General features: G+C 71.2%; 53 protein-coding genes, 1 rRNA gene, 1 pseudogene and 1 riboswitch (1 of these 56 only partly in view). Of the genes and pseudogenes, 35 read left to right on the top strand and 20 right to left on the bottom strand.

Going from position 1 to position 51,095, the window contains the following annotated elements:
* Window positions 1-10 precede the first annotated feature (10 nt).
* From rrf to G3I77_RS30400, 11 genes are all read left to right on the top strand, one after another.
* A 5S ribosomal RNA gene (gene rrf, locus G3I77_RS30450) occupies window positions 11-127 on the top strand.
* 109 nt (window positions 128-236) lie between these two features.
* Window positions 237-845 (top strand): CDP-alcohol phosphatidyltransferase family protein, encoded by a 609-nt coding sequence (locus tag G3I77_RS30445; protein ID WP_248508622.1) that lies wholly within the window; start codon window positions 237-239, stop codon window positions 843-845.
* Window positions 846-957: 112 nt separating this feature from the next.
* Window positions 958-3,453: a mannose-1-phosphate guanyltransferase gene (locus G3I77_RS30440; protein ID WP_248508621.1), complete on the top strand. Its 2,496-nt coding sequence runs from the start codon at window positions 958-960 to the stop codon at window positions 3,451-3,453.
* Window positions 3,454-3,551: 98 nt separating this feature from the next.
* Entirely contained in the window at window positions 3,552-4,466 is a 915-nt protein-coding gene (locus G3I77_RS30435; RefSeq protein ID WP_248508620.1) for a DUF881 domain-containing protein, read from the top strand.
* On the top strand, window positions 4,463-4,795 hold the full coding sequence (locus G3I77_RS30430; RefSeq protein WP_003988855.1) for a small basic family protein: 333 nt from the start codon (window positions 4,463-4,465) through the stop codon (window positions 4,793-4,795). The genes G3I77_RS30435 and G3I77_RS30430 overlap by 4 nt, the downstream gene beginning before the upstream one ends.
* A gap of 5 nt (window positions 4,796-4,800) precedes the next feature.
* Window positions 4,801-5,712 (top strand): DUF881 domain-containing protein, encoded by a 912-nt coding sequence (locus G3I77_RS30425; protein ID WP_248508619.1) that lies wholly within the window; start codon window positions 4,801-4,803, stop codon window positions 5,710-5,712.
* Between the two features lie 61 nt (window positions 5,713-5,773).
* Entirely contained in the window at window positions 5,774-6,727 is a 954-nt protein-coding gene (locus tag G3I77_RS30420) for an FHA domain-containing protein (protein ID WP_248508618.1), read from the top strand.
* A 53-nt stretch (window positions 6,728-6,780) separates the two neighbouring features.
* Window positions 6,781-7,518, top strand: coding sequence for a MerR family transcriptional regulator (locus G3I77_RS30415; RefSeq protein ID WP_248508617.1), 738 nt, complete (start codon window positions 6,781-6,783; stop codon window positions 7,516-7,518).
* Between the two features lie 85 nt (window positions 7,519-7,603).
* Window positions 7,604-8,077: a bifunctional nuclease family protein gene (locus tag G3I77_RS30410; protein ID WP_003988851.1), complete on the top strand. Its 474-nt coding sequence runs from the start codon at window positions 7,604-7,606 to the stop codon at window positions 8,075-8,077.
* A gap of 292 nt (window positions 8,078-8,369) precedes the next feature.
* The gene (locus tag G3I77_RS30405; RefSeq protein WP_248508616.1) at window positions 8,370-9,053 is read left to right on the top strand and encodes a MerR family transcriptional regulator; all 684 of its coding nucleotides are present in this window, start codon (window positions 8,370-8,372) and stop codon (window positions 9,051-9,053) included.
* A gap of 134 nt (window positions 9,054-9,187) precedes the next feature.
* Window positions 9,188-10,645: a DNA polymerase IV gene (locus tag G3I77_RS30400; RefSeq protein WP_248508615.1), complete on the top strand. Its 1,458-nt coding sequence runs from the start codon at window positions 9,188-9,190 to the stop codon at window positions 10,643-10,645.
* Here the strand turns inward: G3I77_RS30400 and G3I77_RS30395 are convergent.
* Window positions 10,564-10,938, bottom strand: coding sequence for a PRC-barrel domain-containing protein (locus G3I77_RS30395; RefSeq protein WP_248508614.1), 375 nt, complete (start codon window positions 10,936-10,938; stop codon window positions 10,564-10,566). The two genes, G3I77_RS30400 and G3I77_RS30395, sit on opposite strands and share 82 nt — an antisense overlap.
* 112 nt (window positions 10,939-11,050) lie before the next feature.
* A riboswitch (glycine riboswitch) is annotated at window positions 11,051-11,146 on the top strand.
* A gap of 175 nt (window positions 11,147-11,321) precedes the next feature.
* On the opposite strand from G3I77_RS30395, the gene gcvP reads away from it, so the two are divergent.
* Window positions 11,322-14,207 (top strand): aminomethyl-transferring glycine dehydrogenase, encoded by a 2,886-nt coding sequence (gene gcvP / locus G3I77_RS30390; protein WP_248508613.1) that lies wholly within the window; start codon window positions 11,322-11,324, stop codon window positions 14,205-14,207.
* A 48-nt stretch (window positions 14,208-14,255) separates the two neighbouring features.
* On the opposite strand, the gene G3I77_RS30385 is transcribed toward gcvP, so the two are convergent.
* Both G3I77_RS30385 and G3I77_RS30380 read right to left on the bottom strand, forming a co-directional pair.
* Window positions 14,256-14,675 (bottom strand): molybdopterin-binding protein, encoded by a 420-nt coding sequence (locus G3I77_RS30385; RefSeq protein ID WP_248508612.1) that lies wholly within the window; start codon window positions 14,673-14,675, stop codon window positions 14,256-14,258.
* Between the two features lie 74 nt (window positions 14,676-14,749).
* Window positions 14,750-15,145, bottom strand: a complete 396-nt coding sequence (locus G3I77_RS30380) for a molybdopterin-binding protein (RefSeq protein WP_248508611.1) — start codon at window positions 15,143-15,145, stop codon at window positions 14,750-14,752.
* Window positions 15,146-15,310: 165 nt separating this feature from the next.
* On the opposite strand from G3I77_RS30380, the gene G3I77_RS30375 reads away from it, so the two are divergent.
* Window positions 15,311-15,868, top strand: coding sequence for a DUF1707 domain-containing protein (locus G3I77_RS30375; RefSeq protein ID WP_248508610.1), 558 nt, complete (start codon window positions 15,311-15,313; stop codon window positions 15,866-15,868).
* A gap of 4 nt (window positions 15,869-15,872) precedes the next feature.
* Here the strand turns inward: G3I77_RS30375 and G3I77_RS30370 are convergent.
* Window positions 15,873-16,110, bottom strand: a pseudogene (locus tag G3I77_RS30370) (amino acid transporter); the annotation flags it as partial.
* A 526-nt stretch (window positions 16,111-16,636) separates the two neighbouring features.
* Between G3I77_RS30370 and G3I77_RS30365 the strand changes: the two are divergent.
* The 4 genes from G3I77_RS30365 (at window position 16,637) to G3I77_RS30350 (ending at window position 20,876) form a co-directional block, all read left to right on the top strand.
* Entirely contained in the window at window positions 16,637-17,929 is a 1,293-nt protein-coding gene (locus G3I77_RS30365) for an extracellular solute-binding protein (protein ID WP_248508633.1), read from the top strand.
* 6 nt (window positions 17,930-17,935) lie between these two features.
* Window positions 17,936-18,934, top strand: a complete 999-nt coding sequence (locus tag G3I77_RS30360; RefSeq protein WP_248508609.1) for a carbohydrate ABC transporter permease — start codon at window positions 17,936-17,938, stop codon at window positions 18,932-18,934.
* 74 nt (window positions 18,935-19,008) lie between these two features.
* On the top strand, window positions 19,009-19,773 hold the full coding sequence (locus tag G3I77_RS30355; RefSeq protein ID WP_248508631.1) for a carbohydrate ABC transporter permease: 765 nt from the start codon (window positions 19,009-19,011) through the stop codon (window positions 19,771-19,773).
* 53 nt (window positions 19,774-19,826) lie between these two features.
* Window positions 19,827-20,876 carry an endo-1,4-beta-xylanase gene (locus tag G3I77_RS30350; RefSeq protein WP_248508608.1) on the top strand — a complete coding sequence of 350 codons (1,050 nt, stop codon included), beginning with the start codon at window positions 19,827-19,829 and terminating at the stop codon, window positions 20,874-20,876.
* A gap of 61 nt (window positions 20,877-20,937) precedes the next feature.
* On the opposite strand, the gene G3I77_RS30345 is transcribed toward G3I77_RS30350, so the two are convergent.
* From G3I77_RS30345 to G3I77_RS30335, 3 genes are all read right to left on the bottom strand, one after another.
* Window positions 20,938-21,963, bottom strand: coding sequence for a LacI family DNA-binding transcriptional regulator (locus G3I77_RS30345; RefSeq protein WP_248508607.1), 1,026 nt, complete (start codon window positions 21,961-21,963; stop codon window positions 20,938-20,940).
* 211 nt (window positions 21,964-22,174) lie between these two features.
* Window positions 22,175-22,378 (bottom strand): DUF5999 family protein, encoded by a 204-nt coding sequence (locus G3I77_RS30340; protein WP_030835828.1) that lies wholly within the window; start codon window positions 22,376-22,378, stop codon window positions 22,175-22,177.
* 415 nt (window positions 22,379-22,793) lie between these two features.
* Entirely contained in the window at window positions 22,794-23,378 is a 585-nt protein-coding gene (locus tag G3I77_RS30335) for a hypothetical protein (protein ID WP_248508604.1), read from the bottom strand.
* Between the two features lie 545 nt (window positions 23,379-23,923).
* Here G3I77_RS30335 and G3I77_RS30330 point away from each other — a divergent pair.
* Both G3I77_RS30330 and G3I77_RS30325 read left to right on the top strand, forming a co-directional pair.
* The gene (locus tag G3I77_RS30330; protein ID WP_248508602.1) at window positions 23,924-25,441 is read left to right on the top strand and encodes a glutamate-cysteine ligase family protein; all 1,518 of its coding nucleotides are present in this window, start codon (window positions 23,924-23,926) and stop codon (window positions 25,439-25,441) included.
* 68 nt (window positions 25,442-25,509) lie between these two features.
* A complete protein-coding gene (locus G3I77_RS30325; protein ID WP_248508630.1) occupies window positions 25,510-26,310 on the top strand; it encodes a type II CAAX endopeptidase family protein in 801 nt (266 codons plus the stop codon).
* Between the two features lie 50 nt (window positions 26,311-26,360).
* On the opposite strand, the gene G3I77_RS30320 is transcribed toward G3I77_RS30325, so the two are convergent.
* Together G3I77_RS30320 and G3I77_RS30315 are read right to left on the bottom strand one after the other, a co-directional pair.
* Window positions 26,361-27,179 (bottom strand): PhzF family phenazine biosynthesis protein, encoded by an 819-nt coding sequence (locus G3I77_RS30320; RefSeq protein ID WP_248508600.1) that lies wholly within the window; start codon window positions 27,177-27,179, stop codon window positions 26,361-26,363.
* Between the two features lie 204 nt (window positions 27,180-27,383).
* A complete protein-coding gene (locus G3I77_RS30315; RefSeq protein ID WP_248508598.1) occupies window positions 27,384-28,241 on the bottom strand; it encodes an MBL fold metallo-hydrolase in 858 nt (285 codons plus the stop codon).
* Between the two features lie 196 nt (window positions 28,242-28,437).
* Here G3I77_RS30315 and G3I77_RS30310 point away from each other — a divergent pair, with 196 nt between their 5' ends.
* Window positions 28,438-29,073, top strand: a complete 636-nt coding sequence (locus G3I77_RS30310; RefSeq protein WP_248508596.1) for a PadR family transcriptional regulator — start codon at window positions 28,438-28,440, stop codon at window positions 29,071-29,073.
* A gap of 60 nt (window positions 29,074-29,133) precedes the next feature.
* Here G3I77_RS30310 and G3I77_RS30305 read toward each other — a convergent pair whose 3' ends face one another.
* The gene (locus tag G3I77_RS30305; RefSeq protein ID WP_248508594.1) at window positions 29,134-29,562 is read right to left on the bottom strand and encodes an SRPBCC family protein; all 429 of its coding nucleotides are present in this window, start codon (window positions 29,560-29,562) and stop codon (window positions 29,134-29,136) included.
* Window positions 29,563-29,785: 223 nt separating this feature from the next.
* On the opposite strand from G3I77_RS30305, the gene G3I77_RS30300 reads away from it, so the two are divergent.
* From G3I77_RS30300 to G3I77_RS30290, 3 genes are all read left to right on the top strand, one after another.
* Window positions 29,786-30,334 (top strand): Clp protease N-terminal domain-containing protein, encoded by a 549-nt coding sequence (locus G3I77_RS30300; RefSeq protein WP_374387334.1) that lies wholly within the window; start codon window positions 29,786-29,788, stop codon window positions 30,332-30,334.
* Between the two features lie 105 nt (window positions 30,335-30,439).
* Entirely contained in the window at window positions 30,440-31,444 is a 1,005-nt protein-coding gene (locus G3I77_RS30295) for a DMT family transporter (protein ID WP_248508590.1), read from the top strand.
* A 223-nt stretch (window positions 31,445-31,667) separates the two neighbouring features.
* Window positions 31,668-32,618, top strand: coding sequence for a DMT family transporter (locus tag G3I77_RS30290; RefSeq protein WP_248508588.1), 951 nt, complete (start codon window positions 31,668-31,670; stop codon window positions 32,616-32,618).
* 16 nt (window positions 32,619-32,634) lie between these two features.
* Here G3I77_RS30290 and G3I77_RS30285 read toward each other — a convergent pair whose 3' ends face one another.
* Both G3I77_RS30285 and G3I77_RS30280 read right to left on the bottom strand, forming a co-directional pair.
* Window positions 32,635-33,267 carry an FMN-binding negative transcriptional regulator gene (locus G3I77_RS30285; RefSeq protein WP_248508586.1) on the bottom strand — a complete coding sequence of 211 codons (633 nt, stop codon included), beginning with the start codon at window positions 33,265-33,267 and terminating at the stop codon, window positions 32,635-32,637.
* Window positions 33,267-33,953 (bottom strand): pyridoxamine 5'-phosphate oxidase family protein, encoded by a 687-nt coding sequence (locus G3I77_RS30280; RefSeq protein ID WP_248508584.1) that lies wholly within the window; start codon window positions 33,951-33,953, stop codon window positions 33,267-33,269. The genes G3I77_RS30285 and G3I77_RS30280 overlap by 1 nt, the downstream gene beginning before the upstream one ends.
* Window positions 33,954-33,988: 35 nt before the next feature.
* Between G3I77_RS30280 and G3I77_RS30275 the strand changes: the two genes are divergently transcribed.
* On the top strand, window positions 33,989-35,320 hold the full coding sequence (locus G3I77_RS30275; protein ID WP_248508582.1) for an aminotransferase class I/II-fold pyridoxal phosphate-dependent enzyme: 1,332 nt from the start codon (window positions 33,989-33,991) through the stop codon (window positions 35,318-35,320).
* A gap of 170 nt (window positions 35,321-35,490) precedes the next feature.
* Here the strand turns inward: G3I77_RS30275 and G3I77_RS30270 are convergent, their stop codons facing one another.
* Window positions 35,491-36,444: a DMT family transporter gene (locus G3I77_RS30270; protein ID WP_248508580.1), complete on the bottom strand. Its 954-nt coding sequence runs from the start codon at window positions 36,442-36,444 to the stop codon at window positions 35,491-35,493.
* Between the two features lie 75 nt (window positions 36,445-36,519).
* Here G3I77_RS30270 and G3I77_RS30265 point away from each other — a divergent pair, with 75 nt between their 5' ends.
* Window positions 36,520-37,422: a LysR family transcriptional regulator gene (locus tag G3I77_RS30265; RefSeq protein ID WP_248508578.1), complete on the top strand. Its 903-nt coding sequence runs from the start codon at window positions 36,520-36,522 to the stop codon at window positions 37,420-37,422.
* Between the two features lie 18 nt (window positions 37,423-37,440).
* Here the strand turns inward: G3I77_RS30265 and G3I77_RS30260 are convergent, their stop codons facing one another.
* Complete coding sequence (locus tag G3I77_RS30260) at window positions 37,441-37,911, bottom strand: pyridoxamine 5'-phosphate oxidase family protein (RefSeq protein ID WP_248508576.1); 471 nt, start codon at window positions 37,909-37,911, stop codon at window positions 37,441-37,443.
* 132 nt (window positions 37,912-38,043) lie between these two features.
* Here G3I77_RS30260 and G3I77_RS30255 point away from each other — a divergent pair, with 132 nt between their 5' ends.
* The gene (locus G3I77_RS30255; protein ID WP_248508574.1) at window positions 38,044-38,694 is read left to right on the top strand and encodes a cysteine hydrolase; all 651 of its coding nucleotides are present in this window, start codon (window positions 38,044-38,046) and stop codon (window positions 38,692-38,694) included.
* On the opposite strand, the gene G3I77_RS30250 is transcribed toward G3I77_RS30255, so the two are convergent.
* On the bottom strand, window positions 38,681-39,169 hold the full coding sequence (locus G3I77_RS30250) for a Rieske (2Fe-2S) protein (protein WP_248508572.1): 489 nt from the start codon (window positions 39,167-39,169) through the stop codon (window positions 38,681-38,683). The genes G3I77_RS30255 and G3I77_RS30250 overlap by 14 nt on opposite strands.
* A 196-nt stretch (window positions 39,170-39,365) precedes the next feature.
* On the opposite strand from G3I77_RS30250, the gene G3I77_RS30245 reads away from it, so the two are divergent.
* Both G3I77_RS30245 and G3I77_RS30240 read left to right on the top strand, forming a co-directional pair.
* The gene (locus tag G3I77_RS30245; protein ID WP_248508570.1) at window positions 39,366-40,121 is read left to right on the top strand and encodes a HipA family kinase; all 756 of its coding nucleotides are present in this window, start codon (window positions 39,366-39,368) and stop codon (window positions 40,119-40,121) included.
* Window positions 40,118-40,531 carry a DUF3037 domain-containing protein gene (locus tag G3I77_RS30240; protein ID WP_248508568.1) on the top strand — a complete coding sequence of 138 codons (414 nt, stop codon included), beginning with the start codon at window positions 40,118-40,120 and terminating at the stop codon, window positions 40,529-40,531. The genes G3I77_RS30245 and G3I77_RS30240 overlap by 4 nt, the downstream gene beginning before the upstream one ends.
* Window positions 40,532-40,550: 19 nt before the next feature.
* On the opposite strand, the gene G3I77_RS30235 is transcribed toward G3I77_RS30240, so the two are convergent.
* The gene (locus tag G3I77_RS30235) at window positions 40,551-41,015 is read right to left on the bottom strand and encodes an excalibur calcium-binding protein (RefSeq protein WP_248508566.1); all 465 of its coding nucleotides are present in this window, start codon (window positions 41,013-41,015) and stop codon (window positions 40,551-40,553) included.
* Window positions 41,016-41,244: 229 nt separating this feature from the next.
* Here G3I77_RS30235 and fabG point away from each other — a divergent pair, with 229 nt between their 5' ends.
* The 5 genes from fabG (at window position 41,245) to G3I77_RS30210 (ending at window position 45,964) form a co-directional block, all read left to right on the top strand.
* Window positions 41,245-42,006, top strand: a complete 762-nt coding sequence (fabG, locus tag G3I77_RS30230) for a 3-oxoacyl-ACP reductase FabG (RefSeq protein ID WP_248508564.1) — start codon at window positions 41,245-41,247, stop codon at window positions 42,004-42,006.
* A gap of 11 nt (window positions 42,007-42,017) precedes the next feature.
* Window positions 42,018-42,776, top strand: a complete 759-nt coding sequence (locus G3I77_RS30225; protein ID WP_248508562.1) for an SDR family oxidoreductase — start codon at window positions 42,018-42,020, stop codon at window positions 42,774-42,776.
* A gap of 200 nt (window positions 42,777-42,976) precedes the next feature.
* Entirely contained in the window at window positions 42,977-44,563 is a 1,587-nt protein-coding gene (locus tag G3I77_RS30220; protein WP_248508560.1) for an ABC transporter substrate-binding protein, read from the top strand.
* Between the two features lie 93 nt (window positions 44,564-44,656).
* Complete coding sequence (locus G3I77_RS30215; RefSeq protein WP_248508559.1) at window positions 44,657-45,340, top strand: uracil-DNA glycosylase; 684 nt, start codon at window positions 44,657-44,659, stop codon at window positions 45,338-45,340.
* A gap of 123 nt (window positions 45,341-45,463) precedes the next feature.
* A complete protein-coding gene (locus tag G3I77_RS30210) occupies window positions 45,464-45,964 on the top strand; it encodes a hypothetical protein (RefSeq protein WP_248508558.1) in 501 nt (166 codons plus the stop codon).
* 9 nt (window positions 45,965-45,973) lie between these two features.
* Here the strand turns inward: G3I77_RS30210 and G3I77_RS30205 are convergent, their stop codons facing one another.
* The 3 genes from G3I77_RS30205 to G3I77_RS30195 all read right to left on the bottom strand — a co-directional run bounded on the left by G3I77_RS30205 (window position 45,974) and on the right by G3I77_RS30195 (window position 47,754).
* Complete coding sequence (locus G3I77_RS30205) at window positions 45,974-46,492, bottom strand: hypothetical protein (RefSeq protein ID WP_248508557.1); 519 nt, start codon at window positions 46,490-46,492, stop codon at window positions 45,974-45,976.
* A 115-nt stretch (window positions 46,493-46,607) separates the two neighbouring features.
* A complete protein-coding gene (locus tag G3I77_RS30200; protein ID WP_248508556.1) occupies window positions 46,608-47,120 on the bottom strand; it encodes a DinB family protein in 513 nt (170 codons plus the stop codon).
* 43 nt (window positions 47,121-47,163) lie between these two features.
* Complete coding sequence (locus G3I77_RS30195; protein WP_248508555.1) at window positions 47,164-47,754, bottom strand: TetR/AcrR family transcriptional regulator; 591 nt, start codon at window positions 47,752-47,754, stop codon at window positions 47,164-47,166.
* An 82-nt stretch (window positions 47,755-47,836) separates the two neighbouring features.
* Between G3I77_RS30195 and G3I77_RS30190 the strand changes: the two genes are divergently transcribed.
* Window positions 47,837-49,021, top strand: coding sequence for an FAD-dependent monooxygenase (locus tag G3I77_RS30190; protein WP_248508554.1), 1,185 nt, complete (start codon window positions 47,837-47,839; stop codon window positions 49,019-49,021).
* Window positions 49,022-49,034: 13 nt separating this feature from the next.
* Entirely contained in the window at window positions 49,035-49,940 is a 906-nt protein-coding gene (locus G3I77_RS30185) for a Gfo/Idh/MocA family protein (RefSeq protein WP_248508552.1), read from the top strand.
* On the opposite strand, the gene lnt is transcribed toward G3I77_RS30185, so the two are convergent.
* Window positions 49,864-51,095, bottom strand: the 3' portion of a protein-coding gene (lnt, locus tag G3I77_RS30180; RefSeq protein WP_248508550.1) for an apolipoprotein N-acyltransferase. Its footprint extends 334 nt past the window's final position; only the last 1,232 of its 1,566 coding nucleotides appear in the window; its start codon lies beyond the right edge, outside the window; it ends in the stop codon at window positions 49,864-49,866. The two genes, G3I77_RS30185 and lnt, sit on opposite strands and share 77 nt — an antisense overlap.

Here is a 51,095-nt window from a genome sequence, read left to right as displayed (position 1 = left end):
TTCATAGTGTTTCGGTGGTTATAGCGTAGGGGAAACGCCCGGTTACATTCCGAACCCGGAAGCTAAGCCTTACAGCGCCGATGGTACTGCAGGGGGGACCCTGTGGGAGAGTAGGACGCCGCCGAACTCCTTTTAGAGCTCTGGCTCTTGGGCACACCGCCCAAGAGCCAGAGCTTTTTTGTGTTGAGGTAGGGTCAGGGGGCATCGTTGGCACTTTTCCCACAGGAGGCCCCCGGGTGGAGGTTCAGGAGACTCGCGTCCAGACGGACCGTGTGCTCACCATCCCGAACATCCTCAGCATGGCTCGTCTCGTCGGCGTGCCCGTCTTCCTGTGGCTGATCCTGCGTCCTGAGTTCGGTGGACCCAAGAGTGACGGCTGGGCCCTTCTGGTACTGGCCCTGAGCGGCGTCAGTGACTACCTGGACGGCAAGCTCGCGCGGCGCTGGAACCAGATCAGCAGCCTCGGTCGGCTCCTCGATCCTGCGGCTGACCGGCTCTACATTCTTTCGACCTTGGTCGGCCTCACCTGGCGCGAGATTCTGCCCCTCTGGCTGACCGCTGCACTTCTGGCGCGAGAGCTGGTCCTGCTGGTGATGGTGGGCATCCTCCGCCGGCACGGCTATCCGCCGCCCCAGGTGAACTTCCTGGGTAAGGCCGCCACCTTCAACCTGATGTACGCCTTCCCCCTGCTTCTGCTCAGTGACGGAAGTGGCTGGATCTCGTCACTGGCTGCTATTTTCGGATGGGCGTTCGCCGGATGGGGTACAACGCTGTACTGGTGGGCAGGAGTCCTCTACGTGGTACAAGTCCGCCGCCTGGTCCGTGCGGACGCCATGGCCGATTGAACTCCCGGATTGGTCCGGCCGTAGCGGCGCGATGGCCCGTGGTGGAAAAGTACGGGACAATCCTGGCGGGGGAAGTCGGCTAGACCGTCTCTTCGAGGAGGACGCCCCCGACATGAAGGCCGTCGTGATGGCCGGAGGCGAAGGCACGCGCCTTCGCCCTATGACCTCAAGCATGCCCAAGCCGCTCCTGCCGGTGGCCAACCGGCCGATCATGGAGCATGTTCTTCGGCTGCTCAAAAGGCATGGGCTCAACGAAACAGTCGTAACTGTCCAGTTCCTGGCCTCGCTCGTCAAGAACTACTTCGGTGACGGCGAAGAGCTCGGTATGGAGCTCACCTATGCCAATGAGGAGAAGCCACTCGGTACCGCCGGAAGCGTCAAGAACGCCGAGGAAGCGCTGAAGGACGATGCCTTCCTCGTCATCTCCGGCGATGCTCTGACGGATTTCGACCTCACCGAGCTCGTCAATTTCCATAAGGAGAAGGGCGCGCTGGTCACGGTCTGTCTGACGCGTGTGCCCAATCCGCTGGAATTCGGTATCACCATTGTCGACGAGGAAGGCAAGGTGGAGCGCTTCCTCGAGAAGCCCACCTGGGGCCAGGTCTTCTCCGACACGGTGAACACCGGTATCTACGTGATGGAGCCCGAGGTCTTCGACTACGTCGAGCCTGACGTGCCCGTCGACTGGTCCGGCGATGTCTTCCCGCAGCTGATGAAGGAAGGCAAGCCCATCTACGGCTACATCGCCGAGGGCTACTGGGAGGATGTCGGCACCCACGAGAGCTATGTGAAGGCGCAGGCCGATGTCCTGGAGGGCAAGGTCGACGTCGACATCGACGGGTTCGAGATCTCCCCGGGCGTATGGGTCGCCGAAGGAGCCGAGGTCCATCCCGACGCCGTCCTCCGTGGACCCGTCTACATCGGCGACTACGCCAAGGTCGAGGCCGGCTCCGAGATCCGTGAGCACACCGTCGTGGGCTCCAACGTGGTCGTCAAGAGCGGCGCGTTTCTGCACAAGGCCGTCGTCCACGACAACGTCTACGTGGGACCCCACAGCAATCTGCGCGGCTGCGTGGTCGGCAGGAACACCGACATCATGCGTGCGGCGCGGATCGAGGACGGGGCGGTCATCGGTGATGAGTGCCTGATCGGTGAAGAATCGATCGTCCAGGGCAATGTGCGGGTCTACCCGTTCAAGACCATCGAGGCCGGCGCCTTCGTCAACACCTCGGTGATCTGGGAATCCAGGGGCCAGGCGCATCTCTTCGGCGCCCGCGGTGTGTCCGGCATCCTGAACGTGGAGATCACGCCGGAACTCGCGGTGCGGCTCGCAGGCGCGTACGCGACGACGCTGAAGAAGGGCTCGACCGTCACCACGGCCCGGGACCACTCGCGTGGTGCCCGTGCGCTGAAGCGGGCGGTGATCTCCGCGCTCCAGGCCAGCGCGATCGACGTGCGGGACCTGGAGAACGTGCCGCTGCCCGTGGCTCGACAGCAGACCGCTCGAGGCAGCGCGGGCGGCATCATGATCCGTACCACGCCCGGGGTGCCGGACTCCGTGGACATCATGTTCTTCGACGGGAACGGTGCGGACCTGTCGCAGGGCAGCCAGCGGAAGCTGGACCGGGTCTTCGCGCGGCAGGAGTACCGTCGCGCCTTCCCCGGGGAGATCGGTGACCTGCACTTCCCGGCCAGTGTCTTCGACTCGTACACCGGGTCGCTGCTGCGGAACGTCGACACGAGCGGGATCGCGGACTCCGGGCTGAAGGTCGTCGTGGACGCCTCCAACGGAAGTGCCGGACTGGTGCTGCCGAGCCTGCTCGGCAAGCTCGGGGTCGACTCGCTGACGATCAACCCCGGCCTCGACGAGTCCAGGCCGACGGAGACGGCCGACATGCGGCGGTCGGGCATGGTGCGTCTCGGGGAGATCGTGGCGTCCTCGGGAGCCGCTTTCGGCGTCCGGTTCGACCCCGTCGGTGAGCGGCTGTCGCTCGTCGACGAGAAGGGGCGGATCATCGAGGACGACCGGGCGCTGCTCGTGATGCTGGACCTCGTCGCCGCCGAGCGGCGCAGCGGCCGAGTGGCTCTGCCGGTGACCACGACCCGGATCGCCGAGCAGGTGGCGGCGTACCACGGGACGCAGGTCGAGTGGACGACCACCTCCCCCGACGACCTGACACGCGTCGGCGGTGAGGAAGGGACGATCTTCGGCGGTGACGGCAAGGGCGGCTTCATCGTCCCCGAGTTCAGCAGCGTGTACGACGCCACCGCAGCCTTCGTGCGGCTCATCGGGCTCGTGGGGCGGACACAGCTCACGCTCAGCCAGATCGACGCGCGGATCCCGCGGGCGCACGTCCTGAAGCGGGATCTGGCGACCCCGTGGGCCGTCAAGGGGCTGGTGATGCGGCGGGTCGTCGAGGCGGCCGGAGACCGCTTCGTGGACACCACGGACGGTGTGCGTGTGGTGGAGACCGACGGCCGCTGGGTGATGGTGCTGCCCGACCCGGCCGAAGCCGTCACCCACCTGTGGGCCGAGGGGCCGGACGACGCCTCCGCGCAGGCCCTGCTGGACGAATGGTCGGCGGTCGTGGACAGCGCCGGCCGGTAGAACGGGCTGCACGCGTGCGTGCCGGACAAGTGTCCCCAACGGGGCCTGTCCGGCACGCCGGTGGGGCCGTTCGGAGGTAGTGCTCGCGACGTGCGACGATGTGCGGCATGCCGCAGCAACCCCCCATTCGGAGCACACCCACGCGGCCCCGGCGCCCGGATGCGTCCATGTCGTTGCTCACCAACGTCATGGACCACAGCCTCGACGACGGATATGCCGAGGCCACCGCGCGCAGGAAGGCCGCGGGTGAGAGCGGCATGCCGAAGACGCTCAGGGCGAAGCTGGGGCTCGCCGCCGGCCTGGTGCTCGCGGCCCTCGTCGTGACCGTCGGAGCCGCGCAGGCGCGGGTCGCCGCCCCGGTCGTCGCCAAGGAGCGCGAAGAGCTGGTCGACCGCATCGACCGGGAGACCGAAGCCGCGGACAAGCTGGAGGACTCCGTCGACGAGCTGCGCGCGGACGTCAGCGCACGGCAGCGCGAGGCACTGAAGCACAGCGGCGGCGGCGCGGACTCCGATCTGGCGGGCATCCTGTCGGGCGCGGTCGCGGTACACGGCCCCGGTGTGAAGCTCGTGGTGAACGACGCCAAGGAAACCGCCTCGGGTGGCGACGGTGATCCGCGTGAGACCACCGGGTTCTCCGATACCGGCCGGGTGCGTGACCGGGACATGCAGCGCGTGGTGAACGGGCTGTGGGAGTCGGGCGCCGAGGCCGTCTCCATCAACGGGCAGCGGCTGACCGCGCTGTCCGCGATCAGGGCCGCGGGGGACGCCATACTGGTCGACAACAAGCCGCTGGTGCCGCCGTACACGGTGCTGGCGGTGGGGGACGGACAGCGGCTGAGCACGCGGTTCCAGAACAGTGCGGACGGTTTGTATCTGAACGCGTTGCAGGAGAGCTACGGCATCAGGACGGGCATCTCCGTGGAGGACGACCTCCGGCTGCCTGCCGCACCGAGTGTGACCGTACGTACAGCACAGCCGAGCATTGAGAAGAGCGAGAAGGGCACATCGTGATCGCCGTACTGGGCCTCGTCGTGGGAGTCGTGGCCGGCCTGTTGGTCCGGCCTGAGGTTCCGGCGGTGGTCGAGCCTTATCTGCCGATCGCTGTCGTCGCGGCGCTCGACGCCGTCTTCGGCGGCCTGCGGGCCATGCTCGACGGCATCTTCGACGACAAGGTCTTCGTGGTGTCGTTCCTGTCGAACGTGGTCGTGGCCGCGTTGATCGTGTTCCTGGGCGACAAGCTGGGCGTGGGTGCCCAGCTGTCCACCGGTGTGGTGGTCGTCCTCGGCATCCGGATCTTCTCCAACGCCGCGGCGATCCGCCGGCACGTTTTCCGGGCGTGAGGCCGATGAGCGATCACGACGAGAAGCCCGCCGAGGACCAGGGCGACACGCGCGAGGGCGGTGGCGAGTCCGGGAACAGGCTGCGCAAGGAGCTGCCCCAGGAGATGCCCGCGGCGGCGCCGGCCGCCGAGGCGACCCCGAAGGAGCCGGAGCCCGAGCAGGCACCGGAACCGCAGCCGGATCCCGAGCCGCGACTGACCGGGCGGCAGCGGCTGGCGCAGGGGCTGTGGCCGCCGCGGGTCACCCGGGCCCAACTCATCGTCGCGGTGCTGCTGTTCGGCCTCGGGTTCGGGCTGGCCGTGCAGGTGGCCTCGAACAGCGACAGCGACAGCGCCCTGCGTGGCGCACGGCAGGAAGATCTTGTCCGCATCCTCGATGAACTGGATGACCGTACTCAACGTCTTGAGGACGAGAAGCAAGGTCTCGAGAAGCAGCGCGACGAGCTGGAGAACAGCTCTGACCAGGCCGAGGAGGCCCGGAAGCAGACGATCGAGAAGGAGAGGCAACTCGGCATCCTCGCGGGCACGGTGGCCGCGCAGGGGCCCGGCATCACCATGACGATCCAGGACACGAAGGGGACGGTCGAGGCGGACATGCTGCTCGACGCGATCCAGGAGCTGCGCGCGGCGGGTGCGGAGGCGATCCAGGTCAACGGCGTACGGGTCGTCGCGAGCACGTATCTCACGGACTCGGGCAAGGGTGTGGGCGTCGACGGGAACAAGATCAACGCGCCCTATCGTTTCAAGGTCATCGGCAAGTCGCAGGACCTCGAGCCGGCGCTCAACATCCCCGGAGGTGTGGTGCAGACTCTCGAGAAGGAACAGGCCACCGTCACGATCGAGCGGTCCACCGACATCGTCGTGGACGCCTTGCGAGCAGCGAAGCGGCCTGACTACGCTCGGTCGTCCTCGCAGTGAACCGGGGGTGCATGGGCGGCGTCCGGCGAGGGCATGAGGTTGCGGGGGGTCGGCGCACCGAATGGGCGGTGCGTGGTGGAAACTGTCTGGTGCAGACGGACGTTGTCAGGATGTCCGGGTCGGCCAGAGTGTTCAGTCAGGGTTCGTCCTGCCCCACGGGCGGGTCTGTTTCGGTCAAGGGGAATCGCCCGTGAAGTTGTTTGCGAAGTTGTTCGGCAAGAGCGCGCGAGAAGGTAGCGACAATGCGACCGCTCGTCATCGCGCGCAGCCTGACGCGGAGGGCCAGCGGCCGCTGTTCCGGGACCAGGTCGGCGGCCCGGGTGGCGACGTTTCCGGAGGTCAGGGCGCGCCGTCGGTTGACCCTGCACAGCCCGGCGGCATAGGTTTCGGGCAACCGTCGACCTCAAGTGCGGGTGGAGGGTTTTCCGACCCGTATGCGTCCAACGCCCCCGGTGGGCAGCCGCGGCAGGAGGATCCCATGTCGGCCCTGGTGTGTACGAGGTGCGGCAACCGCAACGCGGAGAACAGCCGTTTCTGCTCCAACTGCGGCGCGCCGCTGCGGCCGGGCGCGGCGCCGGAGCGTCCGTCCGAGACGACCTCCACGATCTCCATCTCCGGTCTCGAGGCCTACGACAGCGAGACCACCGGCCAGACGCCGATGCCGACCCTGTCCCCGGAGGCGCAGGCCGCCGTCGACGCGCTGCCGCTGGGTTCCGCGCTCCTGGTCGTGCGCCGCGGGCCGAACTCGGGCAGCCGCTTCCTGCTGGACGGCGATCTGACCACGGCCGGCCGGCATCCGCAGAGCGACATCTTCCTGGACGACGTGACGGTCTCCCGGCGGCACGTGGAGTTCCGCCGTGGTCAGGACGGTTCGTTCACGGTCGCCGACGTGGGCAGCTTGAACGGCACGTATGTGAACCGGGAGCGGATCGACCAGGTCGCCGTGAACAACGGCGACGAGGTGCAGATCGGCAAGTACCGGTTGGTCTTCTACGCCAGCCAGCGGGGCTACTGACCGGGTTCCGTCCGGACAGATCCCAGCGAAGGTCCATCCGTCAGGGAAGGTCCATGCTGCATACACCGAGCGGCGGTGCCGGGCACGGCGCCGCCGCCACGGACAGTGGGCTGATGAGCATCGGCACGGTGCTGAACGTGCTGCGCGACGAGTTTCCCGAAGTGACCATCTCCAAGATCCGCTTTCTGGAGTCGGAAGGGCTCATCGAGCCGCAGCGGACCCCGTCGGGGTACCGCAAATTCAGCGCCCGTGACGTCGAGCGCCTCGGTCACGTCCTGAGGATGCAGCGGGACCACTATCTGCCCCTGAAGGTGATCCGGGAGCACCTGGAGGCCGTGGCGCGCGGTGAGGCCGTGCAACTGCCGGTCGTGGGCCGTCAGCGCGACGGTGAATCCGCGTCCGAGCCTCCCGAGGCGCCCACAGCGGCCAGGATCGGGCGTACGGAGCTGCTCGCCGCCGTCGGCGTCGGGGAGCAGGAGCTCAAGGAGTGGGAGTCCTACGGCCTCCTCACCCCGCTGGAGGACGGGGCCTACGACGCCGAGGCGGTCACCGTCGCCCTGCTCGTCGTCGAGCTCGGGCGGTTCGGGATCGAGCCGCGGCACCTGCGGGCGATGAAGGCCGCCGCCGACCGTGAGGCCGGGCTCGTCGACCAGGTGGTGGCCCCTCTGAGACGGCACCGGAACCCGCAGACCAGGGCTCATGCCGAGGCCCGCACCAAGGAGCTGGCGGGGCTCACGGTGAAGCTGCACGCCGCGCTGGTGCAGACGGCGCTCGGGGTGCGGCTGCCCTGAGGCGGCCGGGCGCTCGGGGGCCGGATCAGGCGCCCGATACCTGCCCGACTACCCAAACGTCCCGAGCACGGCCTAGGGTTGCTGTGTGAACGAGCTCGATGTCGTAGGTGTCCGGGTCGAAATGCCCTCCAACCAACCGATCGTGCTGCTGCGTGAAGTGGGAGGCGACCGTTACCTCCCCATCTGGATCGGGCCGGGGGAGGCGACGGCGATCGCCTTCGCCCAGCAGGGCATGGCTCCCGCGCGGCCGCTGACACACGACCTGTTCAAGGACGTGCTGGAAGCCGTAGGCCAGGAGCTCACGGAAGTGCGCATCACGGACCTGCGTGAGGGCGTCTTCTACGCGGAGCTGGTCTTCGCCAGCGGTGTCGAGGTGAGCGCCCGCCCGTCCGACGCCATAGCGCTCGCGCTGCGCACCGGGACGCCGATCTACGGCAGTGACACGGTGCTCGACGACGCCGGCATCGCGATCCCGGACGAGCAGGAGGACGAGGTGGAGAAGTTCCGCGAGTTCCTCGACCAGATCTCTCCGGAGGACTTCGGCTCCAGCAGTCAGTGAGCTTCTCGGGGAGCGGCAGCGGTCGATGAGGCGTGTGGGCGGCCCGGCGGACGATGTGGTCCGTGACAGGGCCGCCCGTCGTGTGTGACGGGTGAAATGCCCGCATGTGCCGGTGGCGTGTGTGTGCGTCATGCGGCCCGTTCCGAACACATTCGGCTAGCCTTTCCCCGCGGTGGGACACGGGAAACCACTCTCAGGGTGATTATCACTCGGCGTGGCGAGTGTGGCGATCGTTGACGCACCCCTGGTGACTGCCTACCGTCGAGAAGGCAGGTCAAGGACGGAGGTCGGCGTGAGAAGCAGCGGCGACGGTACGGCTGGGGGTGGCCCCGAGCGCAGTCTCAGGGCGAGCGGTCCGTACCCTCCCCCCGGCTCACGGCCCCTCCCGGGCGGGGGATGCCCCCAGCCCGATGGTGCGGCCGATCACGCTCCGCAGCGACCGACAGCGGTGCCGAGCAGCGGAGGGACGACGTCCATGGCGTCCGAGCAGATCGGCTATCGCGGCCCCACGGCCTGTGCGGCCGCCGGTATCACCTACCGGCAGTTGGACTACTGGGCCCGCACCGGGCTCGTCGAGCCGAGCGTGCGCCCCGCTTACGGTTCCGGGACGCAGCGGCTGTACAGCTTCCGGGACGTGGTCGTCCTGAAGATCGTCAAGCGGTTCCTGGACACCGGGGTGTCGCTGCAGAACATCCGCACGGCCGTCCAGCACCTCAGGGAGCGCGGTTTCAGCGACCTCGAGCGCATGACCTTGATGAGCGACGGCGCGACGGTCTACGAGTGCACCTCGCCCGACGAGGTCCATGCCTTGCTCCAGGGTGGTCAGGGTGTGTTCGGGATCGCCGTGGGCGTGGTGTGGCGGGACGTCGAGAGCGCGCTGTCCCAACTGCACGGCGAGCGGATCGACACCGGCGAGACCCTGGTCGGGCCCAACCCGGCGGACGAGCTGGCGCGTCGGCGGAACCGGGCCGGTTGAGTCGTCCGTCGGCGCGGGGTGTCGGCGGTCGCATGAGGCGGGACGTTTCCGGGCCGGGACGTAAGCGGTTTCTCGTGGGGCGTTCAGGGTGGCCGCGCGGGGCGTTGTCAGTGGTGTAGGGCACCATCGGAGTTGTGAGAACCGCGCCCACGATCCTGCATCTCGACATGGATGCCTTCTACGCCTCGGTGGAGCAGGCGTCCAAGCCGAGTCTGCGCGGGAAGGCCGTGGTCGTGGGCGGGCTCGGGCCGCGAGGTGTGGTGGCGACCGCGTCGTACGAGGCGCGGGTCTTCGGGGTGCATTCGGCGATGCCCATGGGGCAGGCCCGCCGGCTCGCGCCGAACGCCGCGTATCTCGTGCCGCGCTTCAATTTCTACCGCTCGATCAGCGAGCGGGTGATGGAGCTGCTGCGTGCGCTGTCGCCGCTGGTGGAGCCGCTGAGCCTGGACGAGGCGTTCGTGGACCTGGAGGCCGGGGAAGTGGCCTGGGACGAGCGGTCGGCGCGGCTGGCCGGGGCGAAGCTGCGTGAGGACATCCGGAGCGTCACGGGGCTCACGGGGTCGGTGGGGCTCGCCGCCTCCAAGATGCTCGCGAAGATCGCCTCGGAGGAGGCGAAGCCCGACGGACTGGTGGTGATCGAGCCGGGGACCGAGCGGGCGATGCTCGGGCCGATGTCGGTGCGGACTCTGCCGGGAGTGGGGCCGACGACGGGTGACCATCTGAGGCGGGCCGGGATCACCACGGTCGAGGAGATCGCCGAGGCGGGCGAGGACGAACTGGTCCGGCTGCTGGGGAAGGCGCACGGGCACGGTCTCTACGCCATGGCTCTCGCGCGGGACGACCGGCCCGTGGTGGCGGAGCGCGAGGCGAAGTCGGTGTCGGTGGAGGACACCTACGACATCGACATTCACGACCGGACGCGGGTCGGTCTTGAGGTGCAGCGGCTCGCCGAGCGGTGCGTGCGGAGGCTGCGCGGGGGCGGGCTGTCCGGGCGGACCATCGTGCTGAAGGTGCGGCGGTACGACTTCTCGACGCTCACCCGCTCCGAGACGCTGCGCGGACCCACGGACGACCCCGCGGTGATCCGTGAGGCGGCGGCCAGACTGCTGGACTCGGTCGACACCACCGGCGGGGTGCGGCTCCTCGGGGTGGGGGTCACCGGTCTGGCCGACTACACCCAGGAGGACCTGTTCGCGCAGGCGGCGGGGGACCGGGCCGTCGCGGAGGGCCCGGTCGAGGAGCATGCCGTGGCGCAGGCCGAGGAGCAGCCGTCGCTCGCCGAGCGGCGGTGGCCCGCCGGGCACGATGTGCGGCACGCGGCGTTCGGGCACGGGTGGGTGCAGGGCAGTGGCCTGGGGCGGGTCACCGTACGGTTCGAGACGCCCGCCTCGGAGGAGCCCGGGCGCGTGCGGACCTTCCGGGTCGACGATCCGGATCTGGAGGCGGCGGATCCGCTGCCGCTGGTGTTGCTCGGGCCCGAGGAGGGGGACGGGGCGTCCGTGGCGGGGTCTCAGGCCGTCTCGTCGGTGCCCGCCAGCTTGCCGAAGTCGTGGTCCGGGAGCGGGGGCGGGGCGGCGAGGTCGAGTCCGTAGTGGTGGTAGAGCTGCAGTTCCTGCTCGGGGGAGAGGTGGCGGCCCACACCGAAGTCCGGGGCGTCCTTGATCAGGGCGCGGTCGAAGGGGACGTGGAGGGCGCCCTCGATCAGTTCGCTGGGCTCCAAGGGGACGAAAGCGTCCCTGCTGAACAGGCCGGTCCGTATGGCCGCCCACTCCGGCACGCCGGTGGCGTCGTCGAGGTAGACCTCGTCGATCGTGCCGATCCTGGTCCCGTTGCGGTCGAACGCCTTGCGGCCGATCAGGTTGCGCGGATCGATGTCGGTTCGCACGGGCCCTCCACATGGTCGCAACTATCCGTAAAGACTACAAAACGGTACAAGTAGGGATGCGGCCACTCGAAGGTTCGTGCGTGGACCTCGCTGGTACGCTGGCAGCGGCTGTTGACCCCGTGCGGGAGAGTCCTCCGGACACCACCGGAGGCGCCGAAGGAGCAAATCCTCCCCGGAATCTCTCAGGCTCACGTACCGCACGGACGAGGTCACTCTGGAAAGCAGGGCGGGTGTCGACGGCTTCCGCTCTCACCGACGGTGAAAGCCGGACGTCTTCGGGCGATCCGGTGAAGCTCTCAGGTTGAGATGACAGAGGGGGAGGCCGTCCGGGTACCCGTGCCGTGGTGCCCCTCGAAGGTCGTGTCGACCAGGAGGCCTCCGTAATGACCGCCCACCGCATTCCGCTCTCCGAGCTCGAAGAGGCAGTCCCCTTCGAGCAGCGCCACATCGGCCCCGACCACGAGGCCTGCGCCAAGATGCTCGCCCACGTCGGCTACGGCTCGCTGGACGAGCTCACGGCCGCCGCGGTCCCGGCCGTGATCAAGAGCGCCGAGGCTCTGGACCTCCCGGGGGCCCGCAGCGAGGCCGAGGTGATCGCCGAGCTGCGCTCGCTCGCCGACCGCAACCAGGTCCTCGGCTCCATGATCGGCCTCGGCTACTACGGCACGTTCACGCCGCCGGTCATCATGCGCAACGTCATGGAGAACCCGTCCTGGTACACGGCATACACGCCGTACCAGCCGGAGATCTCGCAGGGCCGGCTCGAGGCGCTGCTCAACTTCCAGACGATGGTCGCCGACCTGACCGGACTGCCGACCTCCGGCGCCTCCCTGCTCGACGAGGGCACGGCGGCCGCCGAGGCCATGGCGCTCTCGCGGCGTCTGGGCAAGAACAAGAAGGGCCTGTTCCTGGTCGACGCGGACACGCTGCCGCAGACCATCGCCGTGATCCAGACCCGCGCCGAGCCGACCGGCGTCGAGGTCGTCGTCGCCGACCTCGGCCAGGGCATCCCCGCCGAGATCGCCGAGCGCGAGATCAACGGCGTGCTGATCCAGTACCCGGGTGCCTCCGGCGCCGTGCGGGACATCAAGCCGGTCATCGACCAGGCGCACGGGCTCGGGGCGCTCGTCACCGTCGCCGCCGATCTGCTGGCGCTGACGCTGCTGAGGTCGCCCGGTGAACTCGGGGCGGACATCGCCGTCGGGACGACGCAGCGCTTCGGCGTGCCCATGGGCTTCGGCGGACCGCACGCCGGCTACATGGCGGTCCAGGACAAGATGGCGCGCAGCCTGCCCGGGCGGCTCGTCGGCGTGTCCGTGGACGCCGACGGGAACAAGGCCTACCGGCTGGCGCTGCAGACGCGTGAGCAGCACATCCGCCGTGAGAAGGCCACCAGCAACATCTGCACCGCTCAGGTGCTGCTCGCCGTCATGGCCGGCATGTACGCCGTCTACCACGGCCCGGAGGGACTGAAGGGCATCGCGCGGCGCACCCACCGGTACGCCACGGTCCTGGCCGCCGGGCTCGCGGGCGGTGGGGTCGAGGTCGTCCACGGGGTCTACTTCGACACCCTGACGGCACGCGTCGAGGGCCGGGCCGCCGAGGTCGTTGCCGCCGCGCGGGACAACGGGGTCAACCTGCGTCTCGTCGACACCGACCACGTCTCGATCGCCTGCGACGAGACCACGACGCGCGCCCAGCTGCGTGCCGTCTGGGCCGCCTTCGGGGTCGACGGCGTCGTCGAGGCGCTGGACGCGGCCACCGAGGACGGGCTTCCGGCCGCTCTGCTGCGCACCGACGACTACCTGACGCACCCCGTCTTCCACCAGCACCGCTCCGAGACCGCCATGCTGCGCTACCTGCGCCGGCTGGCCGACCGGGACTACGCGCTCGACCGGGGCATGATCCCGCTGGGCTCCTGCACCATGAAGCTCAACGCGACCACCGAGATGGAGCCGGTCACCTGGCCCGAGTTCGGGCAGCTGCACCCCTTCGTGCCCGCCGAGCAGGCCGGGGGCTACCTCACCCTCATCCACGAGCTGGAGGACCGGCTCGCCGAGGTCACCGGCTACGACAAGGTGTCCCTCCAGCCGAACGCCGGATCGCAGGGCGAGCTGGCAGGCCTGCTCGCCGTCCGCGGGTATCACCGGGCCAACGGGGACGAGCAGCGCACCGTGTGCCTGATCCCGTCGTCCGCGCACGGCACCAACGCCGCCAGCGCGGTGATGGCGGGCATGAAGGTCGTCGTCGTGAAGACCGCCGAGGACGGCGAGATCGACGTCGAGGACCTGCGGGCGAAGATCGAGCAGTACCGCGACCAACTGTCCGTGCTGATGATCACGTACCCGTCCACGCACGGGGTGTTCGAGGAGCACGTCGCCGACATCTGCGCGCAGGTGCACGAGGCGGGCGGGCAGGTCTACGTCGACGGTGCCAACCTCAACGCGCTCGTCGGGCTCGCCAAGCCGGGGCACTTCGGCGGGGACGTCTCGCACCTGAACCTGCACAAGACCTTCTGCATCCCGCACGGCGGCGGCGGTCCCGGCGTCGGGCCGGTGGCGGTGCGCGAGCACCTCGCGCCGTACCTGCCGAACCACCCGCTGCAGCCCGAGGCGGGCCCGGAGACGGGTGTCGGGCCCATCTCCGCGGCGCCGTGGGGCTCCGCCGGCATCCTGCCCATCTCGTGGGCGTACGTACGGCTCATGGGCGGCGAGGGGCTGAAGCGGGCCACGCAGGTGGCCGTGCTCAGCGCCAACTACATCGCCAAGCGGCTGGAGCCGCACTACCCGGTGCTCTACACCGGTCCCGGCGGGCTCGTCGCCCACGAGTGCATCATCGACCTGCGGCCCCTGACGAAGGCGACCGGCGTGAGCGTCGACGACATCGCCAAGCGGCTGATCGACTACGGCTTCCACGCGCCGACCATGTCGTTCCCGGTGGCCGGGACGCTGATGATCGAGCCGACCGAGTCGGAGGACCTGGCCGAGCTGGACCGGTTCTGCGAGGCCATGATCGCGATTCGCGCGGAGATCGAGAAGGTCGGCTCCGGCGAGTGGCCCGCGGACGACAACCCGCTGCGCGGCGCCCCGCACACCGCCGGTGCGCTCGCCGGCCAGTGGGAGCACGCCTACAGCCGTGAGGAGGCCGTCTTCCCGGCCGGGGTGTCGACCGCCGACAAGTACTGGCCGCCGGTGCGCCGCATCGACCAGGCCTTCGGCGACCGGAACCTGGTGTGCTCCTGCCCGCCGCTGGACGCGTACGAGGACTGATCGACCGACCGGTCACAGAGGGGCTCCGCTCGTGCGGGGCCCCTCTCGTCATGCGGTGGCGAGTGACACCTCGGTCGCCTTGATCAGGGCGACTACGGGGATCCCGGGCGACAGGGCCAGGTCCTCCGCCGCGTCCCTGGTGATCGCGGCGGTCAGTTCGCCGCCCTCGACCGTGACGCGGACCGACGCCATCGCGTCGCCGGCCGCGATGTCCGTGACGGTGCCGGGGAGCTGGTTGCGGATCGACAGGCCCTCGATGGGCGCGGTGGCCAATGAGACCTCCGTCGACTTCATGAGGGCGCGCACGGCGGTGCCCGGGGTGAGACGGAGGTCTTCCGCGGCCTCGCGGGTGATCGCCGCGGTGAGGTCCTGGCCGCCGGTGAGGCGGACCCTGACCGTCGCCATGGCCTCGCCCGGGGTGACGGCGGTGACGGTGCCGGGGAGCTGGTTGCGGATGCTGAGGCTCATGGGTGCACGGTAGCCCGGTGGGGGCGTTGGGCCGGGTATGCGTGCGTTTGCGTCGACTCCGCTGCCGCCCCGGCTCAGACGCGGTCGATGTGGACGTTCGTCGACTTCACGCGGGCCGTCGCCTCCATGCCGACCTCCAGGCCCAGTTCCTCCACCGCCTCGCGGGTGAGCAGGGAGACGAGCCGGTGCGGGCCGGCCTGGATCTCGACCTGGGCGGCGACGTCGCCGAGTTTGATCGCTGTGACGATGCCGGGGAAGGCGTTGCGGGCCGAGGTGTACGGGGTGTCCTCCTCGGCGGCGCCGGACCGGGCGAGCTCGACCGAGAAGGCGGCCAGGTCCCGCCCGTCGATGAGCCGTCGGCCGGCCTCGTCGCGGTGGGTCGTGATGCGGCCCGCGTCCGCCCAGCGGCGGGCGGTGTCCGGGCTCACGCCGAGCAGCCGTGCTGCCTGGCCGATCGTGTAGGACTGCATGCCGGTCACGATAGGGGCGGGGGAAGGGAACGGCGGATGCGGGGTTGGCCGTTGGGTATAACGCGATATAGCGTTAGTCTTCGACTGGCTGGCCGGGTGCCGTGCCCGGGGGATCGGGGTGGAGTGATGGCGGCGGAGTTGGCGCGGACCGGCGGATCGCCTGAGGTGAGGGCGTCGCACGCGGACCGGGACCGGACCGTGGACGTGCTGCGCGTCGCCGCGGGCGACGGACGGCTCACCCTGGAGGAGCTGGAGGAGCGGCTGGAGATCGCGCTGTCGGCCCGTACGGTGGGCGAGCTCGCCGTGGTGACGGGGGATCTGCCGGCGGTGGCCGGTGAGATGCCCGTCGGGGCCGAAGACCTCGTCCGGATCCAGCAGGAAGGGGCCTCGACCCGGCGTGGCGACGCCTGGGTGGTTCCGCGGCGGCTGGAGATCCGTTCGGCGTGGGGTGAGGTGACGCTCGACTTCACCGACGCGGTGATCGCACACGACACCCTGGACATCGACCTGGACCTGCGCGCCGGAGCCCTGAAACTGCTGACCCGGCCGGGCGTCGTGGTGGACACCGGCGGCCTGGTGATGAACTACTCCGAGATCAAGGCGCGTCGGCCCGTCGAGGCCCCTGTCCTGCTGCGGGTGCGGATCACGGGTGAGATCCACTACGGACAGGTCGTGGTGCGCCCGCCGCGAAGGGGCTTCGGCAGGAGGAGCGCGACGGCCTGACTCGGCCCACGTGCACCCTCGGCCGCCACTCGCGGTCCGGCTCCGCCTCACGCAGCACCTCACGGGGCACCGGGGCGACCTCGCCCTGGCCGGAACGGGGCGGTCCAGTCGCGGGCATGCAGTAGAAGCGCGGCCAGGGTGTTGGGAATGGAGGACGACTCCAGGGCCAGGACGCGGTGGCGACCGTGCGGCACCTCGCCGCGCACGGTCAGGCCCGCTTCGAACGCGGCCATGTCCCGGACGAAGGGCCCGGTGTGGCCGCCGCCCTTGCCCAAGTCGGAGAGGACTTCCAGCATCCAGGAGCGCAGACGGCTGGGTGGAGTGGCCTCCGGACGGCTCGGTGCCCGGTGCTCGGTGGTGGCCGTCGATGCGCTCCCGCTGTGCGGCTGGGCGTGGTTCCGGCCATCGCTGGACCGCGCGATCGGCGTAAGCGGAGGGTGATGCAGTTCTATGCGTCAAGCTTCCGTTCAGACTGGCGGCCGGGGCGGCCGTAGGTGTGAAAACGCGAGCTGGGAGCGCAGGGGACGGCTCCGCCCGCGAAGAGAGCGGTGCCGATCCGCGGCTCATGGGTGAGCACCCTGCGTGATCGCGGCCGGATCACCTTCGTAACGTTCGTCTGGAAACTCGAATGTTTCGCCACTCCCTCGGGTCCTTTATTGGCGACAGATTCACCGTGCACAAGGGGTTGCCACCGTTTGGGCGCTGTCTCTAGGGTTCGGCAGCAGCGAAGCTTTCTGGGTTAAGTTCGAAACTTTCGAGGAGCGCATGATGGGCGACCCGGCACTGTCCCGCCGCGGCTTCATGGCGGCCTCCGCCGCGGCCGGTCTGGGGATGACGGCACTGACCGCGTGCGGCGGGGACTCGGACGGAGGGTCGTCGGGGACGACCACGATCGAGTGGTGGAACATCTCCACCACCGAGCCGTCCAAGACCGTGTGGGCCGCCCTCGCCCGGAAGTTCGAGGCGCAGAACCCCAAGGTCAAGATAAAGATCGTCCAGCTGGAGAACGACGCCTACAAGTCGAAGATGACGGCCCTGACCGCCTCCGGGAAGCTGCCCGACATCTTCCACACCTGGGGCGGCGGCGTGCTGAAGCAACAGGTCGACGCCGGGCTCGTCGAGAACCTCACCGACAGGACCAAGCCGTGGGGCGACGCCCTGCTCCCGGTCGCCAAGGAGCCCTACCTTCTCGACGGCCAGGCTTACGGCATCCCGTTCGACATCGGCATGATCGGCTTCTGGTACAACAAGGCGCTCTTCAAGAAGGCCGGCATCGCCGAGCCCCCGACCACCTGGAACGGCTTCCTCGACGCCGTACGCAAGCTGAAGGCCGCCAAGGTCACGCCGCTGGCACTGGCCGGCAAGGAGAAGTGGCCCGGCATGTACTACTGGGCCTACCTGGCGATGCGCACCGCCGGCGCCGGAGCGCTGCAGAAGGCCTACGAGGACAAGGACTTCACCGGCGCCCCCTTCGTCGAGGCGGGCGAGCACCTCGAGGAGCTCGTCGCTCTCCAGCCGTTCCAGAAGGGCTTCCTGGGCGCCGCCTACTCCACTCCCACCGGGCAGGCCGCCTCCGTCGGCAACGGCAAGGCGGCCATGGAGCTCATGGGCCAGTGGGCCCCCACGGTGCAGGCCGACGCGGGCAAGGGCCTCGGCAAGGACCTCGGCTTCTTCCCCTTCCCCGCGGTCGAGGGCGGCAAGGGCGCCATCACCGAGGTGTTCGGCGGAGGCGGCGGACACGCCCTGCGCAGGGGCGCCCCGCAGGAGGCCGTCGACTTCCTCAAGTTCTTCGCGTCGGAGGCCACCGACCTGGAGCTGGTCGAGAAGACCGGCGTCCTGCCTGTGGTCCCCGCGGCCGAGAGCGCCATCGCCGACCCCAACATCAAGGCCGTACAGGCCCAGTTGAAGGCCGCCACCGGCTTCCAGCTCTACCTCGACCAGGCGTACGCCCCGGCCGTCGGCCAGGAGGTCAACGACAGCGTCGCCGCGCTCATCGCCGGGTCCAAGTCGCCCGGGCAGGTCGCCCAGTCGATCACGAAGACCGCGAAGGAAGAGCAGTAGCCGGCGATGACCTCCACGTTCCTGCCGGACAAACGGACCGGCCCCGGCGTCGGTGCCCCGCCCCCGGCCGCGAACCGGCCCACGGGGCGGGCCCGGCGGCGCGCGCTGCACTGGCTCACCGCGGCCGGCTTCCAACTGCCCGCCCTGGTGCTGTTCATGGGGCTCGTGCTGCTGCCGATGCTGTTCGCCCTGTACGCCGCGTTCTTCCGCTGGGGCGGCTTCGGAATGCCCACCGACTACATCGGCGGCGAGAACTTCAGCCGGCTCCTCCAGGACGCCGTCTTCCTCGGCGACCTGTGGCGCTGCCTGCTCCTGGTGGTGCTGTCGCTCGCCCTCCAGCTGCCGTTCGCGCTCGCCATGGCCGTCCTGCTCAACCAGCGGATGCGCGGCCGGGCGGTCTACCGGATGCTGTTCTTCGCCCCGTACGTCCTGTCCGAGGCCATCACCGGAATCCTCTTCGGCATGATCTTCGCCCCGGACGACGGCTTCGCCGACCAGGTCCTCGGCAGGATCGGGCTGGAGGGGCTGGGCGGGGAGTGGTTCGCGGATCCGTCCACCGTCATGGCGACCGTCTTCCTGGTCATGACCTGGAAGTACTTCGGCTTCCACATGATGCTGTACCTGGCCGGGCTCCAGGCCGTCCCCCGGGAACTGACCGAGGCGGCGCTCATCGACGGGGCCGGCGCCTGGCAGCGGTTCCGCAACGTCACCCTGCCACTGCTCGCGCCCACCCTGCGCATCAGCGTGTTCCTGGCGGTCATCGGGTCGATCCAGCTCTTCGACCTGGTGTGGGTGACCACCGCGGGCGGCCCCGACCACCATTCCGAGACCATGGCCGTGACCATGTTCCAGTACGGCTTCAAGCGCTACCAGGTCGGCTACGCCAGCGCGATCAGCGTGGCCATGTTCGGCATCAGCCTCGTCTTCGCCCTCGCCTACCAGCGGTTCGTCCTCCGGCGCGACCTGGAAGGGGCCACCACGACCATGCGGGGTGACGGAAAGTGACAACCAGTCAGAAGAGCCGCGGGGGCGGGAAGACCTGGAGCCTGCACCTCGTCCTGACCGTCGTCGGCGCGGTCATGGCCGTCCCCCTGCTCTACGCCGCGCTCTCCGGCTTCAAGACCACCGACGAGCTCTCCCGCAACCCGGTCGGTCTGCCCGAGTCGTGGGTGACCTCCAACTACACCCAGATCCTCGGCTCGGGTGACTTCTGGCGGCTGATCGGCAACAGCACGCTGATCGCGGTGGGCACGACCGTCCTGGTCGTCGCGGTCTCCGCCCTGTCGGCCTTCTCCTTCGCGCGATTCGCCTTCCGCGGCAGGGAGGCGCTGTTCACGCTGTTCACCATGGGGCTGATGTTCCCGTTCGCGGTGGCGGCCCTGCCGCTGTTCCTGCTGCTGCGCTCCCTGGACCTGCTGGACAACCCCCTCGGTGTGATCCTCCCGCAGGCCGCCTTCGGACTGCCGATGACGATCATCATCCTGCGGGGGTTCTTCCGGCAGATCCCCGGCGAGCTGGAGGAGGCGGCCACGCTCGACGGATGCAGCTCGTTCGGTTTCTTCTGGCGGGTGCTGCTGCCCATGGCCCGGCCCGCGCTCGGCACCGTCTCGGTGCTGGCCGTCGTCACCAGCTGGAACAACTTCTTCCTGCCGCTGCTGGTGTTCACCGACGCGCAGTGGTGGACCCTGCCGATCGGCGTCCAGCAGTTCCAGGGGCAGTACTCCGCCGAGTACGCCAAGGTCTTCGCCTATCTGGTGCTGGCCATGGTCCCGGCCCTCGCCTTCTACTCGGTCGCCGAGCGTCAGCTCGTCGGCGGCCTCACCGCCGGCGCCACCAAGGGCTGACCCGCGCCGCGAACGTACGGCTCTACCCACCCCCTGTCGTGAGGAGTCGCACCATGCGCACCACCCGTCTGAGACTCGTCAGCGCCGTCGCCGCGCTCCTGGTCGCCGCCGGCATCGGCGCCGGCACGCCCGCCCAGGCCGGTCACCAGCAGCCCACCCTCGCCGATCTCGCCCAGAGGCACGGCCGCTACTTCGGCAGCGCCACCGACAACCCCGAGCTCGTGGACGGGCCGTACAAGGCCCTGCTCGGCAGCGAGTTCGACCAGATCACGCCCGGCAACGGCATGAAGTGGTACGCCACCGAACCCCAGCAGGGCGTGTTCGACTTCTCCCAGGGCGACGAGATCGTGAACCTGGCCCGGGCCAACCGGCAGAAGGTGCGCGGCCACACCCTGGTCTGGCACAGCCAGCTGCCCGAGTGGCTCACGAGCAGGGAGTGGACGGCCCCGGAGCTGAGGGCTGTACTGAAGAAGCACATCCAGGCGGAGGTACGGCACTACCGGGGCAAGGTGTTCGCCTGGGACGTCGTCAACGAGGCGTTCAACGAGGACGGTACGTACCGGGAGTCGGTGTTCTACAAGACGCTCGGGCCCGGTTACATCGCTGACGCGCTGCGCTGGGCGCACCAGGCGGATCCGCGGGTCAAGCTGTACCTCAACGACTACAACATCGAGGGGATCGGCCCGAAGAGCGACGCCTACCACCGGCTGGCCAAGGAGCTGAAGGCCGCGGGCGTCCCGCTGCACGGCATCGGCCTCCAGGCCCATCTGGCCCTGCAGTACGGCTATCCGACCACCCTGGAGGACAACCTCCGCCGCTTCTCCCGGCTCGGCCTCGACACCGCGCTCACCGAGGTCGACATACGGATGCAACTGCCCGCGACCGAGGAGAAGCTGGCCCTGCAGGCCGAGTGGTACGCCGACCTGACCGAGGCGTGCCTGACGGTCCGCCGGTGCGTCGGCATCACCCTGTGGGACTACACCGACAAGTACTCGTGGATCCCGGCGTTCTTCCCGGGCGAGGGCGCCGCCCTGCCGTGGGACGAGGAACTGCGGCGGAAGCCGGCGTACTTCGCGCTGCGTGAGGCGCTCGGGGGGAGGTAGCGGGGGCGGGCGGCGCCCTGCCGGACAGGGGGTGGTGGGGCGCCGTTCCCCGGGCCGGGGGTCAGGCCGGGGGCGCGGTGCTCGCCCGCACCACGAGGTCGGTTCCCAGTTCCACCCGTGGTGAGTCCGGCTGCTCGTCGCGGGTCAGGCGGAGCACCGTGCGAACGGCCAGCTTGCCCATGTCGGCCAGGGGCTGGCGGATCGTCGTCAGGGGCGGCGCCGACCAGCGGACCTCCGGAAGGTCGTCGAAGCCGACCACGCTCATGTCCTGCGGCACCCGCAGCCCGCGCCGGCGCAGTGCCTCGATCGCGCCGAGGGCCATCTGGTCACTGGCCGCGAACACGGCGGTCGGCGGCTCGGGCAGGTCGAGCAGGGTGGTGCAGGCGGTGAATCCGGACTCGGGGCGGAAGTCGCCGGGGACGACGAGGGACGCGTCCATCGTGATGCCGGCGCCCTCCAGGGCCGCGCGGTAGCCGTCCAGGCGGGCCCGGGAGCACAGCAGGCGGGGCGGGCCGGCGATCAGGCCGATCCGGCGGTGGCCGAGGGACAGCAGGTGCTCGGTGGCCGCCATGCCGCCCGACCAGTTCGCGGCGCCGATCGTGGGGGCGTCCAGGGCGGGGGAGCCCGCCGGGTCGACGACCACCAGGGGCACGCCGAGGATCCGCAGCTCCTCGTGCAGTGTCGGATCCAGGGCGGACGTCACGAGGATGACGCCGTCGGAGGCGCGGGCCCTCAGGTTGCGCATCCACTCGCGGGCGTCGCCGGAACGTCCGTGGATGGCCGACACCACCGTGCCGACCCCGACGGCGTGCGCCTGCTCCTCGACCCCGCGGATGATCTCCACGGCCCAGGGGCTGTCGAGGTTGTTGAAGACCAGGTCGAGCAGGGCGGCACCGGCTCCCGGGGCCGCGGGACGCCTGCGGTAGCCGTGCCGGCGCAGCAGGTCCTCGACCCGGGCCCGGGTCTGCGGCGACACGTCGGACCGGCCGTTCACGACCCGGGACACGGTGGGTACGGACACGCCGGCCCGCCGGGCGATCTCCGTGATCGTGACCTTGCCCTCGGCGTCGGCCCCACGTGCTCCCACTTGCCCCACCTCCGTCGACGGGTGACCGCGAAACTTCCAGGAGTCTTCCGGAAAACGGGCATCCGTGGGAAGGCGTGCGAACCGGGAACGGGAGGTCGCGGGAGGTGACGGTGAGTGACGACGTCCGGACATACGTCGGGGCCGGTGCGCAGGGTGTCCTGCGGCCGGCCCCTCCTGTCTGCCGGCGGGGGCCTCACCCCGCCGAGCGGCCTCAGGCGGCCGTCATCACCTGGCCGGCCAGCGGACGGTGCGGGGCGATGGCCCGGCCGTCCGGCAGCAGCTCGCCGGTGTCCTCGAAGAGCACCACGCCGTTGCACAGCAGGCTCCATCCCTGCTCCGGGTGGTGCGCCACGAGGCGGGCGGATTCCCGGTCGGCGGAGTCTGCTGAGGGGCACTGGGTCTGGTGCTGGCACATGGGTGGGATCTTTCGCTGGGTCGAGATGGACGATGAGACTGAGTCGGCTGTCGTGTCTGTTCCGCGGCTAGAAGTGTCGTTCATGGCCGCCCCCCGTTGTGATAAGTCGTCGGAACCCAGTGTTGCCCCACGGGCGTCAATCCGCAGGGATTTCGCGGCACCACTTCTCACAGGTTCATGACGCATCACCCGGGCGGACGGTTCATCCCAACTGCACTGTCCCTTCGGGTGGTTCGCAGTGGCCGAATGGGGCTAGTCCGCTCGGGTCGGCACCATGTACGGCTCGTGCGAGCTATTGCGTGCTCGTACGAGCGATCGTGTGAGCGATAAAGCGATCGTGCGAGCGGCGGGGCGGTAAGAGAACGACCCCGTCGCCGGAATTCGGCGACGGGGTGCGGGGGAACCGTGCGGCGCTTCAGGCGGGTGAGCCGAGCAGTCTGGTGGGAGCCGCCCGGTGGGTCAGCACCGGGAGCAGTTCGGCGACGCGGTGCGGGCGGTGGGCCGCGATACCGGGAGGCGCCGGCGCCAGCGGGACGAGCAGGTCGGTGGCGGCGGGGTGGCCGGTGGCACCGTCCGCGGTGCACTCCTCGTGCAGCCAGAGCGTCAGCATGTACAGGCTGGGCACCGACAGCAGGCGGGGCTGGTACGGCTGCGGCATCGCCTCGGCCTGGCGCAGGGCGCGCTCGGTGGAGGTGATGTACGGGCCCTCGAAGAAGTGCGAGAAGGCCCAGCCGTCGGGAGTCAGCATCGTCTCCGCCGCGGCCACGGCGCGGTCGCCGCAGCGGATCAGGAAGCGCCACCCGGCCAGCCGGGTCGCGGACACGCCCTCGGCCGTGACGTGGTCGAGGACGTGCACGGGCAGGGGGAGCTCGGGTGTGGCGGGTCCCTGGGTGCCGAGCAGGGAGGGAGTTCGGGCTTCGCGGACCGCGGTGGGAGAGGAGAGCGCAGTGAGGACGGAACGGAGTGCGGGCGCGGGAGCCGGAGGGACATGCAGCGGCATGGTGGGTCGCCTCTCATTCAAAGGCACGGTGGCGCGAGGGCGGGGGCGGACGGCGCTGTCAGCTCACGAGGGTCAGAGAGGCAGGGGCCAGGTCATGTGAACGAGAGGGGGGTGGGGTCCGCGTCGCCTCGACGGCAGGACCCATCGACCGTGGGCGCCAACCTTCTGCCTTGTTCGCGGAGTTTATACGACACGGGTTCAGACTGTGTTTCGTCTAGCCGTTTCCGGTGAGTAGAACAAGGGTACATTCGGTCGGCGATACGCGAGAATTATCCCGGTTCCTGACGGGGGTGCACGGCGATGACCTCGGCCAATGCCCGCAGGTCGGTCGGCCCATTCTCGTCGGCGTTTTTCACGAGTTCCCGGGCCCCGAAACCTGTCCTGTGTGTCATGCCTAGTGAATGTGCCACCGGTCACACGTGACCAGCGTAGCGGTCGCCGGGTCCGCCCGGGACGTTATCGATCGCTTTCACTGGGCATCCTCCACCTGACCGGGGCCCCGGCGGGCGGATCCCGGCCCGCATCATCCGAGGAAGGACGCTTCAATGGGGGAGAAGGTCGCGGCAGGCCGGTTCGACCTGTCCGATCGCCAGCGCTACCGCGACAAGCTGCGTCGGTGCCTGACGGGCTTGGAGCGACTCCTGGCGGAGAAGCGGTTCGACCGCCCCAAGAACCTCATGGGGCTGGAGATCGAATTGAATCTCGCGGGCGCCGACGGCATGCCGAAAATGTTGAACGGGCAAGTCCTCGAACGCATCGCGAGTCGCGACTTCCAAACAGAACTCGCCATGTTCAACCTGGAAGTCAACATCCCTCCACATCGTCTGGGGGGCCGGGTTTTCGACCGCCTCGCGGAGGAACTCCGTACGTCACTGGCATATGCCGACCGAAAAGCGGGCGAGGTCGACGCCGGTATTGTGATGATCGGTATTCTGCCGACTCTCGACCGTGACGACCTGGTGTCGTCGAACCTCTCCGACGTCGACCGGTACACCCTCCTCAACGATCAGATCGTGGCCGCCCGCGGCGAGGAGTTCACCCTCGACATCGAGGGCGTGGAGCACCTGAGCTGCACCTCGAAGTCCATCGCGCCGGAGGCCGCCTGCACCTCCGTGCAACTGCACCTCCAGGTCACCCCGGCCCGCTTCGCCGACGTGTGGAACGCGGCCCAGGCGGTCGCCGCCGCGCAGATCGCGGTCGGCGCCAACTCGCCCTTCCTCTTCGGCCGCGAGCTGTGGCGCGAGTCGCGGCCCCCGCTGTTCCAGCAGTCCACCGACACCCGCCCGCCCGAGCTCCAGGCCCAGGGCGTCCGGCCGCGCACCTGGTTCGGGGAGCGCTGGGTCACCTCGGCGTACGACCTTTTCGAGGAGAACCTGCGCTACTACCCGGCCCTGCTGCCGATCTGCGACGACGAGGACCCGCTGAAGGTACTCGACCAGGGCGGCACGCCGTCACTCGCCGAACTCGTCCTGCACAACGGCACGATCTACCGCTGGAACCGCCCGGTCTACGGTATCGCCGACGGCGTCCCGCACCTGCGTGTGGAGAACCGCGTCCTGCCGGCCGGACCCACGGTCATCGACGTCATCGCCAACGCGGCCTTCTTCTACGGGGTCGTCCGGGCCCTCGCCGAGGAGTCCCGGCCGGTGTGGACCCGGCTGCCGTTCGAGGCGGCCGCCGCCAACTTCGACGCCGCGTGCAAGGACGGCATCGACGCCCGCTTCACCTGGCCCCGGCGCGGCCGGTACAGCGGCACCACCGAGGTCGACGCGGTGAACCTGATCCGCGACGAGCTGCTGCCGCTCGCCGAGGCCGGGCTGGACGCCTGGGGCGTCGAGCCGGCCGACCGCGATCTGTACCTGGGTGTGATCGAGGAGCGCTGCCGGCGCAGGGTGAACGGGGCGAGCTGGCAGGCCGCCACCTTCCACACGGCACTGGACGCCGGCCTCTCCCGGGACGACGCGCTGGCCGCCACGACCCGGCGTTACCGCGAGCTGATGCACAAGGGGGACCCGGTGCACAGCTGGCCCGTGGGACTGCCGGAGCCGGTGTCGCTGGGCTGACGCCGCCGCCGGGGTGACATCCTGCTGCCGCCATACTGATCCGACAGGTCGGTGAAGTGGAGGCAGGTGTGCAGGCGGAGGCGAGCCCGGTGGGCGATTCCATTCCCCGGCAGGGGCTCTCACGGAGGATGCTCCGCAACGAGACGCTGCTGGTCCTCGCGCTGTCGCTGGGCGCGAGCGGAGTGTCCGCGCTGATCAGCTTCGTCGGGTCGGTCACCAAGCCGGGCGGGCTCAAGGACCAGGCGGCCACGATGAACGCCTCGGCCGCGCCCGGCCGGCCCTGGCTCGACCTCGCCTGGCAGCTGTTCGGGATCACCACGGCGCTGGTGCCCGTCGCGCTCGTCGCGCACTTCCTGCTGCGCGAGGGCGCGAGCCTGCGCACGATCGGCTTCGACCGCACCCGCCCCTGGCCCGACCTCGGCCGCGGCGCGGCGATCGCGGCGGTCATCGGCAGCACCGGCATCGCCTTCTACCTCGCGGCCCGCGGCCTCGGCTTCAACCTCACCGTGGTGCCCGAGGCGCTGCCGGCGGTGTGGTGGAAGTACCCCGTGCTGATCCTTTCGGCGATTCAGAACGCCGTACTGGAGGAGGTGATCGTCGTCGGCTACCTGCTGCGCCGCATGGGCCAGCTGGGCTGGACCCCGGTGGCCGCCATGGCCGGCAGCTCCGTACTGCGCGGCTCGTACCACCTCTACCAGGGCATCGGCGGCTTCATCGGGAACATGGTCATGGGCGTCGTCTTCGTCTGGCTCTACCGCCGCTGGGGGCGCGTCGGCCCGCTCGTGGTGGCCCACTCGCTGCTCGACATCGGGGCGTTCGTCGGGTACGCGCTGCTGGCGGGCAAGGTGGGCTGGCTGCCGACGGCGTGACGGAATGAGGTCAGGGGCGTACGACGGTGTCGCACGCCCCTTCGCCGTGCTCAGGCCAGCAGGTCGCCCTCGATGACGGTGACCGCCCTGCCGGTCAGCAGGGTGCGGTCGCCGCGCAGCTCCGTGCGGACGCGGCCGGAGCGGGGTGAGGCCTGGAGGCCGGTGAGGCCGGGGCGGCCGAGGCGCTCGGACCAGAACGGGGCCAGCGCGGTGTGGGCGCTGCCGGTCACCGGGTCCTCGTCGATGCCGACGTTCGGGAAGAAGCAGCGGGAGACGAAGTCGTAGCCCCGGGCCGGGTCCTCGGCGCGGGCCGTGGCGATGACGCCGCGCTCGGAATGAGCGGTGAGGGCCTTCAGATCGGGGGTGAGGCCGTGCACCGTCTTCTCGTCCGCGACCTCGACCAGCAGGTCGCCCACGTTCGGACCGGTGTCGAGGACCGTGAGCGGCTCGGCGCCCAGAGCCTCGGCGAGGCCGCCGGGCGGGTCGACCGGGGTGAGCGGGGCGGTCGGGAAGTCCAGCGTGAGCGAGCCGTCCCCGGCGGGCGTGGCGACGAGGACGCCGCTGCGCGTTGCGAAACGGACCGGGCCCTCGTGGGTGCCGGTGGTGTGCAGGACGTGGGCGGTGGCCAGGGTCGCGTGACCGCACATCGCGACCTCGGCGGCCGGAGTGAACCAGCGCAGGGCCCAGTCGGCCGCGCCGCCCTCGGGGAGGGGATGGGCGAACGCGGTCTCGGCGTGGTTGACCTCCAAGGCGACGTTCTGGAGCCAGCTGTCGTCCGGGAAGGTGTCCGCGCCGGTCAGGAGCAGGACCCCGGCCGGGTTGCCGGAGAAGGGGCGATCGGTGAAGGCGTCGACGATTCGGATCCGCATGCCCCGACGCTATGGCTCCCGCGAAGCCACATGCCAAGGCCAATTCGCGAGCACTGGCCCGGTTCTGCCGGCCGGGTGGCCTGTATCGGCGAAGGTTCCGTGCATCGGCGACCACCCTGGACCAAGCCCGGTTTCCGGCAGGCGTACGCGCGGGCATCGGCGCCGCCGAAAGCCCTCCGCGCGACAACGCCGACGCGGCCGCGGTCACGCCGAGTGGAAGGGCTCCGTCAGATGCGGTGTCGCCAGGTGCAGCGTGGTGGCGGTTTCGCGGCCGAGCATGCGCTCCCTCGAGTGCCTGGCCGCCTCGGGGTCGGTCTCGTGCGTGTAGGCGAGCTCGGGGTGGAGCAGCTGGAGCGCGTGCACCAGGAGGTCGCCGGTGACGAGCGCCAGCTCGCGGCCGTCGGCGACCAGCACGCTCTGGTGCCCGGGCGTATGACCGGGCGTGGCAACCGCGCGCCCGGCGCGCAGCGGCGTGTCCCCGTCGAGGAGCCGGAGCCGACCGGCGGCCGCGAGCGGGTCGGTGAGGGTCTCGCGAAGCTGCGGGTTGAGCGCGTCGAGGGCGTCGAACTCGGCCCGCTGGAGCAGGTATTCGGCGTTCGGGAAGTAGGGTCGGCGGCCGCCGGTCGAAGTGGTGCCGTCCACCGCGCCGCCCGCTGAGGGGACGGCCGCCTCGGTCACGACCGCCCACCCGACGTGGTCGGTGTGCAGATGTGTGAGCACCACGGTGTCGACGTCGGCCGGGTCGATGCCCGCGGCGGCGAGCGACTCGGGGAGCGCACCAGGCACGGGCGCCCACGAGGCGGCCGGGCTGTCCGCCGGACCGATCCCGGCGTCCACGACGGTGAGGCCCCTTTCGCTGCGGATCGCGTACGCGCGGAACTGGAGCCGCCAGCGGCCTTCGGCGTCGACCGCGCCCGGGTCGTAGCGGTCGGCTTCCGCCCACTGAGCGGCCGTGGCCTCGGGGAAGGCCTCGGTGCGCGGGGAGAAGAACGGGCCTTCGCCGTCGGCGAGGGCGACGATCTCGGTCGAGCCGATCCAGAGGCGGGGAGCTCTGAGGGGCATGGCCGCGATCCTGCCATGCCTTCCACGCGGGAGGTGATCTCTCAGATGAACAGGGTCCGGTGCGGGGGGCGTTGCTGCCTGTCGCCGATCGCGCCAGAGCCCCGATGCCCCGCGAGGAGAGCCTTGTCAGTCGAGCTTTACCGATATATCGTTGAAGCATCGCGACAGATCAACGATGGAATGGGGAGTGGTTGCGATGCGTACCCACGGATTCGAGCGTGGACATGGGCACAGCGGCCCGCACCACGGTCGGGGCGGCTTCGAAGGGCTGCGTGCGGCCTTCGGCCCGTTCGGGCCGGGCGGCCACGGTGGCCCCGGCTGGGGCGGCCCCGGCGGACCGGGCTTCGGTCCGGGCCCCTGGGGCGGACGAGGGCGCGGGGGGCCAAGGGGGAGGGCGCGGCGCGGTGACGTGCGCGCCTCGATCCTGGCCCTGCTGAAGGACCGGCCGATGCACGGCTACGAGATGATCCAGGAGATCGCCGAGCGCAGCGGCGGGGCGTGGAAGCCCAGCCCCGGTTCGGTGTACCCCACCCTCCAGTTGCTGGAGGACGAGGGGCTGATCGTCAGCGCGTCCGAAGGAGGCAAGAAGCTGTTCTCGCTCACCGAGGCGGGCCGCGAGGCTGCCGGGGAAGGGCCCGAGGCGCCCTGGGAGGAGGCCTCCCGCGGGGTGGACTGGGAGGCCCTCGGCGAGATCCGTCAGGCCGGCTTCGGTCTGATGGAGGCCTTCGGCCAGGTCTGGAAGACCGGCAGCAAGGAGCAGCGGGAGAAGGCGCTCGGCGTCATCAACGAGGCCCGCAAGAAGCTGTATCTGATCCTCGCCGACGACGACTGAACCTCGTGGGAGAAGAAGCGCCCCCGGAGTGGTCCGGGGGCGCTTCGGTGTGCCCGGGTGTCAGGTCACCAGTCCGTCCAGCCTGCGCAGCGACTCGTGCAGGGCCGCCGTGGCCGAGTCCTTGAGCTTGCCCGCCATCAGGGACACCGTCGCGCCCGTGAACTCACCGTCGATGCGGACCGTCGTGGCGTCGCCGTCGGGGGTGAGGGTGTAGCGCGTCGCGACGGTCACCGCCATCGGGCCCTTGCCGCGGATGGCGAGCACGCGCGCAGGTTCCAGTTCCTCGACGGTCCAGGCCACCTCGGCCGGGAAGTTCATGAGCCGCATGTTCTCCTGGAACGTCGCGCCCACTTCCAGGGGCTCCGGGCCGCCCGCCGGGAAGCTCGTGTGGGTCGCGTTCCACTCGCCGTACGCGGACCAGTCCGTGAGCCTGGCCCACACCTTCTCGGCCGGCGCCCCGATGCGTGCCTCCGCGCTGACTTCGGCCATGCGACCACCTCTTCGTGTCGGGCTGGGTGTCGCGGAACGTAGCCGCGGTGGCCGCGATGTTCAATACTGACGAACTGTCAGCCGCGCCGAGGTCTCCATCCGCATCTGCCTGATCTCCTCCGCAAGGAGGAGATTCCGGCTGGGGGAGTCCACTTCCCGTGGGACGCGAAGATGCTTCCCGCCGGGGATGACCCGGGCCCGCGGGACTGATGGGGTAGAGGATGTGCAACCCCGTACCCCCCGGCAGTCGGCCCATGAGCACGGCATTCAGCGCGTGGACAACGATGCCAGGCTCAGTGACGAGCTGGCGTCGGTGGTCGGCGGTGCCCGGCGCCGGGCCGTCCGGGACGGGGACCGCCAGATCGACACCGCCCATCTGCTCCACTCGCTGCTGGAGTCCGACCCCGAGGCGCGTGCCGTCTTCGGGGAGGGGCCGCAGATCGCGCGGCTGCTCGGCTATCTCGTTCAGCGCAGCATCGGATACGGCCTGCGCTGGCAGAGCGGTGTCGAGGACTCCGGCGCCGTCCCCGTGGTGACGGAGACGGCGGGCTTCTCCCCGCTCGCCGCCGCGTGCATGGAGCACGCCTGCGAACGCGCCGCCGAGCGCGGCGGACCGGCCCGTGGTGCCGACCTGCTCGCGGCGATCGTCGTCGACCCGCAGGCGCGCGCGGTCGAGGTGCTCGAACGGGCCGGCATCGACCCGCGAGAGGTGTTCGCCCGGCTCGGCGACTGGTCCGGCATCACACGGGAGTGCGGCGAAGCCCCCCACTGAGCGCGAGCGCCCCGAGGTCGGTCGGCCCCGGGGGCCAGTTCGTCCCGTCCAGGCTGTGAGACAGGTGCCATAGGGGGTGACGCTCCTGTCACGGCCTGTCATCATGTGCCGGTGCGTACCTCTGACAGCAGCGTGAGCGGGCGCGGCAGGGGCGTGGGGCTCGGCCTCGCGCTCGTGTCCGCGGTGGCCTTCGGCGGATCCGGAGTCGCGGCGAAGCCGCTGATCGAGGCGGGTCTGGACCCGTTGCACGTGGTGTGGCTGCGGGTGGCCGGGGCGGCCGTGGTGATGCTGCCGCTCGCCGTACGCCATCGCGCGCTGCTGCGCCGGCGCCCCGGACTGCTCGCCGGGTTCGGACTGCTGGCCGTCGCCGGTGTCCAGGCCTGCTACTTCGCGGCGCTCTCCCGGATCCCCGTCGGGGTGGCGCTTCTCATCGAGTACCTGGCGCCCGCGCTGGTGCTGGGCTGGGTGCGCTTCGTGCAGCGTCGGCCGGTGACGCGTGCCGCCGCGGTCGGTGTCGTGCTCGCGGTCGGCGGACTCGCCTGCGTCGTCGAGGTGTGGTCGGGCCTCGGCTTCGACGCCCTGGGGCTGCTGCTCGCGCTCGGCGCGGCCTGCTGCCAGGTCGGCTACTTCGTCCTGTCCGACCAGGGCAGCGACGCCGGGGACGAGGCGCCCGATCCGCTCGGTGTCATCGCCTACGGCCTGCTCGTCGGGGCGGCCGTACTGACCGTCGTCGCCCGGCCCTGGAGCATGGACTGGTCCGTCCTCACGGGTACCGCCCGCATGGACGGCACGCCCGTCGCGGCCGTCGTCCTGCTGGCGTGGATCGTGCTCGTCGCCACAGTCGTCGCGTACGTCACCGGTGTGGTCGCCGTGCGGCGGCTCTCCCCGCAGGTCGCGGGTGTCGTGGCCTGCCTCGAAGCGGTCATCGCCACCGTGCTGGCCTGGGTCCTGCTCGGCGAGCACCTGTCGGCACCGCAGATCGCCGGTGGCGTCATCGTGCTGGCGGGCGCCTTCATCGCACAGTCCTCCACGCCCGCGAAGGGCTCCGACCGGCCGGTCGCCGGCGGTGGCCCGGAAAGGGAATTGTCCAGCCCCGGGACGACCGCGTAGGGTGCCGATCATGCCTTCGAACGCACTCGTTCTTCCGCCTCCGGCCGTCTGAGGCGGGCCCTCCGGAAACCGCGCCCGGCGTTTCGCCGCCGCGCAGAACGGTGCTGCCCGCAGACGAAGTCCGTGGACCCCTGATCCCGACTGATCCGGGGTTCCTGCCGAACTTCCGCGCACCGGCCGCCACTCGCGTGCGGCGCGTCGTGCGCGTCTGCGGAGAGAACTCGTGTCGAACACTGCATCCGGCCTGCCCATCGGGCGAGGCCTCCTCTATCTGATCGTCGCCGGTGCCGCCTGGGGCACCGCGGGCGCGGCCGCCTCCCTGGTCTACCGGGCCAGTGACATGGGGCCCGTCGCCCTCTCCTTCTGGCGCTGCGCCGCCGGGCTCGTGCTGCTGCTCGCCGTCCGCCCGCTGCGGCCGCGCACCGCAACACCCGTGCGGGAGCCGCTCGGCCGACGGGCGCTGCGGGCCGGGGTCACCGGGCTCGGCCTCGCCGTCTTCCAGACCGCGTACTTCGCGGCCGTCTCGGCCACCGGCCTTGCCGTGGCCACCGTCGTCACCCTGGGCGCGGGGCCGGTCCTCATCGCGCTCGGCGCCCGGCTGACCCTGGCCGAGCATCTGGGCCGGGGCGGCGCCGTCGCCGTCGTGGGGGCCCTCGCCGGGCTCGCGGTTCTCGTCCTCGGAAGCGGGGGCGCGACCGTCCGCCCCGTGGGTGTGCTGCTCGCGCTGCTGTCCGCGGCCGGGTACAGCGTGATGACGCTGCTCACCCGCCGGTGGGGCCGCGACGGCGAGGTCGACGCCGCTCGCTCGACCACCGGGGCCTTCGCCGTCACGAGCCTGTGCCTGTTGCCGTTCGCCTTGGCGGAGGGACTGCTGCCGCACACCGAGGAGCCCGGTCGGCTCCTGCTCCTGCTGGTCTACGTCGCCGCCGTCCCCACGGCGCTCGCCTACGGCCTCTACTTCGCGGGCGCGGCCGTCGTGCGGTCCGCCACCGTGTCGGTGATCATGCTGCTCGAGCCGGTGAGCGCGGCGGTGCTCGCCGTCGTCCTGCTCGGCGAGCACCTCACGGCGGCGACACTGGCCGGAACCCTGCTGATGCTGGGCTCGGTGGCGGGCCTCGCGGTGGGGGAGGCGCGGGGTGCGCGGACGGGTCAGGAGCCGGTGAGGGCCGTGTAGGACGAGGCCTCTCGGCCTACGCCTGCTGTCTGCGCAGGAGGTGGTCGCGTGCCCTCGAGTCGCCCGGACCGCCGCGGGCCGCGAGGCCTGCGGCGATCCGGTCCCGGACCTCGGCCGGCTTGTGATTCGCGTACTTGAACTTGGCTCGTACGTCCGTCACTTCGAGGCGCAGGCCCCGGATGCCGGCGAGTATCCTGCCGTACGGGGCCTCGCCCGCCGATGCCCGTGCGGAGCCGCCCCGCGGCTGGAAGTGGTCGACCTGGCGGTTGAGAAGGGCGGCCTTCACCGCCGGGTCGTCCACGACATGGGCGCGGCAGCGGAGCTGGACGGCCGCGTAGAAGCTGGTCGGGGTGCCGTGCTCGGGCGGGCCGTCCGGGGCGGCCTGCCAGGGGCCGGGCACGTACACGTAGTCGTCGACCACGCTCAGCAGGACGTCCGGGTGGGCCTCCAGCGCGGGCCAGAGCGGGTTCGGACGGGCGAGGTGGGTGACCATCTCGCCCCGCCCGGCGTCGTACGCGAAGTGCAGGGGCTGGACGTGAGGCGGTTCCCCCGGCAGGCCGTTGACGGCGAGCTGGCCGAAGTCGCGGCCGGCCAGCCACCGCTGCCATTCGCTGTCGTCGCGGGGCGCGTCCCAGGGGTGGATCAGCATCACAGGGCCGTGAGGTAGCCGGGCAGTTCGGTGCCGGGGGCCAGGCCCGGGTCGGGGAGGGGCGTGCCGTAGGCGCGCCGCACCGGGACGACGCCGGCCCAGTGGGGGAGGGCGAGGTCCTCCGGTTCGTCGTTCACGCCGCCGGTGCGCAGCTTCGCGGAGACCTCGTCCAGGTCCAGGCGGATCACGGCGGTGGCGGCCAGCTCCTTCTTGTCGGCGGGGCGCGAGTCCGCGGAGCGGCCGGGCACGACGTGGTCGACCAGCGCGTCCAGGGCCTGACGCTTCTCCTCGGGGTCCGTCACGTCGTGGGCGACGCCGTGCACCATCACGGAGCGGTAGTTGATCGAGTGGTGGAAGGCCGAGCGGGCCAGGACCAGACCGTCGACGTGCGTGACCGTCAGGCAGACCGGGAGGCCCGGGTCGGCCTGACCGGCCGCCCGCAGCGGACGCGAGCCCGTCGAGCCGTGCACGTACAGCCGCTCGCCGACCCGGGCGTACAGCGTGGGCAGCACGACCGGAGCCCCCTCGCGGACGAACCCGAGATGGCAGACGTAGGCCTCGTCGAGTATCGCGTGCACCAGTTCCCTGTCGTACGAGGCTCGGTCGGGTGAGCGGGTGGGGACGGTGCGGTCGGTCGGGGTGTAGGCGGTGTCGGGCTGCGGCGGCGTCTGCGCGGTCCCCTGCATGGCGCTCTCCATTGCACTAGTGCATAATTGGCTTTGTGCTAGGAGAGTATCGGATCAGTGGGCGTCGCGCAGCGGACATTTCCGCGAGCATCGAGCGGGCGGTGGGGGACGGTGAGCTGCGGCCTGGTCAACTGCTGCCTCCCATGCGGGAGTTGGCGGAGCGGCTGGGGGTGAACCCCAACACGGTCGCGGCCGCGTACCGGACCCTGCGCGAGCGCGGAGTCATCGAGACCGCGGGCCGGCGCGGCAGCCGGGTGCGGCCCGCCCCCGCGACGACCGGGCGGGAGCACTTCAGGGTGGACGTCCCCGAGGGCGTGCGGGACGTCGCGCAGGGCAATCCGGATCCGGCGCTGCTGCCGCCGCTCGCGGCCGCGTTCGGGGCGGCCGCCGCCGAGGGCGACCGGGCGCCCGTGCTCTACGGGGACACCCCCGTGGAACCGGAGCTGGCCCGGATCGCGCGGGCCGGACTCGACGCCGACGGGGTGCCGGACGGGCCGCTCGCCGTGGTCTCCGGGGCCCTCGACGGCGTCGAACGCGTGCTGGCGGCCCACCTCAAGCCCGGCGACACCGTCGCCGTCGAGGACCCCGGCTGGGGCCGCACCCTCGACCTCGTGCCCGCGCTCGGGCTGCGGACGGTACCCGTCGGCGTCGACGACGAGGGGCCCCGTGCGCAGGATGTGCGCCGGGCGCTGGAGGCCGGGGCGCGGGCCCTGATCGTCACGGACCGGGCGCAGAACCCGACCGGCGCCGCGGTGACCGCCCCACGCGCGCGTGCCCTGCGAGCCGTGCTCGGTGAGTACCCGGAGGTCCTGCTGATCGAGGACGACCACGGCCACGGCATCGTCGACGTGCCCCTGCATCCCCTGGCCGGAGTCACCCGGCACTGGGCCTTCGTACGCTCGGCCGCCAAGGCCTACGGCCCCGATCTGCGTCTCGCCCTGCTCACCGGGGACGCCGTCACCGTCGACCGGGTCCGCGGGCGGCACCGGCTCGGACCCGGCTGGGTCAGCCGGCTGATGCAGCGGGCCCTGGTGCGGCTGTGGGCCGACGGCGCGGTGGACACGGCCGAGGTGGCGGCGTCGTACGGGCGGCGGCGGGACGCGCTGATCGGGGCGCTGGAGCGGCGCGGTGTCGCGGCGCACGGGCGCAGCGGCATGAACGTGTGGGTACCCGTGCCGGACGAGACCGGCGCCGTCGCCCGGCTGCTGCACGCCGGCTGGGCCGTGGCCCCCGGCGCCCGCTTCCGGCTGAACGCGCCGCCCGGCATCCGGGTCACCGTCTCGACGCTCGACGGGGGCGAGATCGACACGCTGGCCGACGCGATCGCCTCGGCCCTCGGGCCCGCCCCGGCACGCAGCTATGACTGAGACACCTGCCTCGGCCTTCGGGCCCGGCGTAGCTGCTACGGCTGCGGCACCGGTCGTCGCGGCCTTCGGGCGCTGGCTTGGCTGTGGGTGAGGCACCGGCCGTGGCCTTCGGGCGGCGCCGGCTCGGCTGGGGTCGGGGCACCCGCCGCGGCCCTCGAGCCCCCGCGCGGCTAAGGCTGAGGCGCCGGTCGCTGCTTCGGTCGCACCTGGGTGAGCGCCGCCCCCGTCAGCACGATCGCCGCGCCGACCGGTGTCGACCAGGTGAGCGCCTCGCCGAGGAGCGCGATGCCCGCGGCCGTGGCGATGACCGGGACGATGTAGGTGACCATCTGCGCGGTCGTCGGGCCGACTTCCGCGACCAGGCCGTACTGGAGGAGCACCGCGAGGCCCGTGCCCAGCGCGCCCAGGGCGGCGATCGCCAGCAGCGGCACGACGGACACGCGGGTGGGCATGGTCGTGAACAGCGGGGTCACGACCGCCAGTTGGACCGTCGCGAGGAGCAGCTGCGCGCCGGTCATCGACAGGTGCGAGTGGCCGGTGCCGGCCAGGGTGCGGCGGACGTAGATCCAGCCGATCGGATAGCTGAGGGAGGCGAGCAGGGCCAGTGCCGTCCCGGTGGCGTCCAGGCCGTGGAAGCCCTGCCAGGCGCCCAGCACCGTGAGCACCCCGAGGAAGCCCAGCCCGAGCCCCGCCACCCGCACCCGGGTCGGGCGGTCCTCCGACAGGGCGACCAGCGACAACGCCATGCCCCACAGCGGCGAGGTCGCGTTGCAGATGCCCGCCAGGGTGGACGGGATGGTCAGCTCAGCGTACGCGAACAGGGAGAACGGCAGGGCGTTGAGCAGGAACGCGGCCACTGCCAGATGCCCCCAGGTGCGCGCCCCGCGCGGCAGCCGCTCGCGTCGCACCGCCATCGCGGCGGCCAGCACCGCCGTGCCGAACGCCAGCCGGCCGAGCGTCACCTGGAACGGCGCGTACCCGCCGGTGCCCACCTTGATGAGGAGGAAGCTGAAGCCCCAGATCAAGGACAGGGCGGCGAACCGGAGACGCCAGTCGAGGCGGTGGCCGGGCGGTGCGGGCGGGGTGATGGTGACCCGGCCTGGCGAGGTGGTGACGGTGCTCATGCCAGTCACGATGCGGCAGCAGAACCTCGTAGCACAATCGAGATTTCGCACCCGGTACTGCGTAGCATTGCTTACATGTTGAACCTGGAGCGCCTGCGCACCCTCGACGCCCTCGCCCGGCACGGCTCGGTCAGCGGTGCGGCCGAGGGGCTGCACATCACGACCTCCGCCGTCTCGCAGCAACTGGCCAAGCTGGAGCGGGAGGCCGGCCAGCAGCTCCTCGCCAAGAACGGCCGGGGCGTGCGGCTCACCGACGCGGGCCGGCTGCTCGCCGAGCACGCCGCGCGCATCCTGTCCCAGGTGGAACTGGCCCAGGCCGACCTGGAGGCGCAGCGCGGGCAGGTCGTCGGCGAGCTCAGGCTGTCGGCCTTCCCGACGGCCGCACGGGGGCTGTTCCCCCACGCGCTGGCCGCACTGCGCGAGCGGCACCCCGCGCTCCGGCTGCGCTCGTGCGAGCTCGAACCGGAGCAGGGCATCGCCGGAGTCGTGCGCGGCGACCTCGACCTCGCCGTGGTGCTCGACTGGTACAACAAGCCGATGGCGCTGCCCGACGGCCTGGTCAAGGCGTCGATCCTGGACGACCCGGCCGAGGTCGCCATGCCGGTGGGCCACCGGCTCGCGGAGCGCGCGGAGGTGGATCTCGCCGAGTTCGCCGACGACGAGTGGATCACCTGGGGCGAGGGCGAATTCTGCCACGAGTGGCTGATGTTCACGCTGCGCTCCATGGGCGTCGAGCCGATCGTCGGCCACCGCGCCGCCGAGAACCACACGCAGCTCGCGCTGGTCGCCGCGGGCCTCGGGGTGTGCATCGCCCCGGTGCTCGGCCGCCACCCCGTGCCCGCCGGGGTCGTGACCGTCCCCCTCAGGCAGCGGGTCCGGCGGCACGTGTACGTCGTCTGGCGCGCGGACGCGGACCGCCGCCCGTCGATCCGGGCGGCGGTGAAGGCCCTGCGGGCGGCGGGGGAGAGCGTCGGCTGACGTTCCGGGTGAGTGCGGCTACTGCCCGGCCAGCTTGCGGAAGTCCCAGGAGACGATCTTCTGCGGCGTCAGACGGATCCAGGCGTGCCTGCCGTCGTGCGGCATCTCCTCCAGGCCGAAGTTCTTCCGCGCGAACAGCGTCTCCGGGACGTCGAGTTCGGCCCGCAGCTCACCGGTGCGCGGGATCTCGCCCACGAACTCGACCGTGCCCGACAGCTCGGCGCCGCGCAGCTCGTCGTACTCCTCGCCGGTGTCGACCACGATCGCCACCCGCGGGTCGCGCCGCAGGTCGGTCCACCGCTTGCTGCGCACGACCGAGTACAGCCACATGGAGGTGCCGTCCCAGGCGAACCACAGCGTGCTCACGTGCGGCGCGCCCCCGGCCGACACCGTGGCGACCCGGCAGGTGCGCTGGGTGATCAGGAACTCGTCCAGCTCACCCGGCGTCATCATGATCTTCCGGCCTCTGCGCTGCTGAGTGACGGTCATGCGCCCCCTCTTTCTCCCACGTCGTGCCAGAGGAGATCCTCTGACATCACGTCAGAAAAGGATGAGTGCTCTTCCGTCCGTGCGCAATGGTCGCTACGCTCGCCCGCCCGGCCGCCGGTGACAGGGGGAGACATGCCCTCGTACGAAGCGCTCAGCGAACTCCTCGAACCGCGCACCACCGTGCTGCTCACCGTCGAGTGCCAGGAGGGCGTCGTCGGGGCGGACAGCGCACTGCCCGAACTCGCCGAGGAGGCACGCGCCGGCGGTGCCCTCGCCAACGTCGCCCGTCTGGTGGCGGCCGCTCACGACGGCGGCGTCCAGGTCGTCCACGCCGTCGCCGAGCGCCGCCCCGACGGCCGCGGCGCCAACCGCAACGCCCGCTTGTTCCGCGCCGCCGCACGGCTGCCCGTCCAGCAGCTGACCGGCACACCGGCGGTGCGGGTGGCCACCCCGATCGAGGTCGCCGAGGAGGACCTCGTCGTACGGCGTCTGCACGGGCTGTCGCCCTTGCAGGGCACGGACGTCGATCCGCTGCTGCGCAACCTCGGCTGCCGCACGCTGATCGTGACCGGGGTCTCGGCCAACGTGGCCGTCCCCAACGCCGTGTTCGACGCCGTGAACCGCGGCTACACCGTCGTCGTCCCGGCGGACGCCATCGCGGGAGTGCCCGCCGACTACACCCCCGCGATGATCCGCCACACCCTCGCGTTGGTCGCCACGGTCGCGACCACGGACGAGGTGCTGGCGTGCCTGGAGCGTCCGCGTGAGGTCAGGCGAGCGTGATGGAGTCGCCGTTCACGCTGATCTGCTTCGCCGCCAGCGGCTTCACCGCCGGCCCCTTCTTCACGCTGCCGTCGAGGACGGAGAACTGACTGCCGTGGCAGGCGCAGGAGATGACATCGTCCTTGAGGTCCACCATCGGACAGTTCTGGTGGGTGCAGATCGTCGAGAAGGCCTTGTAGTCGCCCGCGGCCGGCTGTGAGACCACCACCTTCTCGTCCTTGAAGATCTTGCCGCTGCCCTCGGGGATGTCGGCGGTCTTCGCGAGCGCCGCACCACCGGCTCCCGCTCCGGCGGACGAGCCGCCCCCTTCGTTCGTCGCGCCGCCGCCGGCGGCGCCCTGTTCGGTGGACGGGTCGGACGCCTTGTCCTCCGACCCGCACGCCGTCAGCGCCACGGTGAGCCCCGCCGCGCCAACCGCCGCCACGACGGTGCGGCGGCTCGGTCCCGACATCGGCTGAACTGATTCGCTGGTCATGCTGACGTTCCTTCCGGGGATTCGTGATCTGCCGAGAGGTACGGCCCCTGCGGACCGGCTGTTCAGACCATGTCGAAATCCTGACTGGTTAGAGGAAGGACACGGGTAAAGCGGAGCTGTCGGTTCGCTGTCGGGTTCCGGCCCGCCACCGCGAGGCCGTCGCCGCGGCCACCGCGCGCGTCAGTAACCTGGGGCGATGCTCAAGGAAGTGATCGCGACCCGTTTCATCGCGCCCCTGCGCGAGGGCGGTTCGCTGCCGGGCCTGGTCGAGGCCGACGACCTCGGCACCTACGTCCTGAAGTTCACCGGCGCGGGACAGGGCCGCAAGACGCTCGTCGCCGAGGTGGTCTGCGGGGAACTCGCCCGCCGGCTGGGGCTGCGGATGCCGCGCCTGGTCACCGTCGAGCTCGACCCGGAGCTGGGGCTGGGCGAACCGGACGAGCAGGTGCAGAGCCTGCTGCGGTCCAGCGGCGGCACCAACCTCGGCATGGACTTCCTCTCCGGCGCGCTCGGCTTCGACCCGCTCGCGTTCCCGGTGAGCCCCGAGGAGGCCGGCCGGGTGGTCTGGTTCGACGCGCTGATCAACAACGTCGACCGGTCCTGGCGCAACCCCAACCTGCTGAGGTGGCGGGACGAGCTGTGGCTCGTCGACCACGGCGCGACGATGATCTGGCACCACAACTGGCCCGGCGTGGAGGCCTCCGCCGCCCGCCCGTACGACGCCTGCGACCACGCGCTGGCCTCCTTCGCACCCGATGTCGCCTCCGCCGCAGCCGAGTTGGCGCCCCTGGTCACCGAGGAACTCCTCGCCGACGCCACCGCGCAGATCCCGGACGCCTGGCTCCTGGACGAACCCGGCTTCGCCACGCCGGACGACCTGAGGCAGGCGTACGCGCGCCCGTTGCTCGCACGGGCCGCCCTCATCCACGACCGCATCCAGGGGCTCAAGTGAACGACCGGCACATCATCAAGGGCGGGCCCCGGGACCGCCACGTCTACGAGTACGCCGTCCTGCGCGTCGTCCCACGCGTCGAACGCGGCGAGTGCATCAACGCCGGGGTCCTCGTCTACTGCCGCGCGAAGTCCTACGTCGGTGCCCGCACCCACCTCGACGAGGCCCGCCTGCTGGCCCTCGACCCCCGGGCCGACGCGGCCGGGGTCCGAGCCGCCCTGCGAGCCGTGGAGGGACTGTGCGCGGGCGGTCCCGCGGCCGGCCAGGCGGCATCCGACGACCCGGGCCGCCGCTTCCGCTGGCTCGTCGCCCCCCGCTCCACGATCGTCCAGCCCGGCCCCGTGCACACCGGCCTGACCACGGACCCGGCGGCGGAGACGGAGCGCTTGCTGGACCTGCTGGTGAGGTGACGGCCACCTTGCCCGGCGGTCAGTGCCGGCGACGCCTCACGACGTAGCCGGCCGCGAGGGCGGCACCCGCCGCGAAGGCCAGGCCGATCCCCATCTCCCAGTCGCCCGGCCCCGAGGCCACCGCGCCCCCGAGTCCGCCCCGCACGCCTCGGGACGGGGTGGCGGTGGGAGCGGCGGTGACGGGGGCGGAGGGACTGGCGGAGGTGGTGGGAGTGGTGGTGACGGCGGCGGACGGACTGGCGGAGGCGGTGGGGGAGATGATGCCCCGGCGGGCCAGGGCCTCGCACGCGATGCCGTCGTCCGGGCCCTGATCCTCGTCGAGTCTGTTGGGATCGCTCGGATTCGCGTCGAAGACGGCCTGCGCGTCCTCCTGGAAGGAGAAGTCGCGGCAGTCCAGGTCCTGCCGGGCATGAGCGGGGTCGGCCAGCGGCACGATCGCGGCGATCGCGAACAGCGTGCCTATGGCACCGATGCGACGGCGCATGGAGCGTCTCCCTTCCGGTCACGGGTGGCTCGCGCTCCGACGCTAGGTGCCGAGCCGTGCCCCGGCGCGCGGCCGTACGCCGATCGGGTGTCCCGGGGGACGCTGCCGGGCAGGTGGCCCCGGGTAATGGATCACATGCCGCCCCGGGCCGTTGACACCGGGTGCCAGGGCTTCTAGCGTCACTCCCACTGAAGGTACTAAGCGGTCGCTCACCTGAGGAGTAGCAGTCATGTCCACCACTGAGCAGCGGGTTGCCGTCGTGACCGGTGCCGCGCGCGGCATCGGTGCCGCCACCGCCGTACGACTGGCCGCCGAGGGCCGCGCGGTCGCCGTGCTCGACCTCGACGAGGCGGCCTGCAAGGACACCGTCGAGAAGATCACCGCCGCGGGCGGCAAGGCCGTCGCGATCGGGTGCGACGTCTCGGACGAGGCACAGGTCGAGGCGGCCGTCGCCCGGATCGCCGAGGAGCTCGGCGCGCCGACGATCCTGGTCAACAACGCGGGCGTGCTGCGCGACAACCTGCTGTTCAAGATGAGCGTCTCCGACTGGGACACCGTCATGAACGTGCACCTGCGCGGCGCCTTCCTGATGTCCAAGGCCTGCCAGAAGCACATGGTGGACGCGGGCTTCGGCCGGATCGTCAACCTGTCGTCGTCGTCCGCGCTCGGCAACCGCGGTCAGGTGAACTACTCGGCGGCCAAGGCGGGCCTGCAGGGCTTCACCAAGACCCTCGCCAAGGAGCTCGGCAAGTTCGGCGTCACCGCCAACTCCGTCGCCCCCGGGTTCATCGCCACCGAGATGACCAAGGCCACCGCCGACCGCGTCGGCATGGGCTTCGAGGACTTCAAGGCCGCCGCCGCCACCCAGATCCCGGTGGCCCGGGTCGGCGAGCCGGAGGACATCGCCAACGCCATCGCCTTCTTCACCGGCGAGGCGGCCGGATTCGTCTCCGGCCAGGTGCTGTACGTGGCCGGCGGACCGCTCGACTAGAGGACACAGACATGACTTCCGTGGAACTCTCCGGCAAGGTCGCCCTCGTCACGGGCGCCAGCCGCGGCATCGGCTACGGCGTCGCCGAGGCCCTGGTCGCGCGCGGCGACCGCGTGTGCATCACCGGCCGCAACGAGGACGCCCTCAAGGAGGCCGTCGAGCAGCTCGGCGCCGACCGCGCGGTCTACGTGGCGGGCAAGGCGCACGACGAGGCCCACCAGGCCGTCGCCGTCGAGCGCACGATGGAGGCCTTCGGCCGCGTCGACTACCTGATCAACAACGCCGGCACGAACCCGGTGTTCGGGCCGATCGCCGACCTCGACCTGAACGTCGCGCGCAAGGTCTTCGAGACCAACGTCGTCTCGGCGCTCGGCTTCGCCCAGCGGACCTGGCACGCCTGGCAGAAGGACAACGGCGGCGCGATCGTCAACATCGCCTCCGTCGCGGGCCTCTCGCCCTCGCCGTTCATCGGCGCGTACGGCGTCAGCAAGGCCGCGATGATCAACCTGACGGTGCAGCTCGCGCACGAGTTCGCGCCCAAGGTGCGGGTCAACGCGATCGCCCCGGCCGTGGTGAAGACCAAGTTCGCCCAGGCCCTGTACGAGGGCCGGGAGGAGGAAGCCGCCGCGGCCTACCCGCTGGGCCGGCTCGGTGTGCCCTCCGACATCGGGGGCGCGGCCGCGTTCCTCACCTCCGAGCAGTCCGACTGGGTCACCGGCCAGACGCTCGTCGTGGACGGCGGCATCTTCCTCAACGCCGGAACCGGCTGACGGGGACCTCGCACGCGGATCGGCACGGGCGCCCTTCGACACGAACGGCGCCCGTGCCGCCGTAAAAGGCACCGCAAAGGGCGATGACAACGTCGTCAAAGGTTTATTGATCAAGAGGTCATGTACCGGGGAGGGTCAGCGGGCGCGGCACTGCGGTATGGTCTGCCGACCCTTGGTATGGCAGCTCGAGGAGCGTGCGCGTGTTCAACCGGAATCGATGCCTGCGGCGGGTGGCGGCCATCGCGTCCATATCGTCCCTGCTCGCCGGGTGCGGCGTGCTGTCGTCCGACACCCCGGAGGACGAAGGACCGATCGTCCTGGGCACCACCAGTGCGCCCAGCACGCTCGACCCTGCCGCGTCGTGGGACAGCTCCTGGGAGCTGTTCCGCAACATCTATCAGACGCTCTTGAGCTATCCGACCGGCGCGAGCGCGCCCCAGCCGGACGCCGCCGAGCAGTGCGGCTTCAGCGACTCCTCGAACCAGGTGTACCGCTGCGAGCTGCGCGAGGGCCTGAAGTTCTCCAACGGCGACGCGCTCGACGCCCGGGCCGTGAAGTACTCGTTCGACCGGATCCGCAAGATCAACGTCAACGGCGGCCCTGCCGGTCTGCTGGGCAGCCTCGAGCGGGTCCAGGCGCCGAACGACCGTGAGGTGATCTTCCACCTCAACAAGCCGGACTCCACGTTCCCGTTCGTGCTGGCCACTCCCGCCATGTCGATCGTGTCCCCGGAGGCCTACCCGGAGAACAGCCTGCGCAAGGGCAGCGACGTGGTCGGCTCCGGGCCGTACGCCCTCGACTCGTACTCCGACGGCAAGGAGGCCGTCCTCGTCCGCAACAACTCCTACAAGGGCTTCGCGGAGCGCCGGAACGACGCCGTGACCGTCCGGTACTTCCAGGACTCCGACGCCATGGTGAAGGCCCTGCGGGACGAGAAGATCGACGTGACCTACCGCGGTCTGGCCGCCGGTGACGTCGTCGAGCTCCAGAGCAAGACCTCCAAGGACGAGGACATCCAGCTCGTCGAGGGCACCGGCACCGACATCAACTACCTGGTGTTCAACCCGAAGGACCCCTGGGCGGACAAGAAGGCCGTGCGCCAGGCCATCGCCCAGGTCGTCGACCGGGCGGCGATCGCCCACAAGGTCTACAAGGACACCGTCGACCCGCTGTACTCCATGGTCCCCAAGGGCCTCACGGGCCACACCACGGGCTTCTTCGACGACTACGGCGACCCCGACGTCGCCAAGGCCCGCAAGATCCTCACCGAGGCCGGCATCAACCAGCGCGTCCCGCTCACCTTCTGGTACACGAGCGACCGCTACGGCTCCGAGACCGCCGGGGAGTTCAAGGAGCTGGAGCGCCAGCTCGAGTCCTCCGGCCTGTTCACGATCAGCCTGAAGAGCCGCCCCTGGAAGACGTACGTCGAGGGCTACCAGAAGGGTGAATACCCGGTGTTCGGGCGTGGCTGGTTCCCCGACTTCCCGGACGCGGAGAACTTCATCGCGCCGTTCGTCGGCGAGCAGAACGCCCTCGGTACGCCCTACTCGGCGCCCAAGATCACCGGTGACCTGCTGCCCCGCTCGCGCCGGGAGAGCGACCGCGCAAACGTGGAGAAGGAGTTCGAGGAGGCCCAGCGGATCCTCGTCGACGACGCGCGTCTGCTGCCGCTGTGGCAGGGCCGGCAGTACGTGGCGGCCAGCCGGGACATCTCGGGCGCGGAGCGGGCCCTGGACCCGTCGACGATCATGATGTTGTGGGAGCTGCACCGCAAGACCGCCTGGTAGGCGGGCCGGCAGCGGGCTTTCCCGGGCACGCTGTCAGTGGTCGCCTGTAGGTTCTGTGGCCTGGAAGTGACCGCACATCGTGAGGACGTTGACGTGACCGACATCGCCATGCTGCCCGAGTCCTGGCGCGGGGTTCTGGGCGACGAGCTGCAGCAGCCCTGGTTCAAGGAGCTGACGGAGTTCGTCGAGGAGGAGCGGGCGAAGGGTCCCGTCCACCCGCCGCGCGAGGAGGTCTTCGCGGCGCTGGACGCCACGCCGTACGAGCAGGTCAAGGTCCTCATCCTCGGTCAGGACCCGTACCACGGCGAGGGACAGGGGCACGGGCTGTGCTTCTCGGTCCGGCCGGGTGTGCGGGTCCCGCCCTCCCTGCGCAACATCTACAAGGAGATGCACCAGGAGCTGGGCACCCCGATCCCGGACAACGGCTATCTGATGCCGTGGGCCGAGCAGGGCGTGCTGCTGCTCAACGCGGTGCTCACGGTCCGCGGCGGCGAGGCCAACTCGCACAAGGGCCGGGGCTGGGAGAAGTTCACCGACGCCGTGATCCGGGCCGTGGCCGAGCGCCCCGACCCGGCGGTCTTCGTGCTGTGGGGCAACTACGCGCAGAAGAAGCTCCCGCTGATCGACGAGTCCCGGCATGTCGTGGTCAAGGGCGCGCACCCCTCGCCCCTGTCGGCGAAGAAGTTCTTCGGCTCGCGCCCCTTCACGCAGATCAACGAGGCGGTCGCGGCGCAGGGCCACACGCCGATCGACTGGACGATTCCGAACCTGGGCTGAGGCAGGCCGGCCCGTACGGCTGTGCCGTGACGGGCCCGGTGGTGTCCGGAGCCGCCTGAGCCGGATCGCCCCCGCCTGCGGTTAGCGTCGGCAGGAACAGCCGGCGAGTGCGCGGAGGGCGTCGTGGCGGAGCGACAGGAGCAGGCGGCGCCGGATGCCGTGCTGACGCGGATCGGGCAGGTCGTCATGCTGCACCACGCGGGGGACCGGGAGGAGGCCCGGCACCGGTTCCTCGGCCTGTGGGCGGAGATCGGCGAGCACGGCGACCCGCTGCACCGCTGCACCCTCGCCCATTACCTGGCCGACACCCAGGACGACCCGGCGGACGAACTGGCCTGGGACCTGCGCGCGTTGACGGCGGCCGAGGAAGCCAGGGCGGAGGTCCTCGCGGTGACCGCGGTGATCGCGATCTACCCCTCCCTGCACCTGAACCTGGCGGACGACTACATCAGACTCGGTCGCCGCGATGCCGCGCTCACGCACCTGTCGTGGGCCCGGGAAGCCGCCACCGCCCTCGCCGACGACAGCTACGGCGACGGCGTGTGGGCGGCCATCGGACGGCTGGAGTCCCGGCTGGGAGAGGGCGGCTCGGCGACCTGGACGCCGCCGCGGCAGCGGCCCTGACACGGCAGGTCAACGCCCGTACGTATCGCGGCAGATCGTCGCCTCCGGGCTGTCCGCCCGCCATCCCCCGTAGCGCCTGCCCAGCGCGCACACGTCCGAGCTGTTCGAGACGCTCTTCCGGACGTTCTGCCGTACCGACTCCGAGACGTCCGGAAGGTCGGCCTGCGACCGCCGGGGGCCGCGCGGAGCGGGCTCGGGGCGTTCCGGTCGGGCGGGACGCGGGCGGACGTCGCGCCGGCCGGGCTGCGGCGTCCCGCGTTCCGGCGAGGCCGCCGGGGGTGTGGCCGGGCGGGACGCCGACACGGCAGGCTCCGGGCGGTGGGACGCCTCTTCGATGAGTTGCAGGGCCTCACGGGCCGGTGCCTGCACGATCTGGGCCTCCGCCTCACCCTCCGGCTGGGGCGCCGACGGTCGGGACGGCGCCGCCGAGGGACCCGGCGCGGGGGGATGCGGGACTGTCGTACAGCCGGAGAGGGCCGAGACCGCCACGGTCACCAGGAGCGTCGCTGTGGTCGTCGTTCGATGCACCCGCGCAACTCTGGTGCGTCCAACCCATGGTGGGGCGGCGGACAGGCGGAGGATGCCCCGCACGGGTGATCTCGCGCCCCGTACGGAGGGCGACGGCGTGACGGGGGTGACGTCGTCAGTCGCCGGTCGCGCCGTCGATCCGCTCGCGGATCAGGTCGGCGTGGCCGTTGTGCCGCGCGTACTCCTCGATCATGTGGGTGTAGAGCCACCGCAGGTTGAACCGCTCGCCGGTGCGCCGTTGCTTGCCCTCGGTGATGTCGTCCAGGCCGAAGCGGGCCGCGTTGCGCCGGGCCGTCTCGATCTCGGCCTGCCAGGTGGCGTACGCCTCCTGCCAGGTATCCGCCGCGGTGAGGTGGAACTCGCCGTCGATGTCCCCGTCGCTCCAGTAGATCGGCCCCGCGTCCTCGCCCGTCAGCACCCGGCGGAACCAGCTCCGCTCCACGTCCGCCATGTGCCGCACCAGCCCCATCAGGGACAGTGTGGAGGGCTCGACGGCCGTGGACCTGAGCTGCTCGTCGTTCAGGCCTTCGCACTTCCAGGCGAGAGTCCGCCGGTGGAAGTCCAGCCAGCCCTCCAGCATGGTGCGTTCGTCGGCTGTGGGGGCGGGCATGCCGCGTTCGTTCGTCATGGACGCATCCTTTCCGAGCCGCCCCTGCCGCACCATGAGATTTTCAGCCCCCGAGCATCCCCTCCAGCAGTTCCCGCAGCCCGGCCCGCACCTCCTCCAGGCTCGGCACGTCGGCGCCGAACGACCCCGCCACGCAGCTGAACATCAGCCCGTCCGCCCAGGCGATCAGCGACAGGGTGTGCCGGGCCGGGTCCGTCGAGCCCATGCCGGTGACGAGGGCGGTGAGCTGGTCCCGGAAGCGGGCGCCCGTGGCGTCGAAGTAGGCCCGCAGCTCCGGGCGGCGCGTCGCCTCCAGGGCCAGTTCGTAGCGGGCGAGTGTGAGCGCGCGGTTGTTCGTCAGGGCCCGGTGGGTCGCCAGGGCCAGCGCGTCCGCGAGGGGTCCGGCCCCGGCCGCCGGATCCGGCATCTCGTGCAGGGCCAGCACCCGGGCCTCGCGGTCGGCCAGGCGCCGCACGGCCAGCTCCAGCAGGGCCTGCCGGGTCCGAGCGAGGTTCGACGTGGAGCCCTGGGGGAGTGCGGACGCCTCGTCGACCGCCCGGTGTGTGAGGCCGCGCATGCCGCGCTCGGCCAGCAGGGCGAGGGCGGTGTCGGCGACGAGGTCGGAGCGGGAGGGGCCGGCGGTGCGTTCGGACATGGGCCTCACGCTACCCCTCCGACTACAGGTGTAGTAACGTCGACGGTGTCACTACAGGTGTAGTCACTGTCGAGGAGGAGCCATGGCACAGTCCGGGCATGCCGTCGTGATCGGCGGCGGAATCGGAGGCCTGACCGCGGCGGTCGCCCTGCACCGGCGCGGACTGCGGGTCACCGTGCTGGAGCGGGCCCGCTCGCTGGAGCCGGTCGGCGCGGCGATCTCCCTCGCGCCCAACTCCCTGCGCGCGCTCGACGTCATCGGTCTCGGCGACGAGATCCGCGACCTCGCAGCCTGGAGCGGGGACGGCGGGCTGCGGACCCCGTCCGGGCGGTGGCTCTCGCGGACCTCCGCCGACGCCGCCGCCGAACGCTTCGGCGGCCCGCTCGTGCTCCTGCACCGCGCCACCCTCATCGCGAGCCTGGCCTCCCGGCTCCCACCGGGCACCGTCCGCACGGACGCCGCCGCGACCCTCGCCGACAGCGGTGACACCGACCGGCCCGCCCGCGTCAGGACGGCCGACGGAGTGCTGGAGGCCGACCTGGTGGTGGGGGCGGACGGTATCCGGTCCGCCGTACGCCACGCGCTCTTCCCCGCCCACCCAGGCGCCGTGTACTCCGGGTTCACCACCTGGCGGGTCGTGATCCCCGTTCCCGGCGCCGAGTTCGCCTCGCACGAGACCTGGGGCAGGGGCCGCATCTGGGGCACGCACCCGCTCAAGGACGGCCGCGTCTACGCCTACGCCGCCGCAGTCACGCCCGCCGGCGGCCACGCACCCGACGAGCGGGCCGAACTGCTGAGCCGCTTCGGCGACTGGCACGACCCGATCCCCGCCGTGCTCGCCGCCGCTCGGCCCGAGGACGTCCTGCGCCACGACGTCCACCACATCACCACACCCCTGCCCGCCTACCACCACGGCCGGGCCGCCCTGCTCGGCGACGCCGCGCACGCCATGCCCCCGACCCTCGGCCAGGGCGGCAACCAGGCCATCGAGGACGCCATCGTCCTCGCGCACCACTGCGACGACCTGCCCGCCTACACCGCCGCCCGGCTGCCCCGCACGACCGCCGTCGCACGCCGGGCCGTGCAGGTCGCCCGCCTCAACCTCATGAGCAGCCGCGCCGGGATCGCCCTACGCGACACCGCCATGGCCACGCTGTCGAAGGCCGGGCCCGCCCTGTTCCTCCGTGGGTTCGACAGCATCGCCGACTGGCGGCCGCCGCAGGGGGACGCCGTATGCTCCGAGCAGACCCCGGCAGGCAACCGCTAGAGGAGATCACCCCGTGAAGGTCGGCTGCATCGGACTCGGCGACATCGCGCAGAAGGCCTACCTTCCGGTCCTCGCCTTCCAGCCCGGAGTCGAACCGCACCTGCAGACCCGTACGCCCGCGACGCTCGACCGGGTCGGCGAGGCCCTCCACGTCCCGCCGGAGCGGCGGCACACCACCCTCGACTCCCTGCTCGCGGCGGACCTCGACGCGGCCTTCGTGCACGCGCCCACGCTCGTGCACCCGGAGATCGTGACGCGGCTGCTGGAGGCGGGCGTACCGACGTACGTCGACAAGCCGCTCGCCTACGAACTCGACGACTCCGCCCGGCTGGTGGCGCTCGCCGAGGAGCGGGACGTGAGCCTCGCGGTCGGCTTCAACCGGCGCTACGCCCCCGGCTACACGCAGTGCGCGGACCATCCGCGCGAGCTGATCCTGATGCAGAAGAACCGCATCGGGCTGCCGGAGGAGCCCCGCTCGATGATCCTCGACGACTTCATCCACGTCGTCGACACCCTGCGGTTCCTGGTGCCCGGCGAGGTCGACGACGTGACCGTGCGCGCCCGTGTCCAGGACGGGCTGCTGCACCACCTGGTGCTCCAGCTCGCGGGGGACGGCTTCACCGCGCTCGGCGTGATGAACCGGCTCAGCGGCTCCGCCGAGGAGATCCTGGAGGTGTCCGGGCAGGACACCAAGCGGCAGGTGGTCAATCTCGCCGAGGTCGTCGATCACAAGGGGCAGCCGACCGTGCGGCGGCGCGGGGACTGGGTGCCGGTGGCCCGGCAGCGCGGAATCGAGCAGGCGGTGCTCGCGTTCCTCGACGCGGTCCGGGCGGGCAGGGTGCTCAGCGCCCGGGACGCGTTGGAGACCCATGAACTGTGCGAGCGGGTGGTGCGTGCGGTTCAGGAGCGGACCGCCTGAGCCGCAGGGTCCGTACGCCCTCGCCGGCGGCCCACACGGCGAGGATCAGCATCGCCGCGTGCACCGTCCGGTCGCCGTGGCGGACGTAGGGCGTGGTGCCGTGGGCGAGGGGGATTTCGTAGATCTGCGTGGCGGAGGCGTCCGTACCGAGCCACGATCCGATGCGCTGTCCGCCCGGGGCGTAGACGGCGGAGACGCCCGTCAGGGTCGAGTGGACCATGGGGCGACCGGTCTCTGCGGCGCGCAGCGCGGCGAGTGAGGCGTGCTGCGCGGGCGCCCAGCTGTGCTGGAACGAGGAGGTCGACGACTGGCCGATCAGCAGGTCCGCGCCCTCCCGGGTGAGGTGGCGGGTCATGTCGGGGAAGGCGGTCTCGAAGCACACCAGCGGGCCGACGCGCAGATCGTCCCCGACGTTCATCACGATCGGCTGCGAGCCGCGCCTGCGGTCCTCGCCCGCGGCCTTGCCGACGGAGGTGGCCCAGCCGAGCAGGGAGCGGGCCGGGATGTACTCGCCGAACGGCACGAGCCGCATCTTGTCGTAGCGCTCACCGGTCTGGCCGTCGGGCCCGACCAGGACCGAGCTCTTGTAGATCCCGGGCTGGTCGGAGCGCCGGGCGTCCACGTTGACCAGGATGTCGGCGCCCGTGGTGCGGGAGAGGTCCGCGAGCCGCCGGGCGAGGTCGGGGCGGTCCCCGAGGTCGAAGCCGACGCTGCTCTCGCCCCAGACGATCAGGTCGACGTCCTGGCCGGCGAGGCGGCGGGTGAGCTGCTCCCCGCGGGCGAACCGGCTGTCCGGGCCGTCGACGACGCCCGGCTGCACGACGGCGACCCTGACCTGGCCGTCGACGGCGGGGCGGGGTGAGAACGCCCAGGCGGCGGAGGTGGCGGCGGCCGTGGCGACCAGACCGGCCACGGCGGGCACCCGGGCCCGGCGGACCGCGACGAGCACGGCGACCGCGACGTTGACGGCCACGAGCAGGTAGCTGAGCAGCCAGACCCCGCCGACCGAGGCGAGCCGCAGCGCGTGTTCCGCCTGCCACTGGCTGCTGCCGAGCATGCCCCAGGGGCCGCCGAGCCCCTGCCAGGAGCGGACCAGCTCGATGGCCAGCCAGCCCGACGGCAGCACCAGGAGCGCCACCGCGACCTGGCCACGGG

This window comes from Streptomyces sp. D2-8 (genome assembly GCF_023184515.1).
Taxonomy (GTDB): Bacteria; Actinomycetota; Actinomycetes; order Streptomycetales; family Streptomycetaceae; genus Streptomyces.
This window is presented reverse-complemented; position numbering and strand designations above follow the sequence as displayed.

What these genes read in the sequence shown, in the direction of transcription:
- G3I77_RS30440 (WP_248508621.1), top strand. Translation starts at nt 958, where the DNA reads ATGAAGGCCGTCGTGATGGCCGGAGGCGAAGGCACGCGCCTTCGCCCT.
- G3I77_RS30435 (WP_248508620.1), top strand. Translation starts at nt 3,552, where the DNA reads ATGTGCGGCATGCCGCAGCAACCCCCCATTCGGAGCACACCCACGCGG.
- G3I77_RS30425 (WP_248508619.1), top strand. Translation starts at nt 4,801, where the DNA reads ATGAGCGATCACGACGAGAAGCCCGCCGAGGACCAGGGCGACACGCGC.
- G3I77_RS30420 (WP_248508618.1), top strand. Translation starts at nt 5,774, where the DNA reads ATGGGCGGTGCGTGGTGGAAACTGTCTGGTGCAGACGGACGTTGTCAG.
- G3I77_RS30415 (WP_248508617.1), top strand. Translation starts at nt 6,781, where the DNA reads ATGCTGCATACACCGAGCGGCGGTGCCGGGCACGGCGCCGCCGCCACG.
- gcvP (WP_248508613.1), top strand. Translation starts at nt 11,322, where the DNA reads ATGACCGCCCACCGCATTCCGCTCTCCGAGCTCGAAGAGGCAGTCCCC.
- G3I77_RS30385 (WP_248508612.1), bottom strand. Translation starts at nt 14,675, where the DNA reads ATGAGCCTCAGCATCCGCAACCAGCTCCCCGGCACCGTCACCGCCGTC.
- G3I77_RS30380 (WP_248508611.1), bottom strand. Translation starts at nt 15,145, where the DNA reads ATGCAGTCCTACACGATCGGCCAGGCAGCACGGCTGCTCGGCGTGAGC.
- G3I77_RS30365 (WP_248508633.1), top strand. Translation starts at nt 16,637, where the DNA reads ATGGGCGACCCGGCACTGTCCCGCCGCGGCTTCATGGCGGCCTCCGCC.
- G3I77_RS30360 (WP_248508609.1), top strand. Translation starts at nt 17,936, where the DNA reads ATGACCTCCACGTTCCTGCCGGACAAACGGACCGGCCCCGGCGTCGGT.
- G3I77_RS30355 (WP_248508631.1), top strand. Translation starts at nt 19,009, where the DNA reads ATGGCCGTCCCCCTGCTCTACGCCGCGCTCTCCGGCTTCAAGACCACC.
- G3I77_RS30350 (WP_248508608.1), top strand. Translation starts at nt 19,827, where the DNA reads ATGCGCACCACCCGTCTGAGACTCGTCAGCGCCGTCGCCGCGCTCCTG.
- G3I77_RS30340 (WP_030835828.1), bottom strand. Translation starts at nt 22,378, where the DNA reads ATGTGCCAGCACCAGACCCAGTGCCCCTCAGCAGACTCCGCCGACCGG.
- G3I77_RS30335 (WP_248508604.1), bottom strand. Translation starts at nt 23,378, where the DNA reads ATGCCGCTGCATGTCCCTCCGGCTCCCGCGCCCGCACTCCGTTCCGTC.
- G3I77_RS30330 (WP_248508602.1), top strand. Translation starts at nt 23,924, where the DNA reads ATGGGGGAGAAGGTCGCGGCAGGCCGGTTCGACCTGTCCGATCGCCAG.
- G3I77_RS30320 (WP_248508600.1), bottom strand. Translation starts at nt 27,179, where the DNA reads ATGCGGATCCGAATCGTCGACGCCTTCACCGATCGCCCCTTCTCCGGC.
- G3I77_RS30315 (WP_248508598.1), bottom strand. Translation starts at nt 28,241, where the DNA reads ATGCCCCTCAGAGCTCCCCGCCTCTGGATCGGCTCGACCGAGATCGTC.
- G3I77_RS30310 (WP_248508596.1), top strand. Translation starts at nt 28,438, where the DNA reads ATGCGTACCCACGGATTCGAGCGTGGACATGGGCACAGCGGCCCGCAC.
- G3I77_RS30305 (WP_248508594.1), bottom strand. Translation starts at nt 29,562, where the DNA reads ATGGCCGAAGTCAGCGCGGAGGCACGCATCGGGGCGCCGGCCGAGAAG.
- G3I77_RS30285 (WP_248508586.1), bottom strand. Translation starts at nt 33,267, where the DNA reads ATGCTGATCCACCCCTGGGACGCGCCCCGCGACGACAGCGAATGGCAG.
- G3I77_RS30280 (WP_248508584.1), bottom strand. Translation starts at nt 33,953, where the DNA reads ATGCAGGGGACCGCGCAGACGCCGCCGCAGCCCGACACCGCCTACACC.
- G3I77_RS30270 (WP_248508580.1), bottom strand. Translation starts at nt 36,444, where the DNA reads ATGAGCACCGTCACCACCTCGCCAGGCCGGGTCACCATCACCCCGCCC.
- G3I77_RS30265 (WP_248508578.1), top strand. Translation starts at nt 36,520, where the DNA reads ATGTTGAACCTGGAGCGCCTGCGCACCCTCGACGCCCTCGCCCGGCAC.
- G3I77_RS30260 (WP_248508576.1), bottom strand. Translation starts at nt 37,911, where the DNA reads ATGACCGTCACTCAGCAGCGCAGAGGCCGGAAGATCATGATGACGCCG.
- G3I77_RS30255 (WP_248508574.1), top strand. Translation starts at nt 38,044, where the DNA reads ATGCCCTCGTACGAAGCGCTCAGCGAACTCCTCGAACCGCGCACCACC.
- G3I77_RS30250 (WP_248508572.1), bottom strand. Translation starts at nt 39,169, where the DNA reads ATGACCAGCGAATCAGTTCAGCCGATGTCGGGACCGAGCCGCCGCACC.
- G3I77_RS30245 (WP_248508570.1), top strand. Translation starts at nt 39,366, where the DNA reads ATGCTCAAGGAAGTGATCGCGACCCGTTTCATCGCGCCCCTGCGCGAG.
- G3I77_RS30235 (WP_248508566.1), bottom strand. Translation starts at nt 41,015, where the DNA reads ATGCGCCGTCGCATCGGTGCCATAGGCACGCTGTTCGCGATCGCCGCG.
- fabG (WP_248508564.1), top strand. Translation starts at nt 41,245, where the DNA reads ATGTCCACCACTGAGCAGCGGGTTGCCGTCGTGACCGGTGCCGCGCGC.
- G3I77_RS30225 (WP_248508562.1), top strand. Translation starts at nt 42,018, where the DNA reads ATGACTTCCGTGGAACTCTCCGGCAAGGTCGCCCTCGTCACGGGCGCC.
- G3I77_RS30200 (WP_248508556.1), bottom strand. Translation starts at nt 47,120, where the DNA reads ATGACGAACGAACGCGGCATGCCCGCCCCCACAGCCGACGAACGCACC.
- G3I77_RS30195 (WP_248508555.1), bottom strand. Translation starts at nt 47,754, where the DNA reads ATGTCCGAACGCACCGCCGGCCCCTCCCGCTCCGACCTCGTCGCCGAC.
- G3I77_RS30190 (WP_248508554.1), top strand. Translation starts at nt 47,837, where the DNA reads ATGGCACAGTCCGGGCATGCCGTCGTGATCGGCGGCGGAATCGGAGGC.